This is a genomic window from Pseudonocardia sp. D17, from assembly GCF_036984265.1.
In the GTDB taxonomy this organism is placed as follows: Bacteria; Actinomycetota; Actinomycetes; order Mycobacteriales; family Pseudonocardiaceae; genus Pseudonocardia; species Pseudonocardia benzenivorans.
In genome coordinates this window covers 1-57516 of record NZ_BPRG01000113.1, presented here as the reverse complement: position 1 = coordinate 57516, position 57516 = coordinate 1, and the positions used below count along the sequence as shown (strand labels likewise).

Sequence of the window (57516 nt, the reverse complement as noted above, 5' to 3'; positions counted from 1 at the left end):
CGCAGGATCCGCTCCCTGGCCGGTCCCTCGACCGCGACGATGTCCGCACCGAGCGCCCGCGCCCGCCGGGTGAGCACGCCGACCAGCGTCGGCGACGCACCTGCGTCGTAGGGGCGCCGGTCGCAGCGGCGGCGGTCGATCTGGGCGTAGAGGCTCGCGTCGGCGGAGGGGGCGTGCCCGTCGACGACGTGGACCGTCGCGAGGTGGTCGCGTCGCTCCGGATCGGGCAGCCGCGTCGTCGCCGTGTTCGCGCCGACGCCGGCGAGCGCGACCCGGAGGTGGTGCAGCGCGGCGCCGCAGCTGACGAGCATGTCCCGCCCGTCGGGGTCGGTCGCGATGAGCCGGCGGCCCGGGTCGGCGTGCAGCTCGACCCGCCCGGGGGCGACGTGCCAGCGCCATGGCTGGGTGTTGTGGATCGACGGGGCGCGGACGGCCCGGCGGACGGCCTCCTCGAGGGTGCTGATGTCGATTCCGTGGCCGGCGCGGGTCATCGCGAGCTCCCTTCCCCAGGCGTCGAGCCTGGTCGTGTCCGGTGGTCGGCGGCAAGGGCCCGACGGGTGGCGGTCGCGGGACGTCCGGCGGCCCGCGAGGGGGCGAAGGTCCCGCCGGTCCGGCCGAGCCGCCCGGGTGCCGGCACGTGGTCAGCGCCGGCCGAGGACGGCGGAGATCACGTCGGTGGCGGTCACGATTCCGACGAGCTCGGTACGGTCCTCGACGAGCACCGCGTCGCAGCCGGTGTCGTGCATCGCGCGCGCGGCGGCCGAGAGCCGGTCGTCGGGCCGGAGCACGACCGCGGTGCGCGCGACGTCGTGGACCCGCAGCGGGGCGATGCCGAGCGGGCCGCGCGCGGCGACGATCCCGCGCAGCAGTTCGACCTCGGTGACGACGCGCGCATGGTCGATGCCCTCGACGACGGGCAGGTGTCGGACGTTGCGGGTGACCATGAGCTGCAACGCGATCCGCAGCGACGCGTCGGGGACGATGCAGACGACGTGCGGGGACATCACCGTCCGCAGGGTCGGGTCGTCGTCGGCGGCCTCGGGGCGGGCGGCGTGCTGCGGCGCGGTCATGGGTGACCTCCACGGGTCGGGGGCGACGGGGTCGCCGCGGTCGCGGCCGGAGCGCCGCCCCCCGATGGTCGGTGCCGGGCCGATGCCCGCGTACCGGCCGGGGGCCACCACCGCGCCGGGCCGAAGGACCCGCTCCCCGGGACCCGACGGCACCCGACGGCTCCGGCTCGACGGCTCCGGCTCGACGGCTCCGGCTCGACGGGACCGCCGACGGAACCCGGCGCGGGACCGGCGGGGCCCCACCCGAGCCGCTCACGGCGTTGACGTCGCGCCGCGAATAGGTTTTTCTATGAAACCATGAGTGTCGACGCAGCCACGGGCCCCGCCGGGATTCTCGTCGAGGCCGAGGAGTTCGACGATCTCGGCGGCTGGGCGGTGGACTCGCAGTTCGAGCTGCAGATGGGGTCGCCCTACCTGCTGGCGCACGGGCTCGGCAGACCCGTCGCGGACGCGTCGACGACCGTCGCCGTTCCCGAGGCCGGGACCTACCGGGTGTGGGTGCGGGCCAAGGACTGGGTGCCCGCGCACCACCCCGGCCGGTTCACCCTCGCGGTCGGCGGCACCGTCCTCGACACCGTCCTCGGCGCGAACGGCCGGGACTGGTCGTGGCAGGACGCGGGGACGGTCGACCTCGCCGCGGGCCCGGTGCGGCTCGTCCTGCACGACCTCACGGGTTTCGACGGCCGCTGCGACGCGATCTACCTCGCCCCGGTCGGGGGCCAGGGGGACGTGGCCCCGCCCGAGGGGGCCGACGAGACCGCCCGCGCCTGGCGGCGGAGGCTGCGCGGTCTGCCCGAGGAGCCGGTCGAGGCCGGCGAGTTCGACCTGGTCGTCGTCGGCGGCGGGGTCACGGGCGCGGCCGCGACCGTGTCGGCGGCCCGGCTGGGACTGCGTGTGGCGTTGCTGCACGACCGCCCCCACCTGGGCGGGAACGCGAGCGTCGAGGTGGGGCTGAACCCGCGCGGCGAGCGCGGCCCGGTGATCGACGAGCTGTCCGCGCGCACCCCCGGCGGCGACCTGCACGCCCTGCGCGTGATCGAGGCCGAGCCGACGGCGTCGGTGTTCCTGCAGCACACCGTCTACGCGGTCGCCTCCGACGGCGACCCCGCCACCCCGCGGATCGTCTCCGTCGACGCCCGCGACGCCCGCACCGGTACCGAGCGCCGCTTCCGGGCGCCGCTGTTCGTCGACTGCACCGGGACCGCGGCGCTGGGCCTGCACGTCGGCGCGCGGACGCGCTTCGGCCGCGAGTCGGTGGCGGAGTTCGGTGAGGGCCTTGCCCCCGAACGGGCCGACGACGTGCACCACGGCAACACGGTCTTCTTCCGCACCCGGATGGCCGACGGGCCCGTCGAGTTCCCGGACGTGCCGTGGGCCGTGGAGGTCGCCAAGGACTTCGCCGACCTCAACGGGCAGCTGCGCGAGCCCGGCGTCGAGAACGGAGAGGGTCCCGTCGCGCGGCGCCCGGGGGAGGTGCCGGACCCGACGATCCGGCGCCGGATGCTGTTCCCCGCCACCCACTTCTGGGAGTACGGCCAGTACCTCGACCCGTACACCGAGGGCGAGCACATCCGCGACCACCTGCTGCGCGCCGTCTACGGCACGTTCTCCAACGTGAAGACCGTGGAGCCGGCCACGTACGCCGCCCTCGAGCTGGAGTGGGTGGCGTTCGTGGCGGCGCGGGGGGAGTACCGGCGCTACGTCGGCGACCACACGCTGACCGAGGACGACATCCGCTCCCACGTCGACTTCCCCGACGCCGTCGTGCAGAACTCCGGCGCGTTCTGCCTGCACTACCCGCGCGACGAGAAGTACGACTTCCGGCTCAAGGACTGGAAGTGGGACGAGCGCGACGAGCGGCCCTACGACGTCCCGTTCCGCTGCCTGTACTCGGTGAACGTGCCGAACCTGATGATGGCGGGCAAGCACATCAGCGTCACCCACGTCGCCGGGTCGAACACCAAGTTCATGGGCAACGGCGGGCAGCACGCGATGGCGACCGCCGCCGCGGCGTTCCTGTGCCGGAAGTACGGGACCACCCCGCGCGGGATCCACGACGCGCACCTCGACGAGCTCAAGGCGCTGACGAACGACGTCGTCAACGCGAAGCTGCCGCCGGCGAGCACGCAGGAACAGAGCTGATCCACATCGAACCCATAGGGAACGCACAGGTCGGCGGTCGAGTCTGGGGTCCTGTGACCCGCCTGCACGCCCCGCTCACCCGCACCGCCCCGTGACCGCTCCCGGACCCGCCCCCGACCGGTCCCGGCTGCTGCGCCGCCTCGCCCTGCTGTGCGTCGTCGCAGGCGTCGTCGCGACCGGCTTCCTGGTCCCCCTCGGCGTCGGCATCGACGACCTCTCCTACCAGGTCCCGACGGTGTCGGGCGGACCCGACATCGACCCGGCGAAGGTACCGCTCGCGACGACGGTGCAGGACCGCAACGGCGCGACGATCGCGACGCTCTACGCGCAGTACCGCACGCCCGTGAGCTACGCGCAGATCGCGCCCACGATGACCGCGGCGATCCTCGCCGTCGAGGACCGGCGCTTCTTCGACGAGTCCGCGCTCGACCCGACGTCGATCGCGCGGGCCGTCGTGAACAACGCCTCGGGCGGCGACCTGCAGGGCGCCTCCACGATCACCCAGCAGTACGTGAAGAACTACCTGATCGACGTCGTCGACCGCGACGACCCGGCCGAGCAGGCCGCCGACCGGGCGGACACGGTGGGGCGCAAGGTCCGGGAGGCCGAGATCGCGGTGCAGGTCTCGCACGCGATGTCCAAGCAGGACGTGCTCGCCGGGTACCTGGACCTCGTCGAGTTCTCCGGCAACGTCTACGGCGTCGCGACCGCGGCGCAGGCCTACTTCGGCACCACCGCGTCGGCGCTGACGGTGCCGCAGGCCGCCCTGCTCGCCGGCATGGTCAACAACCCGACGCTCGACAACCCCTACACCCATCCGCAGCAGGCGCTCGCCCGGCGCAACGTGGTGATCGACGCGATGGTGCAGGACGGGTCGCTCGACGCGGCGGCCGGCGCGACCGCCAAGGCGGCGCCGCTGGGGGTGCTGGCGAACGGCCCGGTCGTGCCCGGCAGCACGTGCATGTCCGCCCAGCCCGACGCCGGGTTCTTCTGCGCCTACGCCGTCAGCTACCTCGAACAGGCCGGGTTCACCGACGACCAGCTCGCGACGGGCGGCTACACCATCCGCACGACGCTGGACCCCGCGGCGAGCCAGGCGATCAAGGACGCCGTGGACGCCGACGTGCCGACGACGCAGAACGGTGTCGCCAACACGTTCGCCCTGGTCCAGCCCGGCGCGACGGGCCACCAGGTGCTGGCGATGGTGGCCAACCGCAACTACGGCACGGACGCGGGGGCGGGGGAGACGGCGACGAACATCGTCGCCGACCCGAGCAACGTCTTCGGCGCCGGCTCGTCGTTCAAGATCTTCACGACGGCCGCGGCGCTCGAGGCCGGCACCGTCGGGTTCGACAGCGCGCTGCTCGACCCGAGCTCCGCGTGCTTCCCGGTCCCGGGCTCGCGCACCTGCTACCCGGTGCACAACGACGGCGCCGGCTACCCGGACCCGATCAGCCTGCAGGACGCGCTCGCGACGTCGCCGAACGTCGCGTTCGTCGGGCTGGAGGAGAAGACCGGGCTGCCGGCCGTGATCGCGATGGCCCAGAAGCTCGGCCTGCGCACCACGCTCGCGTCCAACGACGTCGGCCGCCCGCCGATCACCGATCCGGCCGACCCGCTGTCGAAGAACCCGCAGTACGACCAGCCGCAGTCGCAGTACTACCAGGGCAAGCCGTCGTTCACCCTGGGCGACAGCCCGGTGAGCACGCTCGAGATGGCCAACGTGTCGGCGACGATCCTGTCCGGCGGGGTCTGGTGCCCGCCGACGCCGATCCTGTCGGTCACCGACCGCACGGGTGCGCAGGTGCCGGTGAACCAGCAGCCGTGCGCGCAGGTCGTCCCGCCGGGGCTGGCCCACACCCTCGCCGCCGGGCTCAGCCGCGACACCACGATCGGCACCTCCGCGGCGGCGGCGAGTGCCGCGGGCTGGACCCACCCCGGCATCGGCAAGACGGGTACGACGAACGCGAGCGAGTCGGTCGCGTTCGTCGGCGGGGTCGACGACTACGCCGCCGCGTCGATGGTCTTCGCCGACGGCCCGCACCCGCAGGAGGTCTGCCCGGGCACACCGGTGCACCTCGGGCAGTGCGGCAGCGGCGCGTTCGGCGGCACCGTCGCGGCGCCGCCGTACTTCGCGGCCATGAAGGCGATCCTGGGCGGGCAGCCCGACGTGCCCGTCCCGCCGCCGGACCCGGCGTACCTCGAACCGCGCGACGGCTCGTCGACGGTGCACGCCCCGAACTGAACCGGCCGCGGCCGCCGCCCACCAGCAGATCGAGGACGGCGCGAACATCGGCCGCGTCGTGCCGACGGTCGGGTAGCGGCCGTGGCCGCCGGGCGGGTCAGCGCGCCGGCACCGCCGCGAGGAAGGCGTCGACGCGGTCCGCCACGTCGGCCGGCCGTTCGAGGTGCATGCAGTGACTCGATCCGGGGCCCGTGACCAGCTGGTACTCGGCTCCCGGGATCGCGTCGGCCACCGCCTTCGCCTGCCACGGCGGGGTCAGCAGGTCCTGCTCGCCCACGACGACGAGCGTCGGCGCCGTGATCGCGTCGAGCCGGTCGAGCGTGTCGTGCGCGAGGTCGGCGTCCCACTGCTCGACGGTGACCTGCATCTGCGCCTCGTTCTGCGGGAAGCCCGGCAGTAGCGCCTCGAGCAGCTGCGGGAGGTTCGGGTCGTCGAGGGCCTGCGGGGAGAACGCGATGCCGGCGGCGGCCAGCGCGGACTCCATGTCCCGGTGCACGTAGGGCAGTCGTAGCGCGGTCAGCACCGAGCGCTGGAAGCCGTCGGCGCGGGCCCAGGTGGCGTAGAGCCCGGCGGAGGCGACCAGGTCGGGACGGGCCAGTGCGAGCTCCTGCACGACGGCGGAGCCCAGTGACCAGCCGAGGGTGTCCGCCCTCGGGATGTCGAGCGCCTCGAGCAGGGCGGCCGCGTCCTCGGCCAGCGAGGCGACGGTGATCGGGCCCTCGCCGCGGTCGCTGCCGCCCAGCCCGCGGTTGTCGAACGCGATCACCCGGTGTCGCTCCGCCAGCCGCGCGACGAGCTCGCCCCACAGCGGGAGCGACCCCGACGTGCCCATGACCAGCAGCAGCGGGTCTCCCGAACCGCTGATCTCGTAGTTGAGGGTGACACCGGTACGGACGGCCTGCGTCGGCACGTGTTCTCCTGTCTGTGCGGTGGTCGGGGTCGGGGGATCAGCGGTACTCGAGGCCGTCGTCGAGGTCGGCGGCGGGCATCGTCTCCCGCTCCTGCGCGTACTCCTTCAGGTGCGTCCACGGCTCCCGGTCGCCGCGGCGGAACATCCGGTCCCGCCCGCGCATGACGTAGCCGGAGCTGAAGTTGTCCTCGTCGATCCAGGGCAGCAGCGGCATGTCCGCGTCCTGCGGGCGCAGCGCGGGCACGACGGTCCGCGCTCCGCGTTCGCGCATGTGCGCGTCGAGCCGCTCGACGAAGTCCTCCACGAGGTCCACCCGCAGGGTCCAGCTGTGGCGCAGGTAGCCGAACGTGTAGACCATGTTCGGGACGCCGCTGATCATCAGCCCGCGCCAGGTGACGCGCTCGGTGAAGTCGACGGGCTCGCCGTCGACGCGGAACGGGATGTCGCCGAACACCGACAGGTCGAACCCGGTCGCGGAGACGACGACGTCGGCCTCCAGCACCTCCCCGGAGGCGACCTTCACCCCCTTCTCGGTGAACTCCTCGATGGTGTCGGTGACGATCGAGACCGCGCCGTCGCGCATCGCGGCGAACATGTCGCCGTCGGGCACCATCACCAGCCGCTGCTGCCACGGCCGGTAGCGCGGGGTGAAGTGCTTCTCGACGTCGGTGCCCTCCGGCAGGTGCGGGAGCATCTCGGCCATCAGGAACGCGTGCAGGTCGGCCGGTGCCTCCGTCCCCAGCCGGGCGATCTCGTCGAGCTGTGCGGTGTACTGGCGCCGCATGATCTCGTAGGTCCACTCCGGCGGCACGTCCAGCGCCTCGAGCTGCGCGGCGAGCTCGTGGGTGGTCGGCGGGGCGAAGTAGTACGACGGCGAGCGCTGCAGCATCGTGACGTGCGCGGCCTTCTCGGCGATCGCAGGGACGAGCGTCGTGGCCGTCGACCCCGAGCCGATGACGACCACCCGCTTGCCGGTGAGGTCGAGGTCGTCGGGCCAGCTCTGGGGGTGGACGAGGACACCCTCGTAACGGTCGAGCCCCGGCCACTGCGGCCGGTGCGGCGTGTCGTGGTCGTAGTAGCCCTGGCACATCCGCAGGAAGCCCGCGGTGAACCGCAGCCGTTCGCCCGTGTCCGCGCGGGTGACGTGCACGGTCCACGCCGCGTCGGCCGACGACCACTCCACCCCGGTGACACGGTGTCCGTAGCGGATCCGCGACGCCAGGTCGTCCTCCTCGATCACCTCGTCGAGGTAGTCCAGGATCGCCCCGCCGGCGGCGATCGACGGCCCGCGCCACGGCTTGTGCCGGTAGCCGTAGGTGAACAGGTCGCTGTCGGACCGGACGCCGGGGAACCGATGGGTCCACCACGTCCCGCCGCGGTCGTCCTTCGCCTCCAGAACGATGAACGTCCGGTCGGGGTACGAAGTGCGCATCCGGTGCGCCGCACCGATTCCGGACACCCCGGCGCCGACGATCAGCACGTCGACGTGCCCTTCGTCCCGGACGTCGGGTTCGGCGGTGCTGCTCTGCTCGGTCGGCACGGTCGTCGTCATCTCGGCCCTTCCGGTCGGCGCTGACCCGGGAACTCCGGCGCTACGACCGTAAGCGGATCCGGCGTCGGCGGGCGTGTCCGGAAGTCGGACACGTCAAGGGGTTGACGCGCGGGCATGATGTGAGGACGCGCACATCGGGGGTGCTGCATGCGGGATGCCCTGGCCGACATCAGGATGCTCACGTCCGCACGGGCGGGGTTCCTCGCCAGGGCCGACCCCCCACCTGCCGGGGTCCCACGGCAGGTCGTGGCGTCGTGGCGGCGCAGCGTCGAGAGCGGGGTCGACCCCGGTGAGCTGGTCAGCGACTACGACCCGGGCCTGGACTTCGGCTCGCGGCTGGTCCACTGCGCGCGCCCGGTGATCGAACAGCTCGCCGACCAGATCGCCGACATCCCGGTCTGCGTCGCCCTCACCGACGACCGCGCGCGGCTGCTCGTGCGCCGGGACACGACCCCGTGGGTCGGCAGGCTCGCCGACGACAACTACTTCGCGGCGGGCTTCGACTACGCCGAGGGCCGGGTCGGTACGAACGGCGTGGGCACGGTGCTGGAGTCGGGGGAGTCGCTGCACGTCGTCGGGGCCGAGCACTTCGTCGAGCGACTGCAGCCCTACGCGTGCGCGGGCGCACCCGTGCGCGACCCGGTGACCGGCCGGATCGAGGGGGTGCTCGACATCAGCTGCGAGACCCGGTACTCCTCGCCGGTCCTGCACTCCCTGGTGCGCACGGCCGCCGCGCGGATCCAGGACAACCTGTTGAACGACCGGGACGAGGCCCAGCGCGTGCTGTTCGAGACCTACTCCCGCCTCGACGCCCGCAGCCGGCACGCGGTCCTGGCCGTGGGGACCCGGGCCGTCGTCGCGAACGCGGCGATGCAGACCCTGCTCGATCCCCACGACCTGCAGGCGCTGCAGGACCACATGCGGTTCGTGATGCGCCGCGCGAGGTCGTTCGACGACGTGGTGTCGCTGCCGAGCGGGGCCCAGGTGCGGCTGCGCGCCCGGGCCGTCGAGCTGGGGGCCGACGTCGCGGGACTCGTCGGGACGGTCGCGCTCGTCCGGGAGGTCGACGGGCCCGCGGCGGTGGGGTCGGTGGCGGCGCGCCTCGACGGGACGCCCCCGGGGCGACGGCCGGTCCCCGGCGTGGCGGACGGCTCGGGACGGCGTGGCGGACGCGCTGCGGGCCGGCCGGGCGCTGCTCGTCGTCGGGGAACCGGGGAGCGGGCGGACCCGGCTGCTCACCGACCTCGCCGGACGGCGGAGCGGGCCGGGTGCGGACGTCATGGCGGCCGCGGACGTCACGGCCCGACCGGCCGGGGCCCTCGCCCGGATCCGGTCGCTGGACGGGGGCACCCTGCTCGTGCTGCGCGACGTGGACGCGCTGACGCCCGCCGCACTCGGGATCCTCGACGAGGTCGTCGCCGACCTGCTCGCCGCCGGCCGTCCCGTCGCCGCCACCGCCGCGACCCCGCCGCGCCACGACGGGCTGCTCGCCCGGTTCCGCAGCTCGGTCACCGTGCCGCCGCTGCGTGCCCGCGTCGTCGACCTGCCCGAGCTGGTCGCGACGATCCTCGGCGAGCTCGCCCCGCACCGGGAGGTCGGCGTGTCCGCGGAGGCGATGCGCACGCTCGCCCGGCACGGCTGGCCCGGCAACGTCGCGGAGCTGCGCGCGGCGCTTGCGGCGGCGCTGGACCGCCGGCCCGTCGGGACCATCGAGGTGGCCGACCTGCCCGGCTCGTGCCAGAGCATGCCGCGCAGCGCGTTGCGGGCCGTCGACCGGGTCGAGCGCGACGCCATCGTCGACGCCCTGCGCGCCGTCGGCGGCAACCGGGTCGCCGCGGCCGCCGCGCTCGGTCTCGCCCGCTCGACGCTCTACCGCAAGATCCGCCAGTACGGCATCACCGGGTGACGCGGCCGCCCGGCGTCCGTGCCGCGGTCGTGTCGGCGGTGGCTGCGGCGGGGCGGCGGGGCGGCGGCGGGGCGGCGGCGGGGTCAGGCCTCCCACTGGTGCAGTGTCGAGAGCAGGACGGCGTTGACCGCCATGACGGCGGCCAGCACGATCGCCGGCACGAGCGCGCCCGTCACGCCCAGCAGCACCGCCGCCAGCGCGAACACACCCAGCTCCACGGGGATGCGGGCGGGCGTCGGCAGCCGCCGCGCGGAGCGCGGCGCGCACCACAGCGCCCACACGGCGATCGCCGCCGCGGGCAGCAGGACCGCTGCGACGACCGCGCCGGCACCGTCGAACAGCCGGGCGCCCGCGTAGCCGAGCGCGACGAAGGCGCAGAGCTCGAGCAGGAACTTGAGTGCGAGGTTCGCGGCGCGCATGGGTCCGGTCTCCGGTCGGCGGGCGGCCCGGGTCGGGAGCCGGCCGGGCGAATGGGTACGACCATCGTGGCCCCACGGCCGCCGAACCCGGTCACGCGGCCGACCGCGGCCGCGTGCCGTCTCAGCAGACATCGAGGACGTTCACAGCGACGTCTTCCTTTCGCCGCGTACCACGGACGACGAGGGCAACCGATCCCGATCCCGAGGTGCGTCATGCAGAACCGTCCCGACGACGAGGCCCGGACCGACCGGCCGCAGCCCGGCGACCGGCCACAGCCCGACGACCGGCCACAGCCCGGCGACCAGGCCCGACCCGACGACCACGCCCGACCCGGCGCCGCGTCCCGGTCCGGCCGGCCGCGCCGCCGGTCGCGGGCCGTCGCCGCCGCGGCGGCCGCGGCGGCGGCCGTCCTGGGTGCGGGGGCCGTCACGGCCGGTGTCGTGGGCACCGGTGCGGTGACGACCGTCGCGTCCGGCACGGCGCAAGCCGCGCGGCACGTCGCCCTGCCGCCCGGCGCCGGGGACGACGGCTCGGGGACGGGCGGCCCGACCCGCGCCGCGACGGCCCAGGAGGAGGTCGGCGTCGTCGACATCGACACCGTCCTCGACTACGGCACCGGGCGCGCCGCGGGTACCGGCCTGGTGCTGACCGCCGACGGCGAGGTTCTCACCAACAACCACGTCGTCGCGGATGCCACGTCGATCACCGTCACCGTGGTCGGGACGGGCGCGAGCTACCGAGCGTCGGTCGTCGGCACCGACGCCACCGACGACGTCGCCGTGCTCCGGCTCGCCGACGCCTCCGGCCTCACGCCCGCGGTCCTGGCGAGTTCGGCCCAGCAGGCCGCCGTCGCGCCCGGTACGGCCGTGACCGCGGTCGGCAACGCGGGCGGCGTCGGCGGGACGCCCAGCGCCGCGCCGGGAACCGTGCTCGCGCTCGACCAGGCCATCACGGCGGGCGACGAGTCGGGCGGCGACTCCGAGCAGCTCACGGGCATGATCGAGGTCGACGCGGCGATCGAGGCGGGCGACTCCGGCGGCCCGCTCTACGCCGGCGGCGCGGTCGTCGGGATCGACACGGCGGCGTCGTCGGCGTCGTCCGGGCCGTCGTTCCGGACCGCGGCGCTGCCGGGCTCGTCGTCGGGCACCGTCGGCTTCGCCATCCCGATCGGGACGGCACTCGACATCGCCCAGCAGATCACCTCCGGTGAGCAGAGCGACGCGATCACCCAGGGCACCCCGGCGTTCCTCGGGGTCGAGCTGGCGCAGGGCGCGGGCGGTGTGGCCGACCCGGCAGCCGAGGGCGCCGTCGTCTCGGGCGTCGTGCCGGGCGGGCCCGCCGCCGCGGCGGGGCTGGCGGCGGGCGACGTCGTCACGTCCGTCGGCGCGACGCCGGTCGACGGCCCCGACGCGCTCTCGGCGGCACTGGCCGCGCACCGGCCCGGCGACCACGTGGAGATCGGCTGGTCGGACGCGTCGGGGAGCGCGCGGACGGCGACCGTGACGCTCGCCGCAGGCCCCGCGGCCTGACCCGCGCTCCGCCACGAACGGGTGACCTGGCACGCCGGATCCGGGTTCCGCCGCGTTGTCCGGGTACGGGGCCTCCACAGGGGGGCCAGTCGGAGGCCCCGGACGGAGGACGGTCCCGGGCCGCGCATCGCCCTTCTCGCGCGGTACCGGCGGGAGCGTTCCGGCCCGGGACCGGTCCTCCGTCGCCGGCCCCGGAGCGGGCCGCCCGGGGCGAGCCGACACGGCCGCCACCGCCACGCCCCGCGGCAGCGCATCCACCGCCGCCCGCTGCGCGGCTAACGATCGCGGAGGCCCGACCGAGACCGTGTCGGGGCGGCCCCGAACGGTGGTGCGCCCGGCGGACCACGGCGCGAGGAGACCCCGGGAGCGTGGAGAACGTCGGTGAGGCGCTGCAGAGCCTCCTCGCGGTCACCCTCGTGGCCGCCGTCGCCCCGCTGCTGCTCGGGCTGCTCCCGCGGCTGCGGGTCCCGCAGGTCGTGCTGCTGCTCGCGGGCGGGATCGTCGTCGGGCCCGCGGTGCTGGGCTGGGCCGACCCGACGGCGATCGAGCCGCTGGCCGACCTGGGGCTCGGCTTCGTGTTCCTGCTCGCCGGCTACGAGATCGACCAGCGGCTGTACCGACAGGACGCGGGCCGCCGGGCGCTGGTGGCCTGGTTCGTCTCGTTGGCGCTCGCGCTCGGGGTCATCGGACTGCTGGCCTGGGCGGGGCTGGTCCGGGCGTTCGTGCCCGTCGCGCTGGCGATGACGACGACCGCGCTCGGCACGCTCGTGCCGATCCTGCGCGAGAACGACATGCTGCGCGGCCGGCTCGGCGGCTACCTGATGGCGGGCGGGGCTGCGGGCGAGCTGCTGCCGATCCTCGCGATCGCGGTCTTCCTCGGCATCGGCAACCGCTTCGTCGCGCTGCTCTCGCTGGCCGCGGTCGTCGTTCTCGCCGTGCTGCTCGGCGTCGCGGCGCGGGTGCTGCGCCCCGGTGGGCGGCTCGACGACATCATCAGCGAGCGCCAGCACGAGACCAGCCAGATCACGCTGCGGTTCACCGTGCTGCTGCTCGTCCTGCTGCTGGCCGTCACCGAACGGTTCCACCTCGACGCGGTGCTCGGCGCGTTCGTGGCGGGCATGGTGCTGCGCCGGTGGGCCGGGCGGAACGCGCGCGTGCTGGAGGAGAAGCTCGACGTCGCCGGGCACGGGTTCCTCATCCCGATCTTCTTCGTCTACTCCGGCATGACCATCGACGTGCGGGCGATCGCGGCGGCGCCGCTGCGGCTCCTGCTGTTCTTCGGGCTGATGATCCTCATCCGGGGGCTGCCCGCGCTGCTGGTCTACCTGCGGGTGCTGTCGTTGCGCGAACGGGTCCAGACGGTGCTCGTGACGGCGACCGCGCTCCCGCTGGTCGTCGCCCTGACCCAGATCGGGCTGCGCAACGGCACGATGCTGCCCGAGAACGGGGCAGCACTCGTCGGCGCCGCCGTGCTGACGGTGCTCGTGCTGCCGACCGTCGCGGTCGCGATCACCAGACCCGGCCCCGACACCGGGCGCGACGTCGTCGCGCGGCGTCCCGACGAGGTCGCGGGCTGACCCGGCGCGTCTGCGAGAGTGGGGCGGTGAGCAACAGCCGGCCGGCCGACGACCGCCCCGGTGCCCGTGCGCGGCACCGCCCCGGTGGGGGAGCGCGATGACCGCGCCCGCCACCCCGCACCGGGTGACGACCGAGCGTCGCGGGCACGTGCTGCTCGTCCGGATGGAGCGGCCGGCCAAGCGCAACGCCGTCGACGCCGCGATGACGGCCGCCCTCGACGCCGCGCTCAACGACCTGGAGGACGACCCCGACCTGTGGTGCGGGGTCCTCTCCGGCGGGCCCGGGATGTTCTGCGCCGGTACCGACCTCGCCGGGGGCGCGGGCGAGCCGACACCGCGCGGCGGCAACTACGGCGTCGTCCGGCGGGTGCGGTCGACACCGCTGGTCGCGGCCGTCGAGGGCATCGCCTACGGCGGCGGGTTCGAGATCGTGCTCGCCTGCGACGTCGTCGTGGCCGGGAGGTCGGCGCGGTTCGCGCTGCCCGAGGTGGCGCGCGGCCTCGTCGCCAACTGCGGGGCGCTGTTCCGGGCCCCGCGGCCGCTGCCGCTGACCGTCGCCAAGCAGATGCTGCTGACGGGGCAGCCGATCGGGGCACAGCGCGCCTTCGACCTCGGCCTGGTCTCCGAGCTCGTCGACGACGGCGCCGCCGAGGACGCCGCGGTCGCACTCGCCGAGCAGATCTGTGCCAACTCCCCGGTCGCGGTGCGGGCGACGCTGCGCGCGGTCGATGCCGTCGCCGGGCTCCCCGACGAACGCGGCTGGACCGCGACGGCCGTCGCCGGCGTCGCGATCGCCGACTCCGCCGACCGGGCCGAGGGGATCGCCGCGTTCCTGGAGAAGCGCCCGCCGCGCTGGACCGGCCGCTGACCCGGTTCGTCGGCAGCGAGTACGGCCGCGGGGACCGCGCCCGCCCGGCGGGTCAGCGGGCCGCCCCGGCGGGCGTGCCGCCGAAGCCGAATACGCGACCCAGCCCGGCTGCCGCGGCGACGAGTCCGCGGCCGAACCCCGTGTGCTCCGTGTGTTCCTTGTGCTCCTTGCGCTCCCGGCGCTCCTCGCGCACCGGCTGCGCCTGCGGGTCGGACTCGGGGTCCGGGCCGTAGAGCGCGCCGTAGTAGTCGTAGCCGATGCCGAACCCGTAGCAGTCCATCGCGGCGAGTGCCGCGAACGCCTCGATCCCGCGGGGCGTGCGGCGGGGCCCGGTGGTGGTCCCGGTTTCGTCGGTGGTGGTCTCGGTGGCCTCGACGGTGCTGGTGCTCATGTCGTCCTCCTGGTGTCGGGCGGGGCGTCCGGTCCGGGCCGTCGCTCCGATGCCTCCGACACTGCCCCCGCCTCGGGCCTCCACCCGTCGGCCCGCCGGTCGACGCGACGGACGATCCCCGTGTCCCCCGATCGACCGACGCGGTCACGCCGGACCGGTGCGGTCACGGACGGATCGGTGCGGACGACGGGTGGCAGGGGAGCGGCGCAGCGGGCCCGGCTTCGGCGCGGCTCCGATCATCGCGTGGGTTCGCGCACGTCGCGGGCTCGGACGCCAGGCCGGGCGCGGCGCAACCCGGCGCAACGCGGCGCGTCATCGGGACGCAATGCGCGCTTCCTAGCTTTCGCTCGTCATCGAGGAGCACCGGGAGGCCCGCCCGTGAAAGTCGCCGACAACCCGCAGATGGAGGACTACTCGCTGCGGTACACGCCGAGCTCGTTCCGCAGCTGGTCGCCGTGGATGGTCTTCCTGTCGTGCCTGGTCGGGCTGTCGGCGATGGCCGGCTACGCGCTCGACGCGGCCTTCGTCAACGAGTTCGGGTTCACGAACTCCGTGTGGGGCTTCGTGATCGCGAGCGCCGTGACGTTGCCGCTGACGATCGTCATCGCGTTCGCGATCGCCCGCAAGCACATCGACATCGACCTGCTCACCCGCGGCTCCGGCTTCGGCTACCTGGGCTCGACGGTGACGTCGTTGGTCTACGCGACGTACACGCTGATCTTCCTCGCCTACGAGGGCGCGATCATGGCCCAGGCCGTCACGGCGCTGACCGGGCTGGACATCCACTGGTCCTACGTCGTCGTCGCGGCCGTGATGATCCCGCTGACGCTCTACGGGATGAGCTTCAGCTCGAAGTTCCAGGCCTGGACCTGGCCGCTGTGGGTGGCGCTCATCGGGATCGCCGTCGTCACCGCCGCCACCGCGCCCGACGCCGGTGCCCACATGGTGAACCCGCAGCCGCAGGGCGGCGCCGCGTCGGTGGTCGGGCTCAGCTTCGTCGCGGTGTTCGTCATCGCGGCGGCGAACCTCTCGCTGGCGACGCAGGTGGGGGAGCAGGGGGACTACCTGCGGCTGATGCCCGACCCCCGGCCCGGGAAGCGGGGTCGCTGGCGCGCCGCGGTGATCATGGGCGGCCCCGGCTTCGCGTTCTTCGCCCTCGTGATCTTCTTCGCCTCGACGCTGCTCGTCGGGTACGCCGACACCCAGGCGTCCGCCGACCAGGTCGCACTCCCGGTCGACCTGTTCACCACCGTGTACCAGCGGCTCACCGGTAACCACACCGTCGCGCTCGTGCTCGCCGGGGTCCTCGTGCTGCTGTCCCAGGTGAAGATCAACATCATGAACACCTACAGCGGCTCGCTGTCGTGGTCGAACTTCTTCTCCCGCGTCCTGCACCGCCACCCCGGCCGCGCGGTGTGGGTGGTCTTCCAGGTCGCGCTGTCACTGGTGCTGATGGAGCTGGACATCTTCGACCACATCGTCACGGTGCTCGGCGTGTACGCCAACGTCGGCATCGCCTGGATCGGCGCCATGGTCGCCGACCTGGTGATCGTCAAACGCTGGCTGCGGATCGGCCCGCGGCACGTCGAGTTCCGCCGTGCGCACCTGTTCAACGTCAACCCCGTCGGCTTCGGGTCGATGGTGATCGCGGCGGTGTTCTCGCTCGTCGCCTACTTCGGTGCCATGGGCTCGACGATGGCCGCGCTCGCCCCGTTCGTCTCCCTCGTGCTCGCGCTGGTGCTGGCGCCGGTGCTCGCGGTGCTCACCAAGGGCCGCTTCTACGAGGCGCGGACCAGCGAGTTCCCCGAGGGCGCCACCGACGCGACGTGCGTGCGGTGCGCGGGCACCTACGAGCTGGTGGACATGGCGACCTGCCCGTTCCACCAGGGCGCCATCTGCTCGCTGTGCTGCTCCACCGAGGGGTCCTGCCACGACTCCTGCAAACCGAACGCCTGGCTGCCGGGCCGGACCACCGACCTCGGTCTGCCCGCGGCCAGGCCCGCCGTCCCGACCGCCGCGATCGTCACGGAGGCGACACCATGACCGGCGCACTGCTCGTCGTCGACCTCCAGAACGGCTTCTGCCGGCCGGAGGGCTCCGTGCCGCGGGTCGGGCTGGGCCTCGCCGGCGTGGACGCGGCCGTCGCCCACGCCGCGACCGCCGTGCACGCGGCGCGCGAGGCCGGCACGCCGGTCGTCTTCACCCGGCACCTCTACCGCCCTGGACGCGCCGACGAGGGACCTAACCTGCGCCGCGACGGCGCCCTCGCGGCCCTCGACGGACTGCTGCTCGGCACCTGGGACGCCGAGGTCGTCGACGACCTCGGCTGGACGCCCGCCGACCTCACCGTCGACAAGTGCCGGTTCGACGCGTTCCTGTGGACCTCGCTCGACCCGCTGCTGCGCGGTCTGGGTGTCGACGAGCTGGCCGTGTGCGGCGTCGTCACGAACATCTGCGTGGAGTCGACGGTCCGGGCCGCGTTCATGCGCGACTACCGCGTGACCCTGCTCGCCGACGCCTGCGCCGCCGCCACCCCACGGCTGCACGAGGCGGGCGTCGAGGTCATGGGCGAGTGCGGGTTCGCGACGGTCCGCACCGTCGCAGAGCACGTCGCCGGTGCCGTGCCCGCCGTGACGGGCGCATGAGCAACGTGTCGGTGATGTCCGCGCCACCCGGGCGCAACGGCGCGTTCCTACCGTCGGGTGCTGTGAGCATGCCGGTTCCGCGACGACGACCGGGTGTCCGTCGCGGCGAGGACGTCCGGCGGCTGCGCGACCTGTTGCGTGCCGCGCTGCTCGCCCACCGGTTCCCCGAGGGTGCGCTGCCCTCCGAGACCGACCTGATGTCGGCGTACGGCGCCACCCGCGCGGCCGTGCGGGAGGCGCTGGCGATGCTGCGCTCGGAAGGGCTGATCGAGCGGCTCCCGGGCGTCGGTACCCACGTGATGGCCGACCCGCCGCGCACCGAGATGGACGAGGCCCTCGGCGTCACCCGCGGGCCGATGTACGCCGTCACGACACCGCCGCGGGTGCTGGACCGGTCGACGGTGCCCGCGCCGGTCACGCTGGCCGAGGCCCTGGGCGTCGAGCCGGGCACGCCCGTGCTGCGCCTGGAGTACGTCGCGATGACCGAGGGCCTGCCCAGCGCCGTCGCGACCAACTACGTCGTCCACCCGGAGGCGCAGCGGCTGCTCGCCACGTCGTTCCACGGGCACTGGTACCAGCTCATGGCCGACGCGGGCGTGGTGCTGGGGGAGTCGGAGTTCGTCATCGACTGCGTGCCCGCCGACGCCGGCACCGCCGAGCTGCTCGGGCTCGCGGCCGGGGCCCCGCTGCTCGCGGTGGAGCAGACGATCACCGACCCCGGCGGGCGCGTGATCGACGTGGCGTTCCTGCGCATCCGCCCGGACCGGTTCCGGTTCGTCTGCCGGGCCACCGCGTCCGGCCTGCTCTGACCATCGCCCCTGCCTGCCCTGACGGTCGACCCCTGTCCTTGCCGCGCTGTCCTTCCTGCGCTGTCCTTCCTGCGCTGTCCTTCCTGCGCTGTCCTTCCTGCGCTGTCCTTCCTGCGCCGTTCTCCGCGACCGTTGCCCTTCCCCGGCGTCCTCCCGGCCGCCGGGGCCCCGACCCCGACTCCGATCGGAGCCCACCCGTGTCCCTCACCCTGACCGACGCCGCCGCGGCCCTGCGCGCCGGCACCACGACCAGCCGCGCCCTCACGGAGGCCGCGATCGCCACCGCCGACCGGCTCGACGCGCGCGTCGGCACCTACCTCGCCCGGTTCGACGAGTACGCCCTCGCGACCGCCGACCGGGCCGACGCCGAACTCGCGGCGGGCCACGACCGCGGCCCGCTGCACGGGATCCCCTTCGGCGTCAAGGACATCATCGCGATGGCGGAGGGCCCGACGACCGCGCAGTCGCTGGTCCTCGACCGCAGCTGGGGCGCCGGGAAGGACGCCCCGGTCGTCGCCCGGCTCAAGGCCGCGGGCGCGGTGATCACCGGAAAGACGACGACCATGGAGTTCGCGTGCGGCATGCCCGACCTCGGCAAGCCGTTCCCGGTGCCGCGCAACCCCTGGGACCTCGAGACCTGGCCCGGCGGGTCGAGCTCGGGGACCGGGTCGGGCGTGGCCGCGGGCATGTTCCTCGCGGGGCTGGGCACCGACACCGCCGGCAGCATCCGCATCCCGGCGGCGCTGTGCGGGATCACCGGTCTGATGCCGACGTTCGGCCGGGTGCCCAAGTCCGGCTGCGTCCCGCTGGGCTACAGCCTCGACCACATCGGCCCGATGGCGCGGTCGGCCGCCGACTGCGCCGCCGTGCTCGCGGTGATCGCCGGGTCGCACGCGAGCGACCCCGACTGCGTCGACGCACCGTTCACCGCGGAGCCCGCCGGTGACGACCTCTCCGGGCTGCGTATCGGGGTCGTGCGCGAGGGGCACTTCCCCGACGGCGCCGACCCGGCACTCGCCCCCGCGTTCGACGCCGCCGTCGCGCAGCTGGAGGCGTCGGGCGCCACGACGGTCGAGGTCGTCCTGCCGCTGCGCGCGGAGCTGATGACCGCCGACATCGTGACGACGGCCTGCGAGGCGCTCGCCTACCACCGCACCGACATGACGACGCGCTGGGACGACTACTTCGCCGCCACCCGCGCGATGATCGCCCGGGGCGCCATGGTGTCGGGCGCCGACTACGTGCAGGCCCAGCGGATGCGCCGCGCCGGGCAGCTCGCGCTGGGCCGGCTGTTCGCCGAGGTCGACGTCGTCGCCTGTCCGACGATCTCCGTCGGCGCGCCCGCGTTGCAGGGCTACCTCGACGGCACGACGGAGATCATGGAGCTGTTCGCCCACATCCACACCGGCTACTGGGACTCCGTCGGCAACCCGGTGCTCGCGCTGCCCATGGGCGCGACGGCGTCGGGGATGCCGCTGTCGCTGCAGCTGGCCGGGCGCCCGTTCGAGGAGGCGACGCTGCTGCGCGCGGGCAGCGCGTTCCAGGCCCGCACCACCCACCATCTGCGCGTACCCGCCCTCGCCGCAGGCGACGAGGCGGTCGCCGCGTGAGCCCCGCCGCCGTTCCGGGACCGGAGACCGACATGACCACCACCGACACGACCACCACCGACACGACCACCACCGACACGACCAACATCGACACGGCCACCGCCGACACCGTCCGCTCGCTGATGCGCGAGGCACGCATCCCGGCCTCCGACGCCGAGATCGCGGCGTACGCCGCGGCCTACCCGGGTGTCCGCGCGGGGGTCGAGGCGCTCTACGCGCCCGTCGAGGTGCGCTACCTCGACCCGGCGCTGCGCTTCCGGGCCGACGCCGTCGGCCCCGAGACGCCGTGGGCGGGCCCGCCTGCCTGACCCCGCCGGGCGCTGCGTGAGACGAGGCCTCGCTCACGGGCCGCTCAGGAGCCGGTCAGTACATCACCGTCCCCGCCGAGACGTTGACGTCCTCGCCCGTGATCCCCGCGGCCGCGTCGGAGGCCAGGAAGGCGCAGACGGCCGCGACCTCGTCGGCGTCGACGGTGCGGCCCATGGGGGAGATGTCGGTGAACGCCGCGCGCGCCCGGTCCTCGGTGATCCCGTCGCGAACGGCGTTGCGCCGCACCAGGGCGTCGAGCCTGCCGCCGCCGACCGGCCCGGGACACACGCAGTTCGCCCGCACCCCCGACGGTCCGAGCTCGGTCGCCAGGGTGCGCACCAGACCGATCACCCCGAGCTTCGACGCGGCGTACGGTCCGCGGCCGGCCATCGGGCGCTTGCCCGTCATCGAGCCGATCGCGATCAGCGACCCCTCCCGGCGCGCGATCATCCCGGCCGCGAACGCGCGGAAGGTCAGGAAGACGCCGTCGAGGTTCGTCGCGAGGCAGTCCCGCCACTCGGCCAGGGCCGCCTCGTGCAGCGGCCCGACCGGTCCGGTCACCCCGGCGTTGGCGACGACGGTGTGCACCGCCCCGAGCGCCTCGGCGGCCGACGCGAGCTCCGCGACCGCGGCCTCGTCGCGGACGTCGCAGGCCACCGGTTCGGCGGTCGCCCCGAGGCCGCGGACCTGGTCGAGGGTCTCGGCCAGCGACGCGGGGTCGCGCGAGGTGACGACCAGGCGGAACCCGTCGCCCGCCAGCGCCCGCGCGACCGCCTGCCCGATGCCGCCGGCCGCCCCGGTGACGACCGCGACCCGGTCACCCACCCGCGCCGCGCAGGTGGGCGCTGAACGGGACGTAGGTGAAGCCGAACGGCGTCGGGCTCGGTTCGCGGCGCAGCACGTGCAGGCAGCCGGGGCAGCGCGCGACCAGGCACCAGCCGCGCAGGTCGAGCATCGGGTAGCCCTCGACGTCGCCGCCCCCGCACCGCGGGCAGGTCTCGTCGAGGCGGGTCCGCGGGACCGACAGCTCGGTCTCCTCCGGACGTCCGAACAGCATGGTCATCGGGCACCTCCGTTGCGCAGCACCGCGGTCGCCGCCTCGTCGACGCGCAGCCGGTCGGGCGCGGTCTCCGGGTCGCCCTCGACGGCGACGCCGTAGTCCCGGCGCGCGCCCTCGACGCTGACGTAGCCGTCCCGGACGTCGCGCAGCACCGCGGCCGGGTCGCGCCGGTGCGGGTCGCCCCAGCCGCCCGCCCCCGGCGTGCGCACCCGGACCAGGGTGCCGGGCCCGGCGTCGACGTCGCCGAGGCCGTTGACCCAGCGACCCTCCCCGGCCGCGACGGCCCCGCCGTCGTCGTCGAAGTAGCCGCCGAGCGGCTCCAGCCCCGGCCCGTCGTCGCGCGCGACGAGCCAGCTCCGCGCGACCGCGCTGCCGGGTTCGGCGTCGGCACCGGCGACGCCGACCCAGGCGCCGCCCGGCCGCCCGGCCTCCGCGCCCTTGCTGCCCCACGGCAGCACCCGCAGGTGCAGCAGCAGCGGGTAGACGTCGGCCCGCGAGACGACCATCCGGTCGTAGACCACGCCCGCGCCGCCGCGGTGTTCACCGGGGCCGGCCGTGTCGGTCGCGAACTCCTTGCGCAGCACCATCACCGGGTGGTCCTCCTCGATGGCCTCCGCCGACATCTCCATGAGGTTCTGCTGGCTCATCGACACGAAGCTCTCCCCGTCGCCGGCCGCCGAGGCGCCGAAGCCGCCGAGGGCGAACAGCGGGGCGACGAACAGCCGCCGCCCGGACCCGTCGGGGTCGTCGAGGGTCACCGGGACCGACTGCGTCGCCGCGGCCAGCTGTTCGGCCACCCCGGGGGGGAGGTTGCGCCGGGGACCGCTCGACGGGGCGCCGGTCGTCCCGGTGATCAGCAGGCCCATGTTGGTGCTGTAGTGCCCGCCGAAGGCCGCCTCGGCGGGCGCGCCCGACAGGAACGCCTTGGTCACGGCGTTGAACACGGCCTCGGCGGCGTCGAAGTACATCGTCGTCGCGGCGGGCGGGCGGGCGCTGACGAACGTGCCCTCCGGGATCACGATGCTCACGCACCGGAAGGCGCCGGCGTTGTTCGGGTTGTGCGGGTCGCAGAGGAACTTGACCGCGGTGAACACGCCGTTGATGGCGTCGAAGACGGAGCAGTTGACCGACGACGCCGCCTCCCGCGTCGTGCCGCTGAAGTCGACCTCGACCTCGTCGCCGCGCTTGCGCACCACCGTCCGGATCACGTACGGCTCGTCGTTGTAGGCGTCGGCGTCGATGCCGTCCTCGCCGACGAAGTCGCCGTCGGGCAGGGCGCGCAGCCCCTCGCGGGTCGACCGGTCGGCGTAGTCGAGGGTGTAGGCCATGGCGTCGTGCAGCGTCTCGACGCCGTGCTGGTCGGCCAGCGCGAGCAGCCGCTCCTCGACGAACGACGCGGCGCTGTGCAGCGCCTGCAGGTCGGCGAGCATGTTCTGCGGCAGTCGCGAGTTGTCGAAGTAGAGGTTGAAGCCGGGGATGAAGGGCTCGTCGTCGCGGTAGACCTGGACGCCGGAGATGACGACGCCCTCCTCGAACAGCGAGCGCTTGCGCACCGAGTAGCCGCCCGCGGTCAGCCCGCCCATGTCGACCAGGTGCGCCTTCACCGCGACCCCGCCGATCAGCTCGCCGCCGTGGAAGACCGGCCGGAAGAACCCGTTGTCGTAGACGTGGTTCCCGCCCTTGAACGGGTTGTTGTAGGCGATCAGGTCGCCCGGGCGCAGGTTCTCGACGCCGTACTCCCACACGAGGTTGCGCACCATGTAGGGCATGACGCCGGAGAAGTGCGCGAGGCTCTCGTTCATCGCGACGATGTCGAGGTCCAGCCGCGGCGGCGCGATCGGCCCGACGAGCGTCACGCAGAAGTCGAACGCGTCGCGGATGATCGGGGAGAAGCTCGACCGCAGGATGATCCGGCCGGCCTGGCGCACCGTCGCGTAGAAGGCGCTGCGCAGGATCTCGAGGCCGACGGCGTCGTCGCCGCGTGCAGGCGTGCTCATCGGTCGGCTCCCCACGTGATCACGATGTGTCCGGTCGGCTCGACGCGGGCGGTGTCGCCGTCGTCGAGCACGGTCGTGGCGGTCGGCTGCACGACCAGTGCCGGGCCGTCGACGCGGTCCCCGGCGCGCAGCGCGGCCCGGTCGACGACCGGCACCTCCCGCCACGCCCCGCCGCGGAAGATCCGCGCCCCCTCGGCCGACGGCGGTGCCGCCCCGGACGACGCCGCGAGCTCGGGTGCGTCGGGCGTGCCCAGCGCGACGGTCGCGGTCACCCGCGCCATCGTCACCTTCACGTCGGCGTGCCCGACGGCGTAGCCCCAGGTCCGGCGGTGGGTGTCGTCGAAGTTGGCCCGCAGCTCGGTCATCGCTGCGTCGTCGAGCGGCCGCCCGGGGACCGGGACGCCTGGTGTCTCCCACGTCTGGCCCTGGTAGCGGCCGTCGAGCCAGCGGGTCACGTCGATCCCCGGGCGGTCGCCGAGGGTGCGGCGGGCGTCGTCGCGCAGCCGGGTGTAGGCGTCCTCCAACGCACCCGGCGGCAGCTCGCCCAGCTGCTTGACCACCGGTTCGCCGACGTCCATCCGCAGGTCGGCCAGCGCGAGCCCGTAGGCCGACTCCTCGCCCGGCTGCGGCGGGACGACGACCGACTCGCACCCCAGCGCCCGCCCGATCGACGCCCCGAACACCGGCCCCGCCGAGCCGTAGGCGTAGAGCGCGAACCGCCGCGGGTCGATGCCGTTGTAGACCGACACCTCGCGGGCCGCCTCGACCATCGCCGCCGTCGCGACGTCGACGATCGCCTGCGCGGCCGCGGGCGTGTCGAGCCCGAGCGCCTCGCCCAGCGGGGCGACGGCGGCCGTCGCGGCCTCGGTGTCGAACGTGGCCGTCCCGCCCATGAACCGGGCCTGCCCGAGGATGCCGAGGACCGCCAGCGCGTCGGTGACGGTCGGCTCGGTGCCGCCGCGGCCGTAACAGGCCGGACCGGGCTCGGCACCGGCGCTGCGCGGGCCCACCCGCAGCGCGCCGCGGGTGTCGACCCAGGCGATCGAGCCGCCGCCGGTGCCGATGCTGTGCACGTCGAGGGCGGGCAGCGCGATGATCACGTCGTGCTCGAGCTCGAGCTCGGTGGTCACGACGGGCCGCCCGTCGGCGACGACGGCGCAGTCGGCGCTGGTCCCGCCGATGTCGAGGGTGATGAGGTTCTGCAGGCCGATGCGGCCGCCACCGCGCTGCGAGCCGATCACACCGCCCGACGGCCCCGACTGCAGCGTGTACGCGGGCCGGTCGCGGGCCGTCGCCGCGGGTAGCACGCCGCCGTTGGACTGCATCAGCATCAGCGGTCCGGTGTAGCCCAGCTCGGCCAGCCGGCGTTCGGCGCGTTCGAGGTAGCCCTGCACCAGCGGCCCGACGTAGGTGTTGACGGCGGCGGTGGAGAAGCGGGGGTACTCCTTGAAGCAGGGATGCACGCCGGTCGAGGTCCAGCACGGCAGGCCGGGCGCGACGTCGGCGACGATCCGGGCGGCCTGGCGCTCGTGCTTGTCGTCGGCGTAGGCGTTGACCAGGCACACGACGATCGCCTCGACACCCTGCCCCACCAGGAACCGGACCTCGGACTCCAGCCCCGCCTCGTCGAGCGGGACGACCTCGACGCCGTCGCGGTCGATCCGGCCGGCGACCGTGCGCCGCAGGTGCCGTGGCACGAACGGGCGGCGGGTGTCGCCGAACTCGCGTTGCCAGCGCGGGTTGAACTGGTCGCCGCCGGGCCGCTGCCCGCGGCCCATGGCCAGCACGTCGCGGAACCCCTCGGTGGTGATCACGCCGATGGTGTTGCCGGTGCGGGTCAGCACCGCGTTGAGCCCGACGGTGCAGCCGTGCAGCACCAGGGAGATCTCCGACATGGGTACGCCCAGCGCCTCGACGCCGGCGACGAAGCCGTCGGACTGGTCCTGCGGCGTCGTCGGCACCTTGCAGGTGCGCACCGCGCCGGTCTCCTCGTCGACCGCGACGCAGTCGGTGAAGGTTCCGCCGACGTCGATCCCGATCCGGTACATCCGCGACCTCCGGTCCGCGCCGACGACGCGCCCCGTCGCGCGCCGCCCGGCCCGGTCATCGTGGCGCCATCCCGCGACGACGCGCCATGGCCGGGTGTCCAACGCACGCCCGGATTTCTGTGCCGGCGACGCAGGGCTGCGGGCGGTCACGGATGCCCGGCCGCCCGCTGGACCGCCCGCACCATCATCGCGACGCGCAGCTCGAACACGGCGTCGGCCCGCTGCAGGTCCAGGCCGGTGAGCTCGCCGGCCCTGCGCAGCCGGTAGCCGACCGTGTGCGGGTGCACGTGCAGCGCCCGGGCCGCCTCGGCTGTCGCGCCGCCCGCGTCGAGCCAGGCGCGCAGCGTCCCCACGAGATCGGTCGACCGCTGGGCGTCGTGGCGTTCGAGCGGGCCGAGCGTGCGGTCGGCGAGTCGGCGCAGGCCGTCGGGTGCGCCGGACTCCAGCAGCAGCGCGGCGACGCCGAGGTCGTCGAGGTCGACCACGGGCCCAGCCCGACGCGGGCCCGCGGCGGCGAGGGCGGCGGCGGTGCGCACCACGCGCCATGCGGCCGGGTAGTCCTCGGTCCCGGTCACGGTCGCCCCGACCACGGTCGGCCTGTCGGGCAGCGCGGCCGCGGCCGCGACCAGGGCTGCCCGGTCCGCGTCGGGGACGAGGACGACCAGCGACCCGGCGTCCTCGCCGACGAGCGCGGCGTCCCCGAAGGCCTGGCGGGCCGCCCGCGCGCTGCGCGTCGCGGCGGCGCCGGCGGGGACCAGCACGACCGTGTGCGGCCGCGTCAGGTCGTGGCCGAGGGCGCGGGCCCGGTCGCGCAGGTCCCGGTCCCGCCCGCCGCCGCTCACCAGGTCGACGGCGAGGTCGCGGGTGAGCCGCAGCGCCGCGTCGGCGGCGTGCCTGCGCTTGTGCAGCTCCAGGGCCACCAGCGGGGCGAACCGCTCGATCACCGACCGGACCAGCGGCGGCGCGCCCGCGCCCGCGTCCCGGTCGCGGATCACCCAGAGCCGGGCGACGGCCTCACCCGCCACCGCGAGCGCCAGCACCCACGCGTGCGCGTCGCCGAGCTCCAGCCGCACCGGCGACGACCCCGGGCCGAGCGTGCCGAGCTCACGGCCGAGTGGGAGCGCGGCCGTCGCGGCCGGGCGCTCCCGGCCGGCCGCGGCGTCCGCCGAGCGGGCCAGCACCGTCCCGTCCTCGGCCGACTCCAGCACCACCGTCGCGGCCAACGCGTCGGCGAGCGCGTCGAGCACGCCGTCGAGCCCCGCGTCGTCGAGCAGCAGGGCCACCAGCCGCCGGTCCTGGGCCTCGGCCCATTCCCGTTGCGCGCGTTCGTGATGCAGGCTCTCGACGGCCGTCGTCAGCTCGGCGTTGGTCTTCTCCAGCTGGGCGATCGTGCTGCGCTGAACCTCCTTGACCCGCGCCGCGCGCAGCACCGTCGCGACGTACTGGGCCATCAGCTCGGCGAGGGCCAGCTCCGAGGCCGCGAACCGGTGGGCGCGCCGGGTGTACCCGACGAGGACGCCCGCGCAGCCGTCGTCGGCGTCGAGCGGGACGGCGAGGATCGAGTGGATCCCCTCCCGGCCCGCCGCGGCCCGCCACGGGCTGTCCTCGCCCAGGCCGTCGACGTCGGACAGCACGACGGTCCGCCGCTCCCGGACCGCCTGCGCGGCGGGCACGTCCGGTGCGTGCGCGGTGGGGTGCACCAGCATCGGCGCCAGCGAGTCGAGGTCGTGGCGGTAGGCCTCGGTCAGCCCGTGGCTCGCCCTCGTGACCAGGCGTGTCCCGGTCTCGTCGAGCAGCATCACCGCGCACGAGTCGACGCCGGTGAGCGCGCACGTGTGCCGGGCGACGCGACGGAGCAGGGCTGCGGGCTCCTCGTCGGCGTTGAGCCCGCGCAGGACGTCGGCGGCAGCGTTCATCCACTCGGTACGGGGACCGTCCGGGTCGGACACCGGCACCTCCGCGTCGTCGCGGCCCGGGCGGTCCGGGCTCGGCTAGCCTGCGGCCTCGTGACCGTCCGCTTCAAGGATCTGTGCGCCGACGCCGCCGATCCCGCCCGGGTGGCCGCCTTCTGGGCCGAGCTCCTCGGGATGCGCGCCGCGCCGCGTGCCGACGGCGTCGTCGCCCTGCTGCGCGACGAGACCCCGTGGCTGTGGGTGAACCCCGTGCCGGAACCGAAGGTCGGCAAGAACCGGGTGCACCTCGACCTGGTCGTCCCGGGCCGCGAGGTCCCGGGTGCGACGAGGCTCGCCGAGTTCGACGTCTTCAGCGTCTTCGCCGATCCCGAGGGCAACGAGTTCTGCGCCTTCGATCCCCGGCCCGGCGCCGCGTCCGACAACCCGGCGGCGCTCGCGCTCTGCGTCGACAGCGCCGACCCGGTCGCCGCCGCGGCCTGGTGGGCGGCGCGCACCGGCGCGCGGACCGTCCCCGGCCCGGACGGCACGCCGCGCTACCTCGAGGACGTCCCCGGGCTGGACATGACGTGGAAGTTCGTTCCTGTCGACGACCCGCGCACCGCCAAGAACCGCTGGCACTGGGACGTGACGGCCGGGCCCGCCGACCTCCCCGGCGCGACGGCCCTGCGCCCGCCCGGTGAGGACCGGCGCTGGACCGTCATGGCCGACCCGCAGGGCAACGAGTTCTGCCGCTTCGAATGACTCCCGCGCTGCTCGACGCCGGACGGGCCGGTGACGTCGCCGCGGCCCGGGCGGCGCTCGACGCCGGCGCGGACCCTCCCGGCGGCCCCGACCGGCCGCTCGTCGTGGCGGCGGGGGACGAGCCGTCCTGATCGATCCCTCCTCACGCGGGTGACGCGTTCCTACGCCGGGTCGATGGCAGGGACGGCGTTCGTCACCGGCGGTTCGGGGTTCCTCGGCGGCCACCTGTCCGCCGGCTGCGGTCGGACGGCTGGACCGTTCATGCGCTCGTGCACGTCAGCACCGAGGCCGTGCACGGCCCGCTGGCCGCCGCCGAGCGCGGCCGCCCCGGCGAGGTCTACTTCGTCACCGACGGCCCGTCCGTCGTCCTCCGGGACTTCCTGACCCGGCTCGTCGCCACGGCGGGGGTCGAGGTTCCCGCGCGGAGCGTCCCGGTCCCCGTCGCCCGGATAGGGTTGAGGCAGTTGCATCGACGGAGCGGGCCGACCGACGGGGGACCACGTGACGACGACCGCGGGCGGGCTGCGCCTGGAGCATCGCGACGAGTACCCGCACCCCCCGGACGACCTCGTGAACTTCAACGAGAGCGTCTACGCCAGCGGGTGGGACGCGCGGTCGGCGATGGGCGGCTGGATGCGGCTGGGCAACCGCGTCAACGAGGGCTACGCGGAGCTGTCGGTGTGCCTGTACCTGCCCGGCGGCCGGGTGGCCTGCGCCTTCGGGAAGCCGTCGATCTCGCACAACGACGCGTTCGACGCGGGCGGCCTGCGCTACGAGGTCGGCGAGCCGTTCGCCGCGGTCACCATGGCCTACGACGGCGAGGTGTTCGTCCTCGACGACCCGTCGGTCCTGCGTGACCCCCGCCGGATGTTCGCCGAGGCGCCGCGGGCGCGGGCGTCGGTGCGCTTCGACGCGCGGGGTGTGTCGCCGATGCACGGCGGCGAGCCGACGGCGCCGGAGCACGAGACGCTCATGTACTACGGCGACCAGTTCTCCCGCGGCCACTTCAACCAGCACACGGCGGTCACCGGGCACATCGTGGTGGGCGACGAGGAGTTCCCGATCGACGGCCACGGCTGGCGCGACCACTCGTGGGGCCCGCGCTACTGGCAGGCGATCTGGGCCTACCGGCTGTTCATCGCGAACTTCGGCGAGGACCGGGCGTTGATGATCCTCAAGAACATCCGTGCCGACGGGACGTCGCGCCGTCGCGGGGTCCTGCTCGTCGACGGGGAGTACCACGAGGTCACCGACCTCGACGTGTGGACGGAGTGGGACGACAACCAGGAACCCGCGGCCGCGCGGCTCGGGGTCCGCACGGCGCAGGGCACGGCCGTCATCGACGCCAGGACCCTCACGCTCGCGCCCCTGCGCAACCGCCGTCGTACCGAGGACGGGACGGAGCTGCGGTCGCGGGTCGCGGAGGCGTTCAGCGAGTACACGTGGGACGGCCGCACCGGCTACGGGATCATGGAGTACATCGAGCGGGTCGAGGACGGCGCGGCGGTCGGGTACCCCCTGTGATGGTCGACCCCGTGCGCTTCTGGTGGCCGGACGCGCCGGGCCCCGAGGAGACCGTCCCCGAGCTGCTCGCGTCGCGGGTCGCGGTGGTGGGCGACACGACGGCCCTGATCGCGCCGAGCCTGGTCCGCGGCGACGAGATCGCCTGGACCTACCGCGAGCTGGCCGACCGGGTGGCCGTCGCCGCCGGGGCGCTGGCCGCCGCCGGGGTCGGGCCGGGCGACCGGGTGGGCGTGCTCGTCGACAACGACGGCGCCGCCGAGGCTCACGTCGCCTACCACGCCGTGCATCGCCTCGGCGCGATCTGCGTGCCGCTCAACACCCGCTACGTGGCGCGGGAGCTGGCCTACGTGCTCGGGTTCGTGACGCCCGCGGCGATCGTGCACGGGCCGCGGTTCCGCCCGTTGCTGGAGCAGGTGGCCCAGGGCGAGGTCCTGCTCGACGTCTCCACCGGGGTGCTGGAGGCGCCGCACCCGGCCGTCGACGCGGTCCCGGTCCGCGGCGACGACGACGCCGACTGGCTCTTCACCTCCGGCACCACCGGCCGGCCGAAGGCGGTGGCGCTGAGCCACCGCGGCTCGGTGGCGTGCGGCTTCCAGGGCGTGGGTGCATGGGGGGTGCGGCCGGGCAGCGTCTACCAGTCGTTCGCGCCGTTCTTCACCAGCACCGGCAGCCACACCAACCTGCTCGGGTGCCTGGCCGCGGGCTGCACCTACGTCGTCGAACCGGAGTTCGACGCGCACGCCACCCTCGACCGGATGCAGCGCCACCGCACGACGTCGGTCTTCCTCATCTCCTCGGTGCTCGCGCTGATCCTCGACCGGCGCACCCCCGCCGAGCTCGACGCCTACGACTTCGCCGCGCTCGAGCGCATCTGCTACGGCGGCCAGCCGAGCAGCCAGGCCTTCTACCGGCGCATCCGATCAGAGATCGGCGAGCGCTGGGGCGTGGAGCTGGTGAACATCTACGGGCTCACCGAGGGCGGGACGTCGGGGATCATGCTCGTCGACGACGACCACCCCGAGGCGCTGGACCGCATGGGGGACAACGGTCTGTCGATCGGGCGGACGGGGTTCCGCGAGTGGGTGGGCTTCGAGGTGCGCCGCACCGACTCGGAGACGACGACCGCGCCGGGGGAGGTCGGCGAGCTGTGCCTGCGCGGCCCGTCGACGATGTCGCGCTACGTCTCCGACCCGGAAGCGACGCGACGTGCGCTGCCCGGCGAGGGCTGGCTGCGCACCGGCGACATGGCCACCACCGACGACGCCGGGTTCGTCTACTTCGTCGACCGCAACGCCGCGCTCATCCGTCGCGGTGGCCTCAACGTGTCGTCGGTCGAGGTGGAGGGCGTGCTGCTGGAGCATCCCGGTGTCGCGGAGGTGGCCGTCGTGCCGATGCCCAACGAGGTGCTGGGCAGCGACGTGCGGGCCGTCGTCGTCCCTGTGGGCGTCGCGCCGGACCCGGCCGAGCTGATCGACTGGTGCGCGCAGCGGCTGGCCGACTACAAGGTGCCGGTCCGGGTCGACTTCGTGGAGGCGTTGCCGCGCAACGGGATGAACCGCGTCATCAAGGGAGTCCTGACGGGCGACGCCGATGCGATGACCTGAGCTGCCCGAGGGTGGACCGCTGCCCTCCGGCGCGCGGACCCCTCGGGACCGCGGCGGGGCCGGAGATCCGGACGCACCCTGAGTGCACCGTCCGGTGTCCGCCCACCACGGCTGCGAGGGGCCGGCCGCGGTCAGGGCGTGGTCGCCGCGGTGCGCCAGCCCCGGTGGTAGGTCTCGCGGGCCATCGCGGTGAACGGCGCCGGGCTCACGATCGCCCGCACCGCGAACTGCTCGTGCGGCTCGACCGTGGTCTTGCGCGACCCGCCGTCCGGCTCTCCCCAGATCACCCGAACCTCGGCACCCAGCGGCACGTCGGGGTCGACCGTCGCCAGCGAGAGGGCGCGCCGCTCGTTGGCGCTGTACCCGGTGAACAGCGACAGTCCGACGACACGGCCGTCGGCGTCGACGACCGAGTCGTAGTTCGACGAGCCGTAGTTCGCGTTGGGGATGTCGAAGAACTGGTAGGACGGGCCGTCCACCGCGAAGGGGGAGGTGAGGAGCGTGGTGACGTCGTCGGCGTTCCAGGCGAGGGTGACCTTGCGGCGCTGGCTGGCGGGGTCGATCCCGGCGAGCGCGTCGCGGCCGACGAAGTCGTGGTCGAACTTCACGAACGATCCGTAGCCCAGCTCCCAGGGGTTGAGGTAGTAGTCCTCGATCCGGTCGGAGACGAAGCTGCCGGCCAGCGCGTTCGTGGCCTCGTAGCCCTGCGCGGGCAGCCACTCGCGGTAGGCGCGCAGGCCCTCGCCGGTGTAGACGGCAGGCAGCGGCGAGGGGATCCAGCCCGACTCCAGGGTGTTGCACGAGTAGGCCCGCGCACCCGCGGGCTCGAGGCCGAACTCGCGGCCCGCCTCCAGGATCGTGTCGCGCACCCTGTCGTAGGTCTCGTAGGGACCCCACAGCTCCAGGCCGGGAGCCCCCGCCATGCCGTGGCGCAGCGTGCGGACCCGCTCGCCGCCGACGTTCATGTGTCCCATCCGGAAGAACCGCACCTGCTCCAGCGGCCCGCCGTGCACCTTCTCGATGACGTCCCAGGCCAGCGGACCCTGGATCTGGAAGCGCCAGACGTCGCGGGTCACCGGCTTGCCGTAGGGCCGCGACGGTGAGCGGTCGTCCTTGCGGACGTCGACGTCGTAGCCGGTGCCCGCGGTGAACGTCAGCCAGTTCGCGACGGGCGCGCGGCCGACGAACACGAACGCGTCCTCGGCCAGCCGGAACAGGATGCCGTCGCCGATGACGCCGCCGTCGGGGGAGACGGGGACGAACTGCTTCGCGGAGTCGACGGGGAACGTCGCGGTCGAGTTGACGCCGGTGTCGGTGAACAGCCTCAGCGCGTCGCGTCCCGACACCCACAGGTTGACCATGTGGTGGGACTGGTCGAACAGCACGGCCGTCTTCTGCCAGGCGAGGACCTCGCGCCGAAAGTTGGTGAACTCCGCCGGGACGACCGGGTACACGTACGCCCCGATCTGCGAGTTCCGCAGCAGCCCGACGGTGTCCCCCGACGCGTCCAGGACCTCCTGCAGGCTGCCACCGGTCGGCGTCTCGGCGCTCGTGTCCATCCGTCCTCCGAGAGAGTGCGTCGTGCTTCGGCCACGCTGGCGTTCGGCCCACGCTAAGCCGGTCGCGGCCGAGCGGCACCGGCTGACCGCGCGCCGGTGCCGCCACGTCCGGGTCGCCGAGGCGGGTCGCCGGACGTCCCGGACGACGGTTCCCGCCGTCGTTTGTCGCGAAGCACAATCGTCGGGGGTGCCGACAGTGGCCGGGACAACTGCCTGGTGGCCAGGAGCGGCACCGCGATCTACGGTCGGGACGACGGTCGCCGGCGCAGTTGCCGGCCCGAGTCTTGGAGCGGTGCATGACGAGCCGGATCAGCCCGGACCTCCCGGGCACGTACGTGTTCGACGGTCCCACGAGCCGTCGAGGGCTCAACATGAACAAGCTGTTCATGTCGCTGCGCTCGGAGACCGCACGGACGGAGTTCCTCGCCGACGAGCGGGCCTACTGCGCCCGGTTCTCGCTGTCGGAGGAGCAGACGGCGGCGGTGCTGGCCCGTGACTGGCAGGCGATGCTCGACCTGGGGGGCAGCATCTTCTACATCTACAAGCTCGCGATGATGGACGGGCTGTCCATGCAGTACCTCGGCGGCGTCTTCACCGGCATGTCCGAGGCCGACTTCAAGGCCGCGTTGCTCGCGGGAGGACGTACCGATGTCTGAGGTGATCTGGGGGCTGGCGACCTCGCACGTCCCGTCGATCGGCGCCGCGATGGACCGCGGGCTGACGAGCGACCCGGTGTGGGCGCCGTTGTTCGAGGGGTACGCGCCGGCGCGCACGTGGTTGGCCGACAAGACCCCCGACGTCGCGATCCTGATCTACAACGACCACGCCAACGGCATCGACCTCGACATCGTCCCGACGTTCGCGATCGGGACCGCGGAGCGCTACCGGGTGGCCGACGAGGGCTTCGGCCGCCGTCCGGTGCCCGACGTCGTGGGCGCGCCGGACCTGTCGTTCCACCTCCTGCAGCACCTCATGGACGAGGGCTTCGACCTCACGGTCTTCCAGGAGCTCGACGTCGACCACGGGTTCACCGTGCCGCTGTCGGTGTGGACGCCCGACCCGGGCGACGCGTGGCCCTGCCCGGTCGTCCCGATCCTGGTCAACGTCATCCAGTACCCGCAGCCCACCGCGGCGCGCTGTTACGCGCTGGGCAAGGCGCTCGGCCGGGCGATCGCGTCGTTCGACGGTGCCCGCACGGTCGGCATCCTGGGCACCGGCGGGATGTCGCACCAGCTCGCCGGGGCCCGCGCGGGGTTCATCAACCCCGACTTCGACGCGATGTTCCTCGACGCCATCGAGAACGACCCGGAGAAGCTCGCGGCCCTGACCCGTGAGGACTACATCCGGCAGGCCGGGTCCGAGGGCATCGAGCTGATCATGTGGCTGGTCATGCGGGGGGCCATGAACGAGCGGGTCCGCAAGGTGCACACCGCCTACCACGTCCCGGCGTCGAACACCGCGGCCGGGCTCGCGCTGTTCGACAACCGGGTCGCCCAGCACGCCTGACCGCCGCCCGCGCGGCCTCCGACGGACCGCAACGCCCGCGCGCCCTCCGACACGGAGCAGAGCGCCCTGCGCGGCCTCGGAAGTCGCGGGTGTGGGGGTCCGGGTTCGGCGGGCGTGCGGTCGGGTGGCGTCCACGTCGGGGCGGGCTCGCGGACCGCGCGCGGGTGGCCGATAGTGGCGGTCGGCCCCTGCCTCGCGAGACCCCGCAAAGGAGAGCCGTGCAGATCGCACTCGCCCAGCTCGCCGCCACCACCGACCCCGACGTCAACCTCGGCCTCGTCCGCGACGGCGTGCGCCGCGCGGTCGAGGCCAGGGCGCGGGTCGTCGTCTTCCCGGAGGCGACCATGTGCCGCTTCGGGGTCCCGCTCGGGCCCGTCGCCCAGCCGCTCGACGGCCCGTGGGCGTCCGCGGTGCGCGAGCTCGCCGCGGACGCCGGGATCACCGTCGTCGCCGGGATGTTCACCCCCGACCCCGACGGCCGCGTCCGCAACACGCTGCTCGCGACGGGCGGGGGCGTCGAGGCGTCCTACGACAAGATCCATCTCTACGACGCGTTCGGGTTCGCGGAGTCGGCGACCGTCGCGGCCGGGGCGACGCCGGTGACGATCGAGGTCGACGGCCGCACCGTCGGCCTGGCCACCTGCTACGACGTGAGGTTCCCCGCGCTGTTCCAGCGGCTGGCCGGCGACGGCGCGGACGCGGTGCTGCTGCCCGCGTCATGGGGTGCGGGGGAGGGCAAGGTCGAGCAGTGAGAGCTGCTGGTCCGGGCGCGGGCGCTGGACTCGGGGACGTTCGTCCTCGCCTGCGACCAGGCCGACCCGGAGACCGCGGGGCTGAGCCGGGGCAAGGCGCCGACCGGGGTCGGGCACAGCCTCGTCGCCGACCCGATGGGCCGGGTCGTCGACCGGCTCGGGGCCGAACCGGGGCTGCTGGTGGTCGACGTCGACCTGGACCGGGCCGTTCCCGCCCGCACGGCGACGGGTGCGCTCGCCAACGTCCGCGACCCGCGCCAGGCCGGGAAGGCGACGTTCGGCTGACCCCTCACCCGCATGCGGCGAGGTGGTCGTCGACCGCGCGGCGGCCCGCGGCGACCGTCGCGTCGTCGGCGAAGGAGGCGGTGAACCCGTTGCGCGCCAGCGCCGCGAGGGTCGGGTCCGGGAGGCCGAGGGCGCGGTAGTTGTCGGCCACGTAGCCGCCGAAGTAGGGCGGGTCGTCGGAGTTGACGGTGACGACGACGCCGGCGTCGTGCAGCGCGGCGATCGGGTAGGTGCTCAGGTCGTCGGTCACCCGCAGCCGCAGGTTGGACAGCGGGCACATCGTCAGCGGAACGCCCTCGTCGCGCAGCCGGGCCACGAGCGCGGGATCGCCCGCCGCGGTGTAGCCGTGGTCGATCCGCTCGACGCCGCAGTCCAGCGCCTCGCGCACGTACTCCGGCGGGCCCTCCTCCCCGGCGTGGCAGGTGAGCCGGTAGCCGCGGCGGCGGGCGTCGGCGAAGAACCGGGCGAACCGCGACGGCGGGTTCCCCCGTTCCGCACCGCCCAGCCCGACGCCGAGCAGCGACTCGCGGTGCGGCGCCAGGACCTCGAGCAGCTCCAGCGCCTCGGCCTCGGAGCGGTGCCGCTGGGCGATCACCAGCAGGGCGCCGTCGATCCCGGTGTCGGTGCGGGCCTCGGCGATCGCGTCGAGCACGCCGCCGAGCTGGTCGGCGACCGGGACGCCGGCGTCGAGGAACGACTGCGGGCTCACGAACATCTCGGCCCGCCGGACCCCTTGCGCCGCAGCGCGGCGCAGGTAGGCGGCCGTGAGCTCGTGGAAGTCCGCGCGGCGGCGCAGCACCGTGCAGCCGCGGTAGTAGAGCTCCAGGAACCGGTCGAGCCCGGTGTAGGAGTACGCGGCGCGCAGCTCGTCGGGCGACGCCCACGGCAGGTCGACGTCGTTGCGCGCGGCGAACGCGAACATGTCCTCGGGTTCGAGAGTGCCTTCGAGGTGCACGTGCAGTTCGGCCTTGGGCAGCGTGTCGACGAACGACGCCGCCGGGTCCCCTCCGGTCGCCACGTCCCGACCATACGGGCCGGACCGTCAGTCGGTCGCGGCGATCCGGGCGTCGGCCATCTCGCGGCCGGAGGCGGCGGCGTTGTCGATGTGGTGCTCGCACAGGGCGGTCGCGGTCGCCGGGTCGCGCGCCGCCAGCGCGTCGACGAGGGCGGCGAGCTCGACCACGGTCTCCGCGGGTCGTCCCGGCCTCGACAGCGACCGGGCCCGCAGCAACCGGACCCGTGCCTGCAGCTGGCCCAGCAGCGCCGTGACCGCGGAGCTGCCGGCCCCGGCCAGCAGCACGCGGTAGAACTCGTCCTTGGCGCGCAACAGCTCCAGGATGTCGTCGGGGGACTCGCGGGCCGCCTCGGCGTACCTGCGATGCGCGGCGACGAGTGCGTCGAGGTCGTCGTCGGACGCGTGGGCGATGAACCGGCGCGCGGCCAGCGCCTCGAGTGTGGCGCGGACCTCGTAGAGCTCGGCGGCCTCCTGCGGTCCGGGGACGTCGACGACCGCGCCACGCTGCGGGACGATCTTGACCAGTCCTTCGCCCTCGAGGCTGCGCAGCACCTCCCGGATCGTCGTCCGGGAGACGCCGGTGAGCTCCATGAGCTCGCGTTCGACGAGACGCTGCTGGGGCTCGAACCGGAACTCCAGGATCGCGCGGCGCAATGCGTCGGTGATCTGCTCGCGTAACGGCGCCGCGATGCGCCGGCCCGCTCCGAGGCCGAGCAGGTCCGCAGGCAGGCCGCGCCCGGCAGCGCTCATGGCGTCACCGTATCCGAATTCGCGGGCGCGCCGGCCGGTCGTCGTCAGACCGCTGCGCGCAGGGCCGCCAGCTCCGGGTCGTCGAGCCGCAGCCCGCCCGCGGCGACGTTCTCCTCCAGGTGCGCGACGCTCGTCGTGCCCGGGATGACGAGGGTGACGTCGTCGCGGCAGAGCAGCCACGCGAGGCCGACCTGGGCGGGGGTGACGCCACGGGCCCTGGCGACCTCGACGACCGCCGGATGGTCGGCGACGCTGCGCATCAGCGGGAACCCGGAGCCGAGCGGGAAGTAGGGAACCCAGGCGACGTGGTGCTCCAGGCACAGGTCCCGCACCCCGGGGACGCCCGGGTACAGCAGGTTCTCGGCGTTCTGGACGCACACGATGCCCGCGGGCAGCGCGCGGGCGAGCTGGTCGGCGTCGACGTGGCTGAGCCCGATGCCCTCGATCTTGCCCTCGTCGCGCAGGGCGACGAGCTCGGCGAGCTGGCTCTCGAGGTCGACGAGCTGGTCGCCCTCGGCCACGATCCCCGGTGGCACGTCGGTCCGGCGCAGGTTCACGACGGCGAGCCGTTCGACCCCCAGCGTCGCGAGGTTGGCCTCGACGCTCGCGCGCAGCTGCTCCGGCCGCTGGGCCGCGACGAGGGTGTCGCCCACGCTGTCGGCGCCGACCTTGGTGACGAGTGCCAGGTCGTCGGGATAGGGCGCCAGCGCCGCGCGGATCAGCGAGTTGACCCGGCCGTCGCCGTAGAACTCGGCGGTGTCGACGTGGGTGACGCCGAGCTCGACGGCACTGCGCAGCACCGCGACGGCGTCCTCGTCCGCGACGGGCCGGGTGTGCCCGGCGAGCTGCATGGCGCCGTATCCGACGCGCCCGACGCGGCGGCGGCCCAGTGGAGCGGTGGGTACGGGGGCGGTGGTGCCGCCCGGCTCGATGGTCACGATCGGCTCCCCTGTGGCAGGCTGACAGACGATTCGGAGGTCCCTCCGGATCGACGGTAGCACTATCCGGAGGTCCCTCCGCTATGCCTCGGGCCGAACGTGCCGACGCCGTCCGCAACCGCGAGCGGCTGCTCGCCGCGGCGAAGGCGGCGCTCTCGACGCACGAGAAGCCCGCCCTGGAGGCCGTGGCGCGCGAGGCGGGCGTCGGGATCGGGACGCTCTACCGGCACTTCCCGACGCGCGAGGCCCTGGTCGAGGCGGTCTACCGGGCGGAGCTCGCCGCGCTGTGCGCCGAGGCTGCCGCACTGGCGCAGCGGCATCCGCCCGCACAGGCGTTGCGGCGCTGGATGGACGGCTACGCCGACTTCGTCGCCACCAAACGCGGGATGGCCGAGGCGTTGCGCGCGGTGATCGCCACCGGGGCCATCGGCTCACCCGACACCCGCGCCCGGCTGGCCGACGCCGTCCGCGAGCTGCTCGCCGCGGGGGTAGCCGACGGCACGCTGCGCGAGGTGCCCGCCGAGGACGTCGTCGCTGCGATGGCTGGCGTCGTCCTCACGACGCCCGACCGGGAGCAGGCCGGCCGGCTGCTGGACCTGGTGTGGGAGGGTCTGCGACCGCGGCTCACGGACCCGGCGTCGTGAGGAACACGTCCGGGGCGACGCCGTCGTGTCCCGCGACGACGACCTGCGCGCCACCCGTGGCGCTGCGGACGGTGTAGCGGCCGGCGGGCAGGCCGTCGAAGCGGTAGCCGCCCTCGGCGTCGGTGGTCGCGGTGCCGACGTGGTCGCCCGCCCCGTCGTGCAGCTCCAGCCTCAGCCCGGCGACCGTCGTCCCGCCCGCGGTGACGGTGCCCGCCAACGTGCCCAGCGTGCGGACGGGCAGGTCGACGACCTGGTCGGCACCCGTCGGCGACGGGTCGCGCTCGATCCCGCGCGCCACCGGGTCGGCGCCCGGCGCCGCGACGACGAGCGTGATCGCGGCGTCGACCCCGCCGAGCCGGTAGGTGCCGTCGAGATCGGAGATGGTCGTCGCGACGACGTCGCCGTAGGCATCGAGCGCGACGATCGTCGCCGCCGCGACCGGGCGGCCGGTGTCCGGGTCGCGCACGACCCCGCGCACCCCGGCGAGCGGTTCCAGCTCCAGCGTGAGCGCCGGGGTGAGGGTGCCGTCGGCGGGCACCCGGACCCCGGTCGCCCGCGGCCGGTGTCCCGAGTGGTGGGCGATCAGCACGTAGCGGCCGGGCGGCAGGCCGTCGAGGGCGAACATTCCGCCGGGGGTCTCGACGACGCGGGCCACCTGCCGCCCGGCGCCGTCGGTGAGGGTGAGCACGGCGTCGTCGAGCGGGCGGCCGGCGGCGCGGACCGTGCCCGCGACCCGGCCGGTCACCGGGCCTCTCCGGCGCCGGCGGCGGCCGGGTCGGCCAGGGGCGCTGCCGGTGCGGGCAGCGCGACGTCGTGGCGGGTCAGGCCCGCGCGGACCGTCACCACCTCGTGGACCGCCGGGAGCTGCGCGACGACGACGGTGACCGGGCCGTCGGGCAGACCGTCGAGCCGGTAGCGCCCGTCCGGACCGGCGTGCGTGCTGGCGAGCACGGTCCCGTCGCCGCCGTGCGCGGTCACGGTGACGGTGCCGGCGGCGGTGGCGTGGATCCGGCCGCGGACCGTCCGGCCGCCCGGTGCGGCGCCCTCGGCCGCCGGGCCCGCGAGCGCGGCCACGTCCACCGGGACCGGCGCGGGGGCGGGGCCGGGTGCGGGCGCGGTGGCCGCGGCCCGGCGACCGGGGATGAAGAACGCGACGACGAGTGCGACGACCGCGGCGCCCGCCCCGAGGGCCAGCACGACGCGGAAGCCGTTCTGCGTCGGCAGCAGCACCGGCCCGAGCGGCGCGACCATGTGGGCGAGCACCACGCCCGCGACCGCGCTCGACACCGACGTGCCGATCGAGCGCATGAGGGTGTTGAGGCTGTTGGCCGCGGCCGTCTCCGTCGGCTCCACCGCGCTCATGATGAGCGCGGGCATCGCGCCGTAGCCGAGCCCGATCCCCGCGCCGATCACGACCGACGCGAGCACGAAGTGCCACAGCTGCGACATGAACAGGATCATCAGGACGTAGCCGATCGCGACGACGACCGCGGCGAGCATCAGCGTCACCTTCGGGCCGTGGGTCCGCGACGTGCGGGCCGAGACCGGTGCCATCGCCATCATGACCAGCCCGCTCGGCGCCATCACCAGGCCGACGTCGAGCATCGAGCGGCCCAGCCCGAAGCCGGTCGCCGTCGGCAGCTGCATCAGCTGCGGCAGGACCAGCGACATGGCGAACATCGCGAAACCGATCACCGTCGACGCGAGATTCGTCAGCAGGATCTGGCGACGGGCCAGCGTGCGCAGGTCCACCAGCGGAGACGACCGGCGGAGCTCGTAGAGACCCCACAGCACCAGCACGACGACGGCCGTCGCGAACAGGCCCAGCGTGGCGCCGCTCGCCCAGCCCCAGTCGGCGCCCTTGGAGATCGCGAGCAGCAGCGCGACGAGTGCGATCGACAGCCCGGCCGCGCCCACCCCGTCGAACCGGCCGCCGCCGCGGACCGAGGACTCCGGTACCAGTACGACGACGAGCGCCAGCGCGACCGCGCCCAGCCCGGCGGAGACCCAGAACAGCACGTGCCAGTCGGCGTGTTCGGCGATGATCGCCGCGGCCGGCAGGCCCAGCGCGCCTCCCACACCCAGTGAGGCGCTCATCATCGCGACCGCCGAGCCGAGCCGCCGGGGCGGCAGCTCGTCGCGCATGATGCTGATGCCCAGCGGGATCACCGCCGACGACAGGCCCTGCAGCGTGCGGCCGATGATCGCCGGGAGCAGGCTGTCGGCCAGCGCGGTGACGACCGACCCGGCCACCAGCACGACCAGGCTCACCAGCAGCATGCGGCGCTTGCCGTACATGTCGCCGAGGCGCCCGATCGTCGGCGTCGCCACGGCGGCGGCCAGCAGCGTCGCCGTGATCGCCCACGCCGCGTCCGAGGTCGACGCGTGCAGCAGCCCGGGCAGCTGCGGGACCAGCGGGATGATCACCGTCTGCATGAGCGCGACGACGATCCCGGCGTACGCGAGGACCGCGACGATCGCGTTCGGCCGGACGGATCGGGCAGCGGTCACGAGCACTCCAGACGGCACGGGACGGGAGGAAGCTCCCTGTCAATCAGGTGATTGAGAGGCTCTCACCCGATCGAGCGTCTGTCATCGGAGCGCGCTTTAAATCACTCGGTTGACTCACTGTGCGCGGGGCGGGTTCACTGGCGTCGGGAACGACGGCGCGCGTCGTCGCGAAGCCGGGTGCGGAGGGAGCGCGATGGCGACCACGACACCGCCTCGCGGCGACCGCGCCGCGGCCACCCGGGAGGCCATCCTCGACACCGCCGAACGGCTCTTCGCCGAGCACGGCGTGCACGCGGTGTCCAACCGGCAGATCAGCGAGGCCGCCGGCCAGGGCAACACCGCGGCCGTCGGCTACCACTTCGGCACCAAGCATGACCTGGTGCGGGCCATCGTCCGGCGGCACTCGGCCGACGTCGACCGGCTCCGCACCGCGATGGTCGAGGCCGCCCTCGGCTCGACCGACGTCCGGGACTGGGTCGCGTGCCTGGTGCGGCCGATGACCGAGCATCTCGACGCGCTCGGCAGCCCGACCTGGTTCGCCCGCTTCGCCGCCCAGATCATGACCGACCCGGCGATGCGCGAGGTGCTCGCCGAGGAGTCGCTGTCCGCCCCGTCGCTGCGGGCCGCGCTCGACGGCCTCGAGGCCTGCCTGCCCGCGCTGCCGCCGGAGGTCCGCGCCGAGCGCGGCGACATGGTCCGGCAGCTGATGATGCACGTGCCCGCGCAACGCGAGCGGGCGCTCGCCGAGGGCAGGCCCACCCCCCGGGCCACCTGGGACGACGCGGCAACCGGGCTCGTCGACGCCGTGACCGGCATCTGGCTCGCGCCCGACACCCCCGCCCGACGCTGACCCGCCACCTCCCTGCTGTTCTCGGTGCCGGGCAGACGGTGTGAGGTTTGCGGTCGTGAGGTCGGGCGCAACCTCCTTGCTGTTCTCGGCGTGCGGGACGACGGCCGCGTTGCGCTCGCGAGGTCGGGGCGCACACTGATGGTCGTCTCCAGGCCCTGCGACAGCACGTGGTTACCGGCCGGACCGGACGACGACGTAGACGTTGGCGTCCGCGCGCACCTCGACCGGGTATGTCCGGGCGTGGAGCGCCGGGTCCGCCGACGACGTACCGTCCCGGATGGCGAACTCCCAGTGGTGCCACGGACAGACGACGACCGTCGGCCGCTCGGAGTAGCGGAACGTCTGCGGCGGCCCGGGAAGCATCACGCCGCGCGTCTCGCCCTCGCACAGAGGTGCACCCATGTGAGGGCAGTAGTTGCGCAGAGCGTGTAGGACACCGTCGACGTTGAAGACCGCGATCGACCGACCGTCCGCATCGATGATCCTCCGGTCGCCCGGAAGGAACTCGTCGGCCGGTCCGACCAGGTACTCGCTCACGACATCTCCGTCCGGATCTCGCCGATCCCGTCGATCGCGCAGCGCACGACGTCGCCGGGGGCGAGGTAGACGGGTGGGGTACGGCTGTGGCCGATGCCGCCCGGGGTGCCCGACAGGACGACGTCGCCGGCCCGCAGGGTCAGTCCGCGGGAGACGTACGCGACGAGCGCCGCGGGGGAGAAGATCATGTCGGCGACGGCCTCGTCCTGGCGGAGCTCGTCGCCGACCCAACACCGGAGGCGGGCTGCGCCGACGTCGAAGTGCGCGTCCGCGACGGTCACGGCGGGACCGAGGGGGAGGAACCCGTCGAGCCCCTTCGCCTTGATCCAGTCCACCCAACCGCCCTCGACCACCTGGAAGTCGCGTGCGCTGACATCGTTCGCGACGCTGAAGCCGCCGATGGCGGCCGCCGCCTCGGACTCCGACGCGTCCCGGACGGAGGCGCCCAGCACGATGGCCAGCTCGACCTCGTAGTCGATCATCTCGCTGACCTCCAGGGGCAGGACCAGCCTCGATCGGGGCGGGGCCAGCGCGGACGCGTTCTTGGGAAAGCAGAACGGCTCGCTCGGCATCGCCGCCCCGAGCTCCGCGAGATGGGAGTGGAAGTTGAGCCCGGCGGCGACCACGGTCGCGCCGGGGTCCAGGCAGCCCGTCACGAGGTCGTCGCCGGCGCCGAGCGCGCCCGCAGGGTCGGCCGCGACCAGCCGCTCCCGTACCTCGTCCGGCCGGCCGAGGACGCCGCCGATCGTCACCACCCCGTCGACGAGCTCGTCGACCGCCATCCAGCTGTGCCGGGCGTCGAGCCGGACGGCCAGGCGGCTCCCGGCCGGTCCGCCGACGTACGCGATCTGCATCGTCGCCCCTCAGCCGCCGTACTCGAACGGGGAGTTGTCCCAGGAGAAGAGCCGGTCCGCGCCGTCGGCGCGGACGTGCATGATGTCCTCGATGAAGTAGCGCTCCCGGACGTCCCCGGGGTACTGGATGTGGGCGGACAGGACCATCCCGGCGTCGAGCGTCCAGTCCGTCCGGCCCGGAACGACCTCCATGTCGATGTGCTCCAGGCCGAGCCCGTGGAAGAAGACCGTCGACGTGTCGGCTCGGGGCAGGTCGCGGTTCATGACATCGAGGCCGATCTGCTGCAGACGGCTCATCGACACACCCGGCTCCGCCGCGTCGCGGATCGCGTCCAGCGCGTCGCTGCAGGCCTTCCCGACCCGGGCCTGCATCGCATCCGGTTCCCCTCCCACGAACCAGGTCTTCCCGCCGTCCCACGCGTAGTTCCGCCAGGAGCCGTGACAGTCGAACATCAGGTTCATGCCGCGATCGATGACGAAGTCCGTGATCCCGTCGTCGGTGTAGAACGCAGGGTTCCCGTCCGGCGGGTTGGAGAAGATGATCGCGCCACCGTCGTGGACCCAGCCGCCGGCGGCGAGCGCGTTGCAGTTGTATCGGTGGTTGAGTTCCTGCCACGTCACGCCCGGTTCCCACTCGACGAGCGTCTGCTCGAGCGCGATCTCGTTGATCCGCGACGAGTGCCGCATGATCTCGATCTCGGCGGGCGTCTTGACCTGCCGGATGTACTTCGCCGTGCTGAAGGCGTCGACTATCTCGGCGGTCCCGGTGTCGACGATGCCGGCGACCCGCGGGTTGTCGAACCCGACCCGGCCGCGGTCGAGCCCGAGATCGCGGATCGCACCCTGCAGGGCGTGGGGAAAGTCCGGCGCATAGTTCGCGAGCGCGGCCTTGCCCCAGTCGGTGCCGAGAACGGTGTCGGGGACGAAGCGGCTGAACCCTGCGGCGTCGGCGGGAAAGGCCAGGGGCAGCATGACGTTGGCGTAGGGGCGGACGTCGTCGACCCAGGTCGGGCGGGCGAGCAGCGTACCGAGGTCGAACTCCGGCATGATCAGGATCGGGTGGTCCGGTGCGTGCCGGGAGAACACGAACGCGCCGAGAGGGTTGTCCTCGTGGTGGGCCGTCGTCGACTTCCCGCCGTAGCTGGTGAAGTAGAGGACGTTGGGGCGGCAGTAGGAGACCAGCCCGTCGAGACCTCGTTCGGTCAGGACGGCGACCACGCGGTCGACGTCGCACAGCCGCTCCGGGAGCGGCGGTGCCGGCGGGAGGTTCGTCAACCGGTCGGGGGCAACCACGATCAGTGCTCCTTCGTTCGTAGACGGTCGGCGGGCTATCGGCCGAGCCGGAAGAAGTCGGACGGGAGGTCATGGGTCAGCGACCGGCGCATGTCCCGGGGAACGCGTCGAAAGGCCATCTCCGGTGCGTCGGCGTCCCAGTGCGGGTAGTCCGAGCTGAACATGACACACCGGTCCGCCCGCGCGAGCCGCATCATCGTGCCGAGGTCGGACGGATCGGCCGGCTCGTAGATCGGCTGGGTCGTGAAGCGAACGTGCTCGAGCACGTACTCACTCGGCGGCCGCTGCAGCCAGGGGCACTCGTCCCGCAGGCCCTTCCAGTCCTTGTCGAGGCGCCAGAGCACGTGCGGCAACCACGCCCAACCGGCCTCGATCAGGCCGAACCGCAGCGTCGGGAAGCGTTCGAAGACCCCGGCGACGACGAGGCTGACGAGGTGACGCATGTACACCTGGGGGATCGACGCGTGGAACTCGAGGTAGTACTCGGGCTTGCCGACGGCGATCATCGCGGTGTTCGTCCCGGAGCTCTCCCCGCCCGGGTGCGTCACGACCGGCAGTCCGTACTCGAGCGCCGCCTCGTAGATCGGGTAGTAGTGCCGGTGTCCGAACGCCATTCCGTTGTCGGTCCCGGGCACGTACACCGCCGCGACCGCGGGGCTACGGCCCCAGCGGTGGACCTCGGTCGCGGCAAGTGCCGGATCCTGCGGCGGGACGACGAGAGCGATCCGGAACCGTGGGTCCTCCCGGCACCACACGTCCTCGAGCCACAGGTTGTGAGCCGACGCGACCGCGGCGGCGATCTCGGGCTCGGGGATGCCGCCCAGTCCGAGGACGCCCCCGCCGATCAGCAGCGCCCCGCCGAGGCCGTGGCGATCGAGGTGGTCGGTGACGACGAACCGCGGGTCCGACCCGGGCGGGCCACCGTCGGGCGGCATCGCGTCGAGGCGCATCGTCCCGCCGGGGTTCGTGTAGTTGACGCCCGGGAGCCGCATCTCGGCGCCCGGGACCTGCACGACGTTGTCGCCGCGCAGCACCCGCGCCGCGCTCCCGCGGGGCGCGTCGAGCAGGCCCATGCGCTTGCGCATCGCGGTGCTCTCCACATAAGGGGCGAGGTCGCGGATCCCGTTGCGGAAGTTGGGATGGACGTCGGAGTCGAAGGCGCCGGACAGGAAGCCCGACCGCGACGGCGCGATTCGCTCGCCGGCGCCGGTGTCGATCGTCATGTCATCGGGCTCCGATCTGGTCGGTGATCTCCTGCAGCACCGTCGCGGTGTGGGCCGGTGTGGTCCAGGGGGGCTCGACGACGATCTCGTCGACGTCGCGTGTCGCGATGGCCTCGACCATGCCGAGGAGCTCGTCGCGATCGGTCCGATCGTGCTGGACGATGCGCACGGTCCGGGTGAACGGCGTGCCCGGTCTGTCCTTCGTCAGCCGGGCGAGCGTCTCGAGCTGCTCGTCCAGGGCGTCCAGGTAGGGTCCCCAGCTCATCGCGATCCCGAGCCAGCCGTCGCCGAGGTCGGCCGCTCGCCGTAGGGCCGCCGGCGCGTTGCCGCCGAGGAGGACCGGGATGCGTGTGACAGGCGCGGGGTGCAGGTGGACACGTTGCCCGGCCCCGAGAGTCAGCGTCCCGGTCCAGGCGTCCCGGAGCGTCGCCACACCGCTCTCGAGCCGGTCCGTCCTGGAGGCGAAGTCGTAGCCGAGCGCGTCGAACTCCTCGCGCAGCCAACCCGCCCCGAGGCCGAGGACGAAGCGCCCATCGGTGAGCCGGTCGATCGTCGCCGCCATCTTCGCGACCTCGATCGGACGGCGTTGGGGGAGCACGAGGACAGCGGTGCCGACCCACAGCGGCCCCGAGATCGCCGCGGCCGCCGCGCAGCAGGTCAGCGCCTCGAACCACGGCGTCGTCACGGTGCGGATACGGTCGACCTGGTCGTCGGCCGAGGGGGAGTACGGGTGCACCGACGAGGCGTGTTCGGCGACGACGAGGTGGTCGGCGAACCACAGACCCGTCGCGCCGCCCTCGCCGACGGCGTCCACGACGGCCGCGATCGGCTCGCGCAGCAGCAGGTCGCCGCCGTTGGGCACGACGCAGCCGACGCGCGGCGGCCGGAGGTCAGCCGTCATGACGGCTGTCCACCTGCACGATGTTTCCCTCGAAATCACGGAAGATCACGGTACGGATGGGACGCCCTGCGCTCTCGCCCCAGCTCGTGCTGTCCTCCCACGCCGGACCGTGCACGATCGTCACCCCGGCAGCGGGAGCGGCGGCCACGAGCGCGTCGAGTCCCTCGGCCCAGAAGGCGATGTGGTGGAAGCCGACGTCGAACAGGTTGCGCGGCTCACCGTCGGCCCGATGGTCGAGCTGCTGGTCCAGCACGAGGAACGAGGCGTCGTCGTGCTCGGCGAGACGCAGGTAGACGGCGCGGCGCCCCGACTGGGCCGAACCGTCGCCGCGTTCGCGCCCACGCTGCTCGTGCTGGTCGAGACTCACCGCCAGGCCGAGGAAGTCCCGGTAGAAGCGCAGCGCCTCCGCCATGTCGCGGACGCCGACTGCGATGTGGGACACGGCCCTGATGTGGGGGCTCATCGTTGCTCTCCAGGTGCGATCTGGTCCACGAGCCCCTCGCTGGCGTGGCCGATGAAGGTGTCGACGACCGCGCGGTCGGCGAGGACCTCGGCGGTCGGGCCACGCGCGATGACGCGGCCTGCTGCCAGCGCGACCATCGACCCGGCGAGGGAGCTCACGAACTCGACGTCGTGGTCGACCACGACGACCGACCGGTTCGTCCCCTCGACGAGCGTCCGGATCAGGTCGGCGATCATCGCGCGGTCACCGGACGCGACGCCGGACGTCGGCTCGTCGAGCAGGAGCAGCGTCGGGCCTGCGATGACGGCACGCACGATGTCGGCGATCTTGCGCACGCCGTAGGGGCAGTGCTTGAGCGGGACACCGAGGTAGTCGGCGACCCCGGCGCGCTCGGCCCAGCCCCGCACGGTCTCCCGGGCCGCCTGCTCGGCGCGCCTGCTCGAGCGCAGCGACAGCAACGCCGGGGCCAGGCCCACGGCCCAGTCGGTCTCGAGCCCCAGCATCATGTACTCGCCCGTCGTCAGCTCCTGCAGGCTCCCGATGTTCTGGAACGAGCGGCCGACGCCGAGCCGGGCGACACCCTCGGGGGAGAGGGCGCTGATGCTGATCCCGGTGATCGTCGCCTCACCCTCGGACGGCTGGTAGTACCCCGACGCGACGTTGAGCAGGCTGCTCTTCCCGGACCCGTTGGAGCCGATCAGGCCCACGATCTCGCCGAGGCCGACCTGCATCCTGACGGCGTCGAGCACCGTGAGGTCGCCGAACCGGACCGTCACGTCGCACACGTCGAGCAGCACCGCCGAGTCCTGCACGTCGGCTCCTTCCACAGTGCCGGTCACGCTGTCGCTCACTGGTTCCCTCACAGCCGCTGCGCCGTCCGCCGGCCGAACAGCCCGAAGGGCAGGACGAGCAGCACGGCCAGCATGAAGAGATAGACGACCGAGCCCCCGAGCACGCCGCCGAGCAGGTAGTTCGCGACGGTGAAGATCGCCGCGAGGACGACCGAGCCGATCAGTGAGCCGGGAATGCTCTTCAGGCCGCCGAGCACGGCCGCCGGGAAGGCCAGCAGACCGATGTCGGCGAGGGAGAACGTCACGCTGCTCGTCTGCGCGAAGACGACGCCGGCGATCGCCGCCGTCGCCCCGGCGACGACCCAGGCGAGGCCCGAGAGCCGGTGCACCCGCATCCCCGAGTACACCGCCAGGGTCTCGTTGTGCGCCAGCGCCCGCATCCGCAGACCCGGCACGGTCCTGAAGATCAGGAACGTCAGGACCCCCACGACGCCGACGGCGATGCCGAGCGAGATCACGCTGCTCCATGGACGCCGGCCCGCGCCGATCCCGATGACGGCGCTGGTCGGCGGGGAGATGCTCCGTGACTGGGTGCTCCAGATGAGGTCGATGACCTGCGTGATGATCAGCGCGACGAGGAAGGACATGACGACCTTCTCGAACTCGGACTTGCCGAGCATGAACCGCATCGTCGTCGCGTAGATGATGACGCCCATGACCGCGATGACGCCGACGGTGACGGCCAGGCCACCCCAGTAGCCGAGCGACGGCTGGACCGTCGACATGATGTAGGCGCCGAACATCAGCAGGTGGCCCTGGGCGAAGCTCAGGACGCCCGTCGACCGGTACAGCACGACGAGACCGACGTTGACCAGGCCGAAGATCGCGGCCAGCAGGACGACGTTCGCGACGAGGTCGACGGCTACCCGCACGGCACCGCTCCCGCCGCCGTCACACCTTCACCTCGAGCTTGACCGCGTCCCCCGCGTAGGTCAGGTTCCCGGTCGCGGCGTCCCACTTCGCGAACTTCACGACGCCGATGCCGCTGTGGTCCTGGTCGGAGTACGCGACGGGGCCGAAGGCCAGGTCGTCGAGCGACGAGCTGAAGGTCGCGATGGTGGACCGGAACTTCTCGGGCGCGCACGGGAAGCCGCACTTCGCGAACACCTCGGCGGCGATGATGCCCTGGATGTAGCCGACCTCCACGCCCTGCTCCATGGGGTCGACGCCGTTCGCCTTGAGGTCCTCGAGGAAGGTCTTGCTGCCCGGGGTGTCCCCGAGGATGTTGACCGTCGCGAGCACCGCGTAGCCGGTGTGCCCGAGGCCGGCGATCTCCTTGAGCACCTCGGGGCCGCCGCCGAAGGAGTAGTTCGCCCACGGCATGGACATGTCGAGGCCGCTGGTCGCCGCGACCTTCACGGCGGCGATGACGTCGGTGGGGATCAGCCCCGAGACGATCGCGTCGACGTTCGCGGACCGGATGGCACTCATCACGGGTCCCATCGCGCCCTGCCCGACCGGCGGGCTCTCGACCGTGACGAGGTCGATGCCGACCTCGGCGGCGTAGGCCTTGGTGGCCTCGAGCGCCTCGGTGCTCGACGGGGTGGCGTAGTAGATCGCGGCGACCCGGGGCTTGGCGGGCACCTTGCCCTGGCCCGCGAGCGACATGATGTACGCGAGCTGCGCCGGGCCCTGGAGGTTCTGGTTGGCGCTCGAGCTGAACACCGACGGGTTGGGCGGCTGGATGAAGCTACCGGGCGTGCCCGCGTCGATGAGCGCCATCTTGTCGCGCTCCGCGAGCGGCACGACCACGGGCGTCTGTTGGCTGGACACCAGACCCGCGATCGCCGAGGCGTTCGAGCTGGTGACGAGCTCCCGGTAGACCGACGTGATCCGCGCGGTGTTGGAGCCGTCGTCGCGGATCACCAGCTCGATCTTCCGCCCGTCGACGCCGCCTCGGCGGTTGACCCCGTCCACCGCCGCCTGCAGGCCCTTGCTGGCCGGGGTGCTCGCCGCCCGCGCGATGCCGGAGAGGTCGAACTGGCCGCCGAGGACGAACGGACTGCTCGCGTCGGCCGCGCCACCACCTCCACCACCGTCCGAGCCACAGCTCGCGGCGATCAGCCCGACCGCGATCGCCGCGCAGGCGAGCCTGCCGGCCCTGCGGATGCGCACTCCCAGCATCAACGACCTCCTTGTCGTCTCGCCGTCGTCGTCGACTCGCGAGATGCTCCGAACGGAGCGGGGAACTGCCGGACCTAGTGCTGTGACACCGGTGGTGTCGGCTCGGCCGCGAGGCGGCCCAGGTAGACGTTCTCGATGCGGCGCATGAGCTGCGCGTCCGCGGCGCTCTCGTGCAAGGCCCTGCCGCTGTCCATCAGCAGGACGTTGTCGGCGGCCGCGATCGCGAGCCGTGGGTCCTGCTCCGCGATCACCAGTCCCCGGGCGAACTCCGTGCTCACCCGGCGCAGGACCGGCGCGAGCGACGAGATCACGACGGGGGACAGGCCGAGCGAGGCCTCGTCGATCACGACGAGCTCCGCCGACCGCGCGATCGCCGCGGCGAGGGCGAGCTGCTGACGCTCCCCGCCGCTCAGGTGGCCCGCCGAGCTGCGCAGGCGTCCGGCGAGCGCGGGGAAGATGTCGAGGATCTCCGCCATGGACGTGGCCGAGACTGGGCGGCCCTGTCCGGGCGCGAGGGCCTCCCGCAGGTGCTCCTCGACGCTCAGCTCGTCGAACACCTTGCCCTCCGCGGGCACGAACACCACGCCCCGGGCGCACCGCTCGGTGATCGACAGCGACGTCAGATCGGTCGGTGCGGACGACGAGGGCGGGGTCCAGACGACCGAGCCGGACGTGATCCGCCCGCCGCTGCCGGGCGGGAAGCCGACGATCGCGAACAGCAGGCTCGACTTGCCGGCACCGTTGCGACCGATCACCGCGGTGGCAGAGCCGGCGGCCAGCTCCATGGACACGTCGAGGACGGCGCGTTCGCCGGCCGCGTAGGTCACCGAGACGTCGCGGACGGCGAGCAGTGCGGGGTCGGCACCGGGCTCGGCGGGCGCCGCCTTGCGTCGAACCGCGGTCCGCTCGGCCCGGCGACGCCGGCGGAGGGCCGCGACGAGCCGGCGCGGTCCGTCGAGAAGCACGACGATCCCGATGAGCGCGAACACGATCAGCTCGATGGCCAGGAGGTTGTCACTCACGAAGCCGGATGCGTTGCCGCTGCCGAAGAACGTGTTGATCAGCGGCGGGACCGCACTGATGATGACCGCCCCGATGATCGCCCCGGGCAACGAACCGATGGTGCCGAGCACGATCATGACGATGAAGTTCACGCTGTCGAGCAGCGTTACCGAGTCGTAGGACGCGCTGCCGATGAAGTAGGCGAGCAGCGCACCGGCGACGAAGTGGAAGGCCGTCGTCGTCGCGAACGCGGTACCGATGTAGGCCTGAACCCTGATCCCGGCGACCCGTGCCGCGTCCGGATGCTCCTTCAGCAGGATCCATGCTCGACCGATCCGGGTCGATCGCAGGTAGCGGAAGTACTCGTAGACGCAGAACAGGACCACGGCGCAGACCGGGAACCACCGGCTCGGGCTGTCGAGGTCGAACCCGAAGATCGACGCGTAGGGGAGCGTGAACCCGGCATAGGCCTTCTCGACGGTCTGGACGTAGTTCCCGACGTTGGTGATCAGGTAGAAGATCGCCAGCGTACTCAGTAGCAGGTAGATCCCGCCGAGGCGGCGGGCGGGCAGGGCCGCGAGGAGGCCGAAGACGAAGCCCGCCACCAGGACGAGGACGAGGACCAGCAAGAACGGGAGCTCTGCCCAGGTTCCGAGCAGCGCCGCGCAGTAGCCGCCCGCGATGAGCAGCCCCGCGCTCATGATCGAGGGCTGGCCCGCCCACCCCATGAGTACCGTCAGCGCCATGGCGCACATCGCGTAGATCATGACCGTGATCGCGATCGATTGCTGATGCTCGCCCGCGATCACGAACACGGCCACGAGCACCACGGCCGCGAGGGTGAGGCGCCGCGGGAACGTCGAGGTCCAGCTCCGGAACCGACCGCCAGGTAGCGGTCGGGCGACCGAGGTCTCGTCCGCGGTCGGCGTCGTCGCTGTGCGTCGCATGCTTCCGTCAGCACCTTCCGTCGCGGCTCGGCTCTGGGCGCGATGTCGATGAGGGTCGCGCTTCCGCCGGCCGGCGCGCGACCCGTCGGCCACCGGTTGGTCCGCCGGGAAACGAGGCGGAGCGAGCCGGTGGTGGACGGTCATTCCGGGAACAGGACACAAACTAGATGAGACGAGACGTTCCGTCTAGATACTCCCGTGCGTATAGTCCGGCCGGTGACCACGACCGGAGCCGAACGGGTCCAGCGCCGCAGCGAGCGGTCGCGGCGCGCCATCCTGGACGCCACCTACGAGCTCCTCGACGAGGTCGGCTACCAGGCGTTGACGATCGAGGCGATCGCGGCGCGCGCCAAGGTCGGGAAGCAGACGATCTACCGCTGGTGGGGTTCGAAGTCGGCCGTCGTGCTCGACGTCTTCCTCGAGCGGAGCAGTTCCGCCGTGCCGCCGGACGGTCCCACCCTCGACGTCACGCTCAAGAGGCGGGCGGAGCGTTTCATCGAGGTGTTCCACCGGACGCCACTCGGGCGGAACCTCGGGGTGCTGCTCGGCGAGGCCCAGGCGGACGACGAGTTGCGGGCGATCCTCGTCGACCAGTGGTTCGGGCCGCGCCGGGAGTCGATAAGGAGCACGCTCGTGGAGGCGCAGGAGCGCGGCGAGCTCCGGTCGGACCTCGACGTCGACACCATCATCGACGCGATCTACGGGCCGCTCTGGTATCGCATGGCGTTCGCACACGCCGAGGTCGACGTCGCGTTCGCGCACGAAGTCGTGGACGCGGTGCTGCAAGGGGTGCGTGCCGGAGGCTCATGAGCCCGCACCTGCGCGACGCCGGGGTGCCGACGGTCCGGGCGGGGAGAGCGCCCGCCCGACGTTCGCTCGGTGTGCACGCGGGGAGCGGGCTGCGCGGTGCCGACGAGCGCCGTGTCGGCCGGCCGCGCGGCGTGTTGCCCGGCGGAGCACTGTGCGTCACGAAATCTCATGCTCGGCCACCGGCGACCGAGGTTAGCGTCGAGATCACCACCCACTCGACGACGAGGAGCACCGACGTGGCCGACGCAACCGGGATCGCCAACGGAACCGGGATCGCACTGACCGAGGAGATCACCGAGCGGATCAACGGCGCCCTCGCGGGGAAGAAGCCGGTCACGGTCACCTACGTCGGGCTCGACGACCGGCCCCACATGTCGCTGCGCGGCTCCACCCACGTCCACGGGCCGGACCAGCTCGCGATCTGGGTCCGGCACGCCTCCGGGGGCATCGTCGACGCCATCGCGCGCAACCCCGCGGTCGGTCTGCTCTACCGCGACTCCGACTCCCGCACGACCTACGTCTTCTCCGGCCGCGCCGCCGTCGTCGACGACGAGGCCGTCCGCAGCGCGGTGTTCGACGCGTCGCCGGAACCCGAGCGCGACCACGACCCCGACCGCAAGGGCGTCGCGGTGGTCGTCGACCTCGACGAGGTCAAGGGCGGCACCGTGGGCGGCACGCAGGTCTCGATGAGCCGGTAGCGCTCAGCCCGCCTGTGCCCGGGGCGCCAGCTCGTCGTCGAGCCAGCGCCGGAACGCCTGCAGCGCACGGCGATCCTCCCGCTCGACGGGGTAGTGCAGCGCAAACTCCACGACCTGGCCGACGGGCTGCGCGCTCGCGCAGAACGGCCGCACGAGCCGGCCCGCGGCCAGCTCCGGCTCGACGAGTGTCGGCGGCAGCAGGGCGAGACCCTGCCCCGACACCGCCGCCCGGCAGGCCAGCGCGGCATCGCCGTAGGCCAGGCCGTTCTTGGCGCTGACGTCGGCGAGCCCGGCCTCGTCGAGCCAGTCGTCCCAGGTGCCGGGGGAGTCGAGGCAGCGCAGCAGGTCCTGCTCGTGGACGGCCCGCAGGTCGGCCGGGACGGCCAGGGGGTGCCGGGCGAGGTAGCCGGGGCTGCACACGCAGGCGACGGGCTCGGCCAGCAGCGGCTGCGTCGCGTAGCCGGCCGCGGCACCGATCCCGGGACGGATCTCGGCGTCGACGTCGCCGCGGCCGAAGTCGCCCGCGCCGGAGGCCGTCGTGAGCTGCAGCGCGACCCACGGCTGGCCGCGGTGGAACCAGGGCAGCCGCGACACGAGCCAGTTGCCGAACAGGGTGTCGGCGCGGACGGTGAGGATCGTCTCGTTCCGTCGCGGGCAGGTCAGCAGGTCGGTCGCGGCGACGAGCCCGTGCAGGTGCTCGGTCACGGCGTCGAGGTAGCGGCTGCCCTCCGGGGTGAGCCGGATCGAGCGCGGCTCGTGCACGAACAGGGCGACCCCGAGCGACGACTCCAGCAGCGCCAGCATCCGGCTCACCGCGCTCGGGGTCACCGACAGCTCCGCCGCCGCCCGGCGCACGCTCTGCAGCCGGCCGGCAGCCTCGAAGCTGCGCAATGCGTTGAGGGGAGGTAGCCGGTCCAGGGGCGACGGCGCGTCCACGCCGGGATCGTCCGTCGCGCGCGGAGGACCTGTCAACGCCTGCGGTCGTGGCGGCCTCCTAGGCTGGGGCGGTGCCGATGACCGCGAAGTACGCCACGACCTGCGGCGTGTGCTCCGACCCGATCTCGCCCGGCGAGGAGATCGCCCGCTCCGGGTCCCGGTGGGCGCACTCGGCGTGCGCGTCGGCGGACCCGACGGCCGCTCCCGCAACGGCCGCCCCCGCGAAGGCCGCCGCCAGGCGCGCCCGCCCCGCCAGGCCCGACATGCCCGCTGTCGAGGGTGCGCTCGAGGTCTGGACCGACGGCGCATGCTCCGGCAACCCCGGCCCCGGCGGCTGGGCCTGGGCCACCCGCGACGGCCGTCAGGACAGCGGTGGTGAGTTCCCGACCACCAACCAGCGCATGGAGATCCGGGCCGCGCTCGAGGCGGTCCGGGCACTGCAGGGACCGCTGGTCGTCGTCAGCGACTCGACGTACGTCGTCAACTGCTTCCGCGACGAGTGGTGGAAGGGCTGGATCGCGCGGGGCTGGGTGACCAGCGCGCGCAAGCCCGTCGTCAGCCGGGACCTCTGGGAGCCCCTGGTGACGCTCGTCCAGGAGCGTGGCGACGTCTCCTTCCGCTGGGTGAAGGGGCATTCAGGGGACGAGATGAACGACCTGGTCGACGCCCTGGCCGTCGAGCAGTCGAGGGCCGTCGCCGCACGCGGCTGAGCCGCCGCCGTCCCGCGGCCTGACGTCCTCGACGGGCCGGCCCGCGGTCGCGTGGCGCATCTCGGGCACGTGGCCATTCCGCTGCCCAGCAGGGGCGTCGGCCCGATGGGCGCGCCCGGCCGGCCCTTGACGACGTCGTCGCCGGGCCCGGGCGCACCCGGTGTGCCGGCCCGGCGTCACCATGCGGGGACGCCGCTGCTCGGGCCGTCACCTCCGGTACCGCTGCTCCGGTATCGCTGCGCCACTGCCGCGAAGGCGGCCTTCGGTTCCCATTCCATGTCGGGGTAGGTCTGCCCCCGGCGACCCTCGAGGAGCTTGACGATGCCCAGGCCGGCCCGGTCCAGGTCGTCCCTGGGGTCGCCGTCCGGACGGTGCGGATAGCCGGGCAGGGCGAACAGGAAGACGAACGCGCTGTCCACGCCCTCGGTCTCGAAGATCTCCAGCAGTTCGCTCAGATACGCGGCCTGGCCTGCTTCGTCGCGCTCGTGGACGCCCTTCAGGCGGACCGGCGCTCGGGTCTGCGGGTCGTGCTCGACCACGTCGAGGACCCGGCCGCCCCGGTCTCCCGCGCCGCGGTAGGCCGCGGTGCCGAACCCGGTGACGGCGAGCGGCTTCGGGCCTCGGGCCAGGGTGCGCACCGCGTCCCGGAACCGGTCGGCGACCTCGGCGGAGCGGATCAGCTCGAACGTCACGATGTCGAAGGGGGCCCAGTCGACCTGCTCGAACTGGATGGAGGCGTAGGTGAGCGGGCCTCGGAAGCGCTCCCGGACCGTGGCCACGGCGTCGCGGAGGAACGTGTTGATGCGCCCGCCGAGCTCGCGCATCGTCTCGGCCCGCCGCTCGGGCCGGCTCATCAGCAGCTCGACCCGTTCCTCCGGGCTGCCGCCGGGGAGGAACCCGCGGTTCATCACGCTCAGCTCGACCCCGGCGACGAACACGACCGCGGCTCCCTCTTGCCGGAGCCGTTCCGCTCGTTCGGCGCAGTCGCGGAACAGCGTGAGGATCTGCTCCGGATCCAGTTCCAGCGGATAGGGCGAGAACCAGACCTCCAGGCCCAGCTCGGCGGCCGCACGGGCGGCCGGCTCGAGCCGGTCCGGGTCGCCGCCGATGATCTGGACCGCGTTGCAGTGCAGGTCGTCGCGAATGATGGCGAGCTCGCGCCGGACCACCGCCGGATCGAGCTGCTCGCGGGACACCCGCCCGTGCACGACGAATCCGGTGTCGTAGGTCATTCCTCGTGCTCGCACGGTGGCGTCCTCTCCGTCGGTCTCGGGCGGGCCGACACTGGCAGAATAACTGCGTACACGCAAATTTGCGCACACGCAGTTATCCGTGCGACGCTGGCGCCGTGACGACACCACCGGGGTTGCGGGAGCGGAAGAAGCAGGCCACGCGCGCGGCGCTGCGCGAGGCGGCCCTGCGGCTGGCCGTCGAACACGGACCCGACCAGGTGCGGGTCGAGGACATCGCCGAGGCGGCCGGGGTCTCGCCGCGCACCTACAACAACTACTTCGCCAGCCGCGAGCAGGCGATCGTCGCGGCGGTGACCGCGGACCGGGAGGAGCGGATCGCGGCGGCGGTCGCGGCGCGGCCGGCAGGGGTGCGGCTGGCGGACGCCGTCACCGACGCGGTGGTCGAGCAGTACACGGACGCCGGTGGGCACGAACGGGCACTGCTGCTGATCACGACGCGGCCCGCGCTGCGCGAGGCGTACCTCGACACCGCCGCCGGCATCGAGCCCCCGCTCACCGCGGTGATCGCCGAACGCCTGGACGACGCGGGGGCGCACACTGCCCGCGTGCTCGCGGCGAGCGTCGCCGCGGCGGTCCGTATCGCGCTGGAGGGCTGGCTCCGGCCGGCCGGGAAGGAGGAGGCCGGGAGCACCGGCGCGGGAGCACTGGTCCTGCCCTCCGGCTCACTACCGGACCAGCTCCGGGAGGCCCTGGCCCCGCTCGCGCCCGCGTTCGACGCCGCCGAGCGACGCCCCGGGTGAGGACGTCAACCGGGGCGCCGCCGGTGCCGCCGCGTCAGGTCACGGTGCGCGGCTGATGCGTCAGGCGGACGTCAGCAGCTGATGGCAGACCTGGGTCAGGGTCGACCGGACCAGCTCGTGGACGTCGACCGGGGCCGGCACCGTGGGGTTCGAACCAGCAGCGTCCTGGGGCGATCCTGCGCCGTCCGCGGCCGTCGTGGAGTCGTCGGCTCCGCTGCCGCCGTCGTCGCTGCCGGTGGTGGTGCCGCTGTCGGTGCCGGCCATGCCGCCGCGGCCTCCGGCCCCGCCTCCGTCGGTGCCCGGGGTGCCGTTCCCGCCGGCGCCGCCGGAACCGCCTGCGCCGCCTGCGCCGCCGTCGTCGGCGCCCGTGGTGGCGCCGCTGCCGGTGCCGGCCACGCCGCCGCGGCCTCCGGCCCCGCCTCCGTTGGTACCCGGGTCGCTGCCGGTGCCGCCCGCGCCCCCGTTCCCGCCTGCGCCCCCGGCCCCGCCGGTGC

General features: G+C 73.7%; 51 protein-coding genes and 3 pseudogenes (1 of these 54 only partly in view). 24 read left to right on the top strand and 30 right to left on the bottom strand.

Annotated features, from left to right (window positions below):
- Positions 1-491: the 5' portion of an Acg family FMN-binding oxidoreductase gene (locus PSD17_RS18350; protein WP_103380267.1), read on the bottom strand. The gene continues 484 nt to the left of window position 1, outside the view; the window shows 491 of its 975 coding nt (coding positions 1-491); it begins with the start codon at positions 489-491; its stop codon lies off the left edge, out of view.
- Between the two features lie 150 nt (positions 492-641).
- Complete coding sequence (locus PSD17_RS18345) at positions 642-1070, bottom strand: CBS domain-containing protein (protein WP_132975411.1); 429 nt, start codon at positions 1068-1070, stop codon at positions 642-644.
- Positions 1071-1367: 297 nt separating this feature from the next.
- Here PSD17_RS18345 and PSD17_RS18340 point away from each other — a divergent pair, with 297 nt between their 5' ends.
- Together PSD17_RS18340 and PSD17_RS18335 are read left to right on the top strand one after the other, a co-directional pair.
- Positions 1368-3212, top strand: coding sequence for an FAD-dependent oxidoreductase (locus tag PSD17_RS18340; RefSeq protein ID WP_339123738.1), 1845 nt, complete (start codon positions 1368-1370; stop codon positions 3210-3212).
- 91 nt (positions 3213-3303) lie between these two features.
- Positions 3304-5457, top strand: a complete 2154-nt coding sequence (locus PSD17_RS18335; protein ID WP_339123736.1) for a transglycosylase domain-containing protein — start codon at positions 3304-3306, stop codon at positions 5455-5457.
- 97 nt (positions 5458-5554) lie between these two features.
- Here the strand turns inward: PSD17_RS18335 and PSD17_RS18330 are convergent, their stop codons facing one another.
- Complete coding sequence (locus PSD17_RS18330; protein ID WP_339123734.1) at positions 5555-6367, bottom strand: alpha/beta fold hydrolase; 813 nt, start codon at positions 6365-6367, stop codon at positions 5555-5557.
- Between the two features lie 37 nt (positions 6368-6404).
- Positions 6405-7919, bottom strand: a complete 1515-nt coding sequence (locus tag PSD17_RS18325) for a flavin-containing monooxygenase (protein WP_013674569.1) — start codon at positions 7917-7919, stop codon at positions 6405-6407.
- Between the two features lie 1162 nt (positions 7920-9081).
- Between PSD17_RS18325 and PSD17_RS18320 the strand changes: the two genes are divergently transcribed.
- Positions 9082-9825, top strand: a complete 744-nt coding sequence (locus PSD17_RS18320) for a helix-turn-helix domain-containing protein (protein ID WP_339123731.1) — start codon at positions 9082-9084, stop codon at positions 9823-9825.
- A gap of 83 nt (positions 9826-9908) precedes the next feature.
- On the opposite strand, the gene PSD17_RS18315 is transcribed toward PSD17_RS18320, so the two are convergent.
- Complete coding sequence (locus PSD17_RS18315; RefSeq protein WP_013674571.1) at positions 9909-10244, bottom strand: YrdB family protein; 336 nt, start codon at positions 10242-10244, stop codon at positions 9909-9911.
- A gap of 213 nt (positions 10245-10457) precedes the next feature.
- On the opposite strand from PSD17_RS18315, the gene PSD17_RS18310 reads away from it, so the two are divergent.
- The 3 genes from PSD17_RS18310 (at position 10458) to PSD17_RS18300 (ending at position 14219) form a co-directional block, all read left to right on the top strand.
- Complete coding sequence (locus PSD17_RS18310) at positions 10458-11774, top strand: S1C family serine protease (RefSeq protein WP_339123729.1); 1317 nt, start codon at positions 10458-10460, stop codon at positions 11772-11774.
- Between the two features lie 368 nt (positions 11775-12142).
- Positions 12143-13351: a cation:proton antiporter gene (locus PSD17_RS18305; RefSeq protein ID WP_339123728.1), complete on the top strand. Its 1209-nt coding sequence runs from the start codon at positions 12143-12145 to the stop codon at positions 13349-13351.
- A 97-nt stretch (positions 13352-13448) separates the two neighbouring features.
- Positions 13449-14219 (top strand): enoyl-CoA hydratase-related protein, encoded by a 771-nt coding sequence (locus PSD17_RS18300; RefSeq protein WP_013674574.1) that lies wholly within the window; start codon positions 13449-13451, stop codon positions 14217-14219.
- A gap of 52 nt (positions 14220-14271) precedes the next feature.
- Here PSD17_RS18300 and PSD17_RS18295 read toward each other — a convergent pair whose 3' ends face one another.
- Positions 14272-14610 (bottom strand): hypothetical protein, encoded by a 339-nt coding sequence (locus tag PSD17_RS18295; RefSeq protein WP_013674575.1) that lies wholly within the window; start codon positions 14608-14610, stop codon positions 14272-14274.
- Positions 14611-14988: 378 nt separating this feature from the next.
- On the opposite strand from PSD17_RS18295, the gene PSD17_RS18290 reads away from it, so the two are divergent.
- From PSD17_RS18290 to PSD17_RS18270, 5 genes are all read left to right on the top strand, one after another.
- Positions 14989-16653 carry a purine-cytosine permease family protein gene (locus PSD17_RS18290; protein WP_339123724.1) on the top strand — a complete coding sequence of 555 codons (1665 nt, stop codon included), beginning with the start codon at positions 14989-14991 and terminating at the stop codon, positions 16651-16653.
- Positions 16650-17255: a cysteine hydrolase family protein gene (locus PSD17_RS18285; RefSeq protein ID WP_339123722.1), complete on the top strand. Its 606-nt coding sequence runs from the start codon at positions 16650-16652 to the stop codon at positions 17253-17255. Before PSD17_RS18290 ends, PSD17_RS18285 begins: the two co-directional genes overlap by 4 nt.
- A gap of 68 nt (positions 17256-17323) precedes the next feature.
- Positions 17324-18064 carry a GntR family transcriptional regulator gene (locus PSD17_RS18280; protein WP_339123908.1) on the top strand — a complete coding sequence of 247 codons (741 nt, stop codon included), beginning with the start codon at positions 17324-17326 and terminating at the stop codon, positions 18062-18064.
- A gap of 197 nt (positions 18065-18261) precedes the next feature.
- The gene (locus PSD17_RS18275; protein ID WP_339123720.1) at positions 18262-19674 is read left to right on the top strand and encodes an amidase; all 1413 of its coding nucleotides are present in this window, start codon (positions 18262-18264) and stop codon (positions 19672-19674) included.
- 32 nt (positions 19675-19706) lie between these two features.
- Positions 19707-19982, top strand: a complete 276-nt coding sequence (locus tag PSD17_RS18270; protein ID WP_339123719.1) for a hypothetical protein — start codon at positions 19707-19709, stop codon at positions 19980-19982.
- A 55-nt stretch (positions 19983-20037) separates the two neighbouring features.
- Here the strand turns inward: PSD17_RS18270 and PSD17_RS18265 are convergent, their stop codons facing one another.
- From PSD17_RS18265 to PSD17_RS18245, 5 genes are all read right to left on the bottom strand, one after another.
- A complete protein-coding gene (locus PSD17_RS18265; RefSeq protein WP_013674583.1) occupies positions 20038-20808 on the bottom strand; it encodes an SDR family NAD(P)-dependent oxidoreductase in 771 nt (256 codons plus the stop codon).
- Positions 20801-21046, bottom strand: a complete 246-nt coding sequence (locus PSD17_RS18260; RefSeq protein ID WP_132975413.1) for a hypothetical protein — start codon at positions 21044-21046, stop codon at positions 20801-20803. Before PSD17_RS18260 ends, PSD17_RS18265 begins: the two co-directional genes overlap by 8 nt.
- A complete protein-coding gene (locus PSD17_RS18255; RefSeq protein WP_339123716.1) occupies positions 21043-23040 on the bottom strand; it encodes a hydantoinase B/oxoprolinase family protein in 1998 nt (665 codons plus the stop codon). The genes PSD17_RS18260 and PSD17_RS18255 overlap by 4 nt, the downstream gene beginning before the upstream one ends.
- Positions 23037-25088 carry a hydantoinase/oxoprolinase family protein gene (locus PSD17_RS18250; protein ID WP_339123714.1) on the bottom strand — a complete coding sequence of 684 codons (2052 nt, stop codon included), beginning with the start codon at positions 25086-25088 and terminating at the stop codon, positions 23037-23039. Before PSD17_RS18250 ends, PSD17_RS18255 begins: the two co-directional genes overlap by 4 nt.
- Before the next feature lie 146 nt (positions 25089-25234).
- A complete protein-coding gene (locus tag PSD17_RS18245) occupies positions 25235-27037 on the bottom strand; it encodes a helix-turn-helix domain-containing protein (RefSeq protein ID WP_339123712.1) in 1803 nt (600 codons plus the stop codon).
- 57 nt (positions 27038-27094) lie between these two features.
- Between PSD17_RS18245 and PSD17_RS18240 the strand changes: the two genes are divergently transcribed.
- From PSD17_RS18240 to PSD17_RS18225, 4 genes are all read left to right on the top strand, one after another.
- A complete protein-coding gene (locus PSD17_RS18240) occupies positions 27095-27742 on the top strand; it encodes a VOC family protein (RefSeq protein WP_339123710.1) in 648 nt (215 codons plus the stop codon).
- Complete coding sequence (locus PSD17_RS18235) at positions 27739-27873, top strand: hypothetical protein (protein WP_339123709.1); 135 nt, start codon at positions 27739-27741, stop codon at positions 27871-27873. The genes PSD17_RS18240 and PSD17_RS18235 overlap by 4 nt, the downstream gene beginning before the upstream one ends.
- 370 nt (positions 27874-28243) lie before the next feature.
- Complete coding sequence (locus tag PSD17_RS18230) at positions 28244-29266, top strand: DUF7064 domain-containing protein (RefSeq protein ID WP_339123707.1); 1023 nt, start codon at positions 28244-28246, stop codon at positions 29264-29266.
- Between the two features lie 11 nt (positions 29267-29277).
- On the top strand, positions 29278-30870 hold the full coding sequence (locus PSD17_RS18225) for a class I adenylate-forming enzyme family protein (RefSeq protein ID WP_339123705.1): 1593 nt from the start codon (positions 29278-29280) through the stop codon (positions 30868-30870).
- 131 nt (positions 30871-31001) lie between these two features.
- On the opposite strand, the gene ligM is transcribed toward PSD17_RS18225, so the two are convergent.
- A complete protein-coding gene (gene ligM, locus PSD17_RS18220) occupies positions 31002-32429 on the bottom strand; it encodes a vanillate/3-O-methylgallate O-demethylase (protein WP_339123703.1) in 1428 nt (475 codons plus the stop codon).
- Positions 32430-32725: 296 nt separating this feature from the next.
- Here ligM and PSD17_RS18215 point away from each other — a divergent pair, with 296 nt between their 5' ends.
- From PSD17_RS18215 to PSD17_RS18205, 3 genes and pseudogenes are all read left to right on the top strand, one after another.
- Complete coding sequence (locus PSD17_RS18215) at positions 32726-33085, top strand: protocatechuate 3,4-dioxygenase (RefSeq protein ID WP_013674593.1); 360 nt, start codon at positions 32726-32728, stop codon at positions 33083-33085.
- Complete coding sequence (locus tag PSD17_RS18210) at positions 33078-33935, top strand: class III extradiol dioxygenase subunit beta (protein WP_339123701.1); 858 nt, start codon at positions 33078-33080, stop codon at positions 33933-33935. Before PSD17_RS18215 ends, PSD17_RS18210 begins: the two co-directional genes overlap by 8 nt.
- A 218-nt stretch (positions 33936-34153) precedes the next feature.
- A pseudogene (locus tag PSD17_RS18205) lies at positions 34154-34972 on the top strand (carbon-nitrogen hydrolase family protein).
- Positions 34973-34976: 4 nt separating this feature from the next.
- Here PSD17_RS18205 and add read toward each other — a convergent pair.
- The 3 genes from add to PSD17_RS18190 are packed head-to-tail and all read right to left on the bottom strand — an operon-like array spanning position 34977 to position 37675.
- Positions 34977-35990 (bottom strand): adenosine deaminase, encoded by a 1014-nt coding sequence (add, locus tag PSD17_RS18200; protein WP_339123700.1) that lies wholly within the window; start codon positions 35988-35990, stop codon positions 34977-34979.
- A gap of 24 nt (positions 35991-36014) precedes the next feature.
- Positions 36015-36737 (bottom strand): GntR family transcriptional regulator, encoded by a 723-nt coding sequence (locus PSD17_RS18195; protein ID WP_339123698.1) that lies wholly within the window; start codon positions 36735-36737, stop codon positions 36015-36017.
- 44 nt (positions 36738-36781) lie between these two features.
- Complete coding sequence (locus tag PSD17_RS18190) at positions 36782-37675, bottom strand: aldo/keto reductase (protein ID WP_339123696.1); 894 nt, start codon at positions 37673-37675, stop codon at positions 36782-36784.
- An 83-nt stretch (positions 37676-37758) separates the two neighbouring features.
- On the opposite strand from PSD17_RS18190, the gene PSD17_RS18185 reads away from it, so the two are divergent.
- A complete protein-coding gene (locus tag PSD17_RS18185) occupies positions 37759-38319 on the top strand; it encodes a TetR/AcrR family transcriptional regulator (RefSeq protein ID WP_339123695.1) in 561 nt (186 codons plus the stop codon).
- On the opposite strand, the gene PSD17_RS18180 is transcribed toward PSD17_RS18185, so the two are convergent.
- Positions 38300-39064 (bottom strand): MSCRAMM family protein, encoded by a 765-nt coding sequence (locus PSD17_RS18180; protein WP_339123693.1) that lies wholly within the window; start codon positions 39062-39064, stop codon positions 38300-38302. The genes PSD17_RS18185 and PSD17_RS18180 overlap by 20 nt on opposite strands.
- Before the next feature lie 350 nt (positions 39065-39414).
- Positions 39415-40848: pseudogene (locus tag PSD17_RS18175) on the bottom strand (MFS transporter); the annotation flags it as partial.
- Between the two features lie 175 nt (positions 40849-41023).
- On the opposite strand from PSD17_RS18175, the gene PSD17_RS18170 reads away from it, so the two are divergent.
- On the top strand, positions 41024-41680 hold the full coding sequence (locus PSD17_RS18170; protein ID WP_013674602.1) for a TetR/AcrR family transcriptional regulator: 657 nt from the start codon (positions 41024-41026) through the stop codon (positions 41678-41680).
- A gap of 171 nt (positions 41681-41851) precedes the next feature.
- Here the strand turns inward: PSD17_RS18170 and PSD17_RS18165 are convergent, their stop codons facing one another.
- The 10 genes from PSD17_RS18165 to PSD17_RS18120 form a co-directional block, all read right to left on the bottom strand.
- The gene (locus PSD17_RS18165) at positions 41852-42217 is read right to left on the bottom strand and encodes a Rieske (2Fe-2S) protein (protein WP_339123692.1); all 366 of its coding nucleotides are present in this window, start codon (positions 42215-42217) and stop codon (positions 41852-41854) included.
- Entirely contained in the window at positions 42214-43071 is an 858-nt protein-coding gene (locus tag PSD17_RS18160; RefSeq protein WP_339123690.1) for a fumarylacetoacetate hydrolase family protein, read from the bottom strand. Before PSD17_RS18160 ends, PSD17_RS18165 begins: the two co-directional genes overlap by 4 nt.
- A 9-nt stretch (positions 43072-43080) precedes the next feature.
- The gene (locus tag PSD17_RS18155; protein WP_339123688.1) at positions 43081-44364 is read right to left on the bottom strand and encodes a M24 family metallopeptidase; all 1284 of its coding nucleotides are present in this window, start codon (positions 44362-44364) and stop codon (positions 43081-43083) included.
- A 35-nt stretch (positions 44365-44399) separates the two neighbouring features.
- A complete protein-coding gene (locus PSD17_RS18150; RefSeq protein ID WP_339123686.1) occupies positions 44400-45587 on the bottom strand; it encodes an amidohydrolase family protein in 1188 nt (395 codons plus the stop codon).
- Position 45588: 1 nt separating this feature from the next.
- Positions 45589-46488, bottom strand: coding sequence for an LLM class flavin-dependent oxidoreductase (locus PSD17_RS18145; protein WP_013674607.1), 900 nt, complete (start codon positions 46486-46488; stop codon positions 45589-45591).
- Positions 46478-46951 (bottom strand): VOC family protein, encoded by a 474-nt coding sequence (locus tag PSD17_RS18140; RefSeq protein ID WP_013674608.1) that lies wholly within the window; start codon positions 46949-46951, stop codon positions 46478-46480. The genes PSD17_RS18145 and PSD17_RS18140 overlap by 11 nt, the downstream gene beginning before the upstream one ends.
- Positions 46948-47790, bottom strand: coding sequence for an ABC transporter ATP-binding protein (locus PSD17_RS18135; RefSeq protein ID WP_143770462.1), 843 nt, complete (start codon positions 47788-47790; stop codon positions 46948-46950). The genes PSD17_RS18140 and PSD17_RS18135 overlap by 4 nt, the downstream gene beginning before the upstream one ends.
- Before the next feature lie 20 nt (positions 47791-47810).
- Positions 47811-48674: a branched-chain amino acid ABC transporter permease gene (locus PSD17_RS18130; protein ID WP_339123684.1), complete on the bottom strand. Its 864-nt coding sequence runs from the start codon at positions 48672-48674 to the stop codon at positions 47811-47813.
- A gap of 19 nt (positions 48675-48693) precedes the next feature.
- A complete protein-coding gene (locus tag PSD17_RS18125; RefSeq protein WP_339123682.1) occupies positions 48694-49926 on the bottom strand; it encodes an ABC transporter substrate-binding protein in 1233 nt (410 codons plus the stop codon).
- Positions 49927-50000: 74 nt separating this feature from the next.
- A complete protein-coding gene (locus PSD17_RS18120; RefSeq protein ID WP_339123680.1) occupies positions 50001-51875 on the bottom strand; it encodes an ABC transporter permease subunit in 1875 nt (624 codons plus the stop codon).
- Positions 51876-52091: 216 nt separating this feature from the next.
- On the opposite strand from PSD17_RS18120, the gene PSD17_RS18115 reads away from it, so the two are divergent.
- On the top strand, positions 52092-52685 hold the full coding sequence (locus tag PSD17_RS18115) for a TetR/AcrR family transcriptional regulator (protein ID WP_339123678.1): 594 nt from the start codon (positions 52092-52094) through the stop codon (positions 52683-52685).
- A gap of 236 nt (positions 52686-52921) precedes the next feature.
- Positions 52922-53383, top strand: coding sequence for a pyridoxamine 5'-phosphate oxidase family protein (locus PSD17_RS18110; RefSeq protein WP_013674614.1), 462 nt, complete (start codon positions 52922-52924; stop codon positions 53381-53383).
- Between the two features lie 3 nt (positions 53384-53386).
- On the opposite strand, the gene PSD17_RS18105 is transcribed toward PSD17_RS18110, so the two are convergent.
- Entirely contained in the window at positions 53387-54319 is a 933-nt protein-coding gene (locus PSD17_RS18105; RefSeq protein ID WP_013674615.1) for a LysR substrate-binding domain-containing protein, read from the bottom strand.
- Between the two features lie 77 nt (positions 54320-54396).
- Between PSD17_RS18105 and PSD17_RS18100 the strand changes: the two genes are divergently transcribed.
- A complete protein-coding gene (locus PSD17_RS18100) occupies positions 54397-55029 on the top strand; it encodes a ribonuclease H family protein (RefSeq protein ID WP_103380238.1) in 633 nt (210 codons plus the stop codon).
- A 176-nt stretch (positions 55030-55205) separates the two neighbouring features.
- Here the strand turns inward: PSD17_RS18100 and PSD17_RS18095 are convergent, their stop codons facing one another.
- Positions 55206-56276, bottom strand: coding sequence for a hypothetical protein (locus tag PSD17_RS18095; RefSeq protein WP_339123905.1), 1071 nt, complete (start codon positions 56274-56276; stop codon positions 55206-55208).
- A 101-nt stretch (positions 56277-56377) separates the two neighbouring features.
- On the opposite strand from PSD17_RS18095, the gene PSD17_RS18090 reads away from it, so the two are divergent.
- Positions 56378-57022, top strand: coding sequence for a TetR/AcrR family transcriptional regulator (locus PSD17_RS18090; RefSeq protein WP_103380236.1), 645 nt, complete (start codon positions 56378-56380; stop codon positions 57020-57022).
- 60 nt (positions 57023-57082) lie between these two features.
- Here PSD17_RS18090 and PSD17_RS18085 read toward each other — a convergent pair.
- A pseudogene (locus PSD17_RS18085) lies at positions 57083-57516 on the bottom strand (hypothetical protein); the annotation flags it as partial.

Bases quoted from the DNA above. Each gene is read 5' to 3' on its own strand.
- PSD17_RS18140 (WP_013674608.1), bottom strand. From the start codon at position 46,951: ATGAGCCCCCACATCAGGGCCGTGTCCCACATCGCAGTCGGCGTCCGC.
- PSD17_RS18185 (WP_339123695.1), top strand. From the start codon at position 37,759: ATGCCTCGGGCCGAACGTGCCGACGCCGTCCGCAACCGCGAGCGGCTG.
- PSD17_RS18285 (WP_339123722.1), top strand. From the start codon at position 16,650: ATGACCGGCGCACTGCTCGTCGTCGACCTCCAGAACGGCTTCTGCCGG.
- PSD17_RS18260 (WP_132975413.1), bottom strand. From the start codon at position 21,046: ATGACCATGCTGTTCGGACGTCCGGAGGAGACCGAGCTGTCGGTCCCG.
- PSD17_RS18300 (WP_013674574.1), top strand. From the start codon at position 13,449: ATGACCGCGCCCGCCACCCCGCACCGGGTGACGACCGAGCGTCGCGGG.
- PSD17_RS18315 (WP_013674571.1), bottom strand. From the start codon at position 10,244: ATGCGCGCCGCGAACCTCGCACTCAAGTTCCTGCTCGAGCTCTGCGCC.
- PSD17_RS18150 (WP_339123686.1), bottom strand. From the start codon at position 45,587: ATGACGATCGACACCGGCGCCGGCGAGCGAATCGCGCCGTCGCGGTCG.
- PSD17_RS18310 (WP_339123729.1), top strand. From the start codon at position 10,458: ATGCAGAACCGTCCCGACGACGAGGCCCGGACCGACCGGCCGCAGCCC.
- PSD17_RS18145 (WP_013674607.1), bottom strand. From the start codon at position 46,488: ATGACGGCTGACCTCCGGCCGCCGCGCGTCGGCTGCGTCGTGCCCAAC.
- PSD17_RS18170 (WP_013674602.1), top strand. From the start codon at position 41,024: ATGGCGACCACGACACCGCCTCGCGGCGACCGCGCCGCGGCCACCCGG.
- PSD17_RS18255 (WP_339123716.1), bottom strand. From the start codon at position 23,040: ATGAGCACGCCTGCACGCGGCGACGACGCCGTCGGCCTCGAGATCCTG.
- PSD17_RS18195 (WP_339123698.1), bottom strand. From the start codon at position 36,737: ATGAGCGCTGCCGGGCGCGGCCTGCCTGCGGACCTGCTCGGCCTCGGA.
- PSD17_RS18235 (WP_339123709.1), top strand. From the start codon at position 27,739: ATGACTCCCGCGCTGCTCGACGCCGGACGGGCCGGTGACGTCGCCGCG.
- PSD17_RS18160 (WP_339123690.1), bottom strand. From the start codon at position 43,071: ATGCAGATCGCGTACGTCGGCGGACCGGCCGGGAGCCGCCTGGCCGTC.
- PSD17_RS18120 (WP_339123680.1), bottom strand. From the start codon at position 51,875: ATGCGACGCACAGCGACGACGCCGACCGCGGACGAGACCTCGGTCGCC.
- PSD17_RS18270 (WP_339123719.1), top strand. From the start codon at position 19,707: ATGACCACCACCGACACGACCACCACCGACACGACCACCACCGACACG.
- PSD17_RS18125 (WP_339123682.1), bottom strand. From the start codon at position 49,926: ATGCTGGGAGTGCGCATCCGCAGGGCCGGCAGGCTCGCCTGCGCGGCG.
- PSD17_RS18340 (WP_339123738.1), top strand. From the start codon at position 1,368: ATGAGTGTCGACGCAGCCACGGGCCCCGCCGGGATTCTCGTCGAGGCC.
- PSD17_RS18215 (WP_013674593.1), top strand. From the start codon at position 32,726: ATGACGAGCCGGATCAGCCCGGACCTCCCGGGCACGTACGTGTTCGAC.
- PSD17_RS18345 (WP_132975411.1), bottom strand. From the start codon at position 1,070: ATGACCGCGCCGCAGCACGCCGCCCGCCCCGAGGCCGCCGACGACGAC.
- ligM (WP_339123703.1), bottom strand. From the start codon at position 32,429: ATGGACACGAGCGCCGAGACGCCGACCGGTGGCAGCCTGCAGGAGGTC.
- PSD17_RS18250 (WP_339123714.1), bottom strand. From the start codon at position 25,088: ATGTACCGGATCGGGATCGACGTCGGCGGAACCTTCACCGACTGCGTC.
- PSD17_RS18280 (WP_339123908.1), top strand. From the start codon at position 17,324: ATGCCGGTTCCGCGACGACGACCGGGTGTCCGTCGCGGCGAGGACGTC.
- PSD17_RS18100 (WP_103380238.1), top strand. From the start codon at position 54,397: ATGACCGCGAAGTACGCCACGACCTGCGGCGTGTGCTCCGACCCGATC.
- PSD17_RS18325 (WP_013674569.1), bottom strand. From the start codon at position 7,919: ATGACGACGACCGTGCCGACCGAGCAGAGCAGCACCGCCGAACCCGAC.
- PSD17_RS18295 (WP_013674575.1), bottom strand. From the start codon at position 14,610: ATGAGCACCAGCACCGTCGAGGCCACCGAGACCACCACCGACGAAACC.
- PSD17_RS18210 (WP_339123701.1), top strand. From the start codon at position 33,078: ATGTCTGAGGTGATCTGGGGGCTGGCGACCTCGCACGTCCCGTCGATC.